The sequence below is a fragment of the Dolichospermum sp. UHCC 0260 genome, assembly GCF_009711985.1.
GTDB lineage: Bacteria > Cyanobacteriota > Cyanobacteriia > Cyanobacteriales > Nostocaceae > Dolichospermum > Dolichospermum lemmermannii.
Genome location: NZ_VIKZ01000030.1, coordinates 1 through 54,280, shown reverse-complemented (window position 1 = coordinate 54,280; position 54,280 = coordinate 1). Strand labels below are relative to the sequence as shown.

At 36.9% G+C, this 54,280-nt stretch carries 44 protein-coding genes and 2 pseudogenes; 13 read left to right on the top strand and 33 right to left on the bottom strand.

Annotated elements, in window-relative coordinates:
- Positions 1-26 precede the first annotated feature (26 nt).
- From FJR08_RS13315 to FJR08_RS13300, 4 genes are all read left to right on the top strand, one after another.
- A complete protein-coding gene (locus tag FJR08_RS13315; RefSeq protein WP_015079907.1) occupies positions 27-1,352 on the top strand; it encodes a TIGR03279 family radical SAM protein in 1,326 nt (441 codons plus the stop codon).
- 183 nt (positions 1,353-1,535) lie between these two features.
- Positions 1,536-2,762 carry an EAL domain-containing response regulator gene (locus tag FJR08_RS13310; RefSeq protein ID WP_168633485.1) on the top strand — a complete coding sequence of 409 codons (1,227 nt, stop codon included), beginning with the start codon at positions 1,536-1,538 and terminating at the stop codon, positions 2,760-2,762.
- 113 nt (positions 2,763-2,875) lie between these two features.
- Positions 2,876-4,069, top strand: a complete 1,194-nt coding sequence (locus FJR08_RS13305) for a cache domain-containing protein (RefSeq protein ID WP_168633484.1) — start codon at positions 2,876-2,878, stop codon at positions 4,067-4,069.
- A gap of 48 nt (positions 4,070-4,117) precedes the next feature.
- On the top strand, positions 4,118-5,905 hold the full coding sequence (locus FJR08_RS13300) for a diguanylate cyclase domain-containing protein (protein ID WP_168633483.1): 1,788 nt from the start codon (positions 4,118-4,120) through the stop codon (positions 5,903-5,905).
- Between the two features lie 25 nt (positions 5,906-5,930).
- Here the strand turns inward: FJR08_RS13300 and FJR08_RS13295 are convergent, their stop codons facing one another.
- The 9 genes from FJR08_RS13295 to dndC form a co-directional block, all read right to left on the bottom strand.
- Positions 5,931-6,689 (bottom strand): HEAT repeat domain-containing protein, encoded by a 759-nt coding sequence (locus tag FJR08_RS13295; RefSeq protein WP_168633482.1) that lies wholly within the window; start codon positions 6,687-6,689, stop codon positions 5,931-5,933.
- Between the two features lie 42 nt (positions 6,690-6,731).
- A complete protein-coding gene (locus tag FJR08_RS13290) occupies positions 6,732-7,256 on the bottom strand; it encodes an N-acetyltransferase (RefSeq protein ID WP_168633481.1) in 525 nt (174 codons plus the stop codon).
- 18 nt (positions 7,257-7,274) lie between these two features.
- On the bottom strand, positions 7,275-7,412 hold the full coding sequence (locus FJR08_RS13285; protein WP_168633480.1) for a hypothetical protein: 138 nt from the start codon (positions 7,410-7,412) through the stop codon (positions 7,275-7,277).
- 73 nt (positions 7,413-7,485) lie between these two features.
- A complete protein-coding gene (locus tag FJR08_RS13280) occupies positions 7,486-7,890 on the bottom strand; it encodes a hypothetical protein (RefSeq protein WP_015079901.1) in 405 nt (134 codons plus the stop codon).
- Positions 7,875-9,383: an AmpG family muropeptide MFS transporter gene (locus FJR08_RS13275; RefSeq protein WP_168633479.1), complete on the bottom strand. Its 1,509-nt coding sequence runs from the start codon at positions 9,381-9,383 to the stop codon at positions 7,875-7,877. The genes FJR08_RS13280 and FJR08_RS13275 overlap by 16 nt, the downstream gene beginning before the upstream one ends.
- Before the next feature lie 15 nt (positions 9,384-9,398).
- Positions 9,399-9,794 carry a DNA sulfur modification protein DndE gene (gene dndE, locus FJR08_RS13270; RefSeq protein ID WP_015079899.1) on the bottom strand — a complete coding sequence of 132 codons (396 nt, stop codon included), beginning with the start codon at positions 9,792-9,794 and terminating at the stop codon, positions 9,399-9,401.
- Between the two features lie 50 nt (positions 9,795-9,844).
- Positions 9,845-10,219 carry a four helix bundle protein gene (locus FJR08_RS13265; RefSeq protein ID WP_053540436.1) on the bottom strand — a complete coding sequence of 125 codons (375 nt, stop codon included), beginning with the start codon at positions 10,217-10,219 and terminating at the stop codon, positions 9,845-9,847.
- 95 nt (positions 10,220-10,314) lie between these two features.
- On the bottom strand, positions 10,315-12,303 hold the full coding sequence (gene dndD, locus FJR08_RS13260; RefSeq protein ID WP_168633487.1) for a DNA sulfur modification protein DndD: 1,989 nt from the start codon (positions 12,301-12,303) through the stop codon (positions 10,315-10,317).
- A gap of 210 nt (positions 12,304-12,513) precedes the next feature.
- A complete protein-coding gene (gene dndC / locus FJR08_RS13255; RefSeq protein ID WP_148760508.1) occupies positions 12,514-14,139 on the bottom strand; it encodes a DNA phosphorothioation system sulfurtransferase DndC in 1,626 nt (541 codons plus the stop codon).
- 180 nt (positions 14,140-14,319) lie between these two features.
- Between dndC and FJR08_RS13250 the strand changes: the two genes are divergently transcribed.
- Positions 14,320-15,918 (top strand): DGQHR domain-containing protein, encoded by a 1,599-nt coding sequence (locus FJR08_RS13250; RefSeq protein WP_168633478.1) that lies wholly within the window; start codon positions 14,320-14,322, stop codon positions 15,916-15,918.
- 10 nt (positions 15,919-15,928) lie between these two features.
- On the opposite strand, the gene FJR08_RS13245 is transcribed toward FJR08_RS13250, so the two are convergent.
- The 6 genes from FJR08_RS13245 to FJR08_RS13220 form a co-directional block, all read right to left on the bottom strand.
- Positions 15,929-16,867 carry an HNH endonuclease gene (locus FJR08_RS13245; protein ID WP_148760504.1) on the bottom strand — a complete coding sequence of 313 codons (939 nt, stop codon included), beginning with the start codon at positions 16,865-16,867 and terminating at the stop codon, positions 15,929-15,931.
- Between the two features lie 35 nt (positions 16,868-16,902).
- A complete protein-coding gene (locus tag FJR08_RS13240) occupies positions 16,903-17,376 on the bottom strand; it encodes a DNA phosphorothioation-associated protein 4 (protein WP_168633477.1) in 474 nt (157 codons plus the stop codon).
- 113 nt (positions 17,377-17,489) lie between these two features.
- The gene (locus FJR08_RS13235) at positions 17,490-18,050 is read right to left on the bottom strand and encodes a Uma2 family endonuclease (protein ID WP_168633476.1); all 561 of its coding nucleotides are present in this window, start codon (positions 18,048-18,050) and stop codon (positions 17,490-17,492) included.
- Positions 18,051-18,217: 167 nt separating this feature from the next.
- Positions 18,218-18,394 (bottom strand): hypothetical protein, encoded by a 177-nt coding sequence (locus tag FJR08_RS23000; protein ID WP_174763432.1) that lies wholly within the window; start codon positions 18,392-18,394, stop codon positions 18,218-18,220.
- An 86-nt stretch (positions 18,395-18,480) separates the two neighbouring features.
- The gene (locus tag FJR08_RS13225) at positions 18,481-20,550 is read right to left on the bottom strand and encodes an AAA family ATPase (protein ID WP_168633475.1); all 2,070 of its coding nucleotides are present in this window, start codon (positions 20,548-20,550) and stop codon (positions 18,481-18,483) included.
- A complete protein-coding gene (locus FJR08_RS13220) occupies positions 20,547-20,720 on the bottom strand; it encodes a hypothetical protein (protein WP_015079891.1) in 174 nt (57 codons plus the stop codon). Before FJR08_RS13220 ends, FJR08_RS13225 begins: the two co-directional genes overlap by 4 nt.
- Positions 20,721-21,026: 306 nt before the next feature.
- Between FJR08_RS13220 and FJR08_RS13215 the strand changes: the two genes are divergently transcribed.
- Positions 21,027-21,584 carry a Uma2 family endonuclease gene (locus tag FJR08_RS13215; RefSeq protein WP_168633474.1) on the top strand — a complete coding sequence of 186 codons (558 nt, stop codon included), beginning with the start codon at positions 21,027-21,029 and terminating at the stop codon, positions 21,582-21,584.
- A gap of 131 nt (positions 21,585-21,715) precedes the next feature.
- Here FJR08_RS13215 and FJR08_RS13210 read toward each other — a convergent pair whose 3' ends face one another.
- Positions 21,716-21,958, bottom strand: coding sequence for a hypothetical protein (locus FJR08_RS13210; protein ID WP_168633473.1), 243 nt, complete (start codon positions 21,956-21,958; stop codon positions 21,716-21,718).
- Between the two features lie 128 nt (positions 21,959-22,086).
- The gene (locus FJR08_RS13205; RefSeq protein WP_168633472.1) at positions 22,087-22,527 is read right to left on the bottom strand and encodes a hypothetical protein; all 441 of its coding nucleotides are present in this window, start codon (positions 22,525-22,527) and stop codon (positions 22,087-22,089) included.
- A 356-nt stretch (positions 22,528-22,883) separates the two neighbouring features.
- On the opposite strand from FJR08_RS13205, the gene uvrB reads away from it, so the two are divergent.
- Positions 22,884-24,881, top strand: a complete 1,998-nt coding sequence (gene uvrB / locus FJR08_RS13200; protein ID WP_168633486.1) for an excinuclease ABC subunit UvrB — start codon at positions 22,884-22,886, stop codon at positions 24,879-24,881.
- Here uvrB and FJR08_RS13195 read toward each other — a convergent pair.
- The 11 genes from FJR08_RS13195 to FJR08_RS13145 form a co-directional block, all read right to left on the bottom strand.
- Positions 24,878-25,225 (bottom strand): STAS-like domain-containing protein, encoded by a 348-nt coding sequence (locus FJR08_RS13195; protein WP_168633471.1) that lies wholly within the window; start codon positions 25,223-25,225, stop codon positions 24,878-24,880. The genes uvrB and FJR08_RS13195 overlap by 4 nt on opposite strands.
- Positions 25,226-25,237: 12 nt before the next feature.
- A complete protein-coding gene (locus FJR08_RS13190; RefSeq protein WP_168633470.1) occupies positions 25,238-27,304 on the bottom strand; it encodes a hypothetical protein in 2,067 nt (688 codons plus the stop codon).
- A 118-nt stretch (positions 27,305-27,422) separates the two neighbouring features.
- Positions 27,423-27,836 (bottom strand): alternative ribosome rescue aminoacyl-tRNA hydrolase ArfB, encoded by a 414-nt coding sequence (gene arfB, locus FJR08_RS13185; RefSeq protein WP_168633469.1) that lies wholly within the window; start codon positions 27,834-27,836, stop codon positions 27,423-27,425.
- Between the two features lie 306 nt (positions 27,837-28,142).
- Positions 28,143-28,400 carry a hypothetical protein gene (locus FJR08_RS13180; protein ID WP_015079887.1) on the bottom strand — a complete coding sequence of 86 codons (258 nt, stop codon included), beginning with the start codon at positions 28,398-28,400 and terminating at the stop codon, positions 28,143-28,145.
- Positions 28,401-28,474: 74 nt separating this feature from the next.
- Positions 28,475-28,744, bottom strand: coding sequence for a hypothetical protein (locus tag FJR08_RS13175; RefSeq protein ID WP_168633468.1), 270 nt, complete (start codon positions 28,742-28,744; stop codon positions 28,475-28,477).
- Between the two features lie 140 nt (positions 28,745-28,884).
- Positions 28,885-30,423: an HlyD family efflux transporter periplasmic adaptor subunit gene (locus tag FJR08_RS13170; protein ID WP_168633467.1), complete on the bottom strand. Its 1,539-nt coding sequence runs from the start codon at positions 30,421-30,423 to the stop codon at positions 28,885-28,887.
- A gap of 70 nt (positions 30,424-30,493) precedes the next feature.
- Complete coding sequence (locus tag FJR08_RS13165; protein ID WP_168633466.1) at positions 30,494-33,214, bottom strand: peptidase domain-containing ABC transporter; 2,721 nt, start codon at positions 33,212-33,214, stop codon at positions 30,494-30,496.
- A gap of 21 nt (positions 33,215-33,235) precedes the next feature.
- Positions 33,236-33,832 carry a helix-turn-helix domain-containing protein gene (locus FJR08_RS13160; RefSeq protein WP_148760480.1) on the bottom strand — a complete coding sequence of 199 codons (597 nt, stop codon included), beginning with the start codon at positions 33,830-33,832 and terminating at the stop codon, positions 33,236-33,238.
- Between the two features lie 1,414 nt (positions 33,833-35,246).
- On the bottom strand, positions 35,247-35,630 hold the full coding sequence (locus tag FJR08_RS13155; protein WP_015079882.1) for a HetP family heterocyst commitment protein: 384 nt from the start codon (positions 35,628-35,630) through the stop codon (positions 35,247-35,249).
- A 2,361-nt stretch (positions 35,631-37,991) separates the two neighbouring features.
- Entirely contained in the window at positions 37,992-40,379 is a 2,388-nt protein-coding gene (locus FJR08_RS13150; protein WP_168633465.1) for a GH116 family glycosyl hydrolase, read from the bottom strand.
- Positions 40,380-40,681: 302 nt separating this feature from the next.
- Positions 40,682-41,155 (bottom strand): DUF5320 domain-containing protein, encoded by a 474-nt coding sequence (locus FJR08_RS13145; RefSeq protein ID WP_158310519.1) that lies wholly within the window; start codon positions 41,153-41,155, stop codon positions 40,682-40,684.
- A gap of 470 nt (positions 41,156-41,625) precedes the next feature.
- Here FJR08_RS13145 and FJR08_RS13140 point away from each other — a divergent pair, with 470 nt between their 5' ends.
- Positions 41,626-42,987 (top strand): NAD(P)/FAD-dependent oxidoreductase, encoded by a 1,362-nt coding sequence (locus tag FJR08_RS13140; protein ID WP_168633464.1) that lies wholly within the window; start codon positions 41,626-41,628, stop codon positions 42,985-42,987.
- Positions 42,988-43,124: 137 nt separating this feature from the next.
- On the opposite strand, the gene FJR08_RS13135 is transcribed toward FJR08_RS13140, so the two are convergent.
- A complete protein-coding gene (locus FJR08_RS13135; RefSeq protein WP_254433040.1) occupies positions 43,125-43,481 on the bottom strand; it encodes a type II toxin-antitoxin system PemK/MazF family toxin in 357 nt (118 codons plus the stop codon).
- Positions 43,459-43,689 carry a hypothetical protein gene (locus FJR08_RS13130; protein ID WP_015079878.1) on the bottom strand — a complete coding sequence of 77 codons (231 nt, stop codon included), beginning with the start codon at positions 43,687-43,689 and terminating at the stop codon, positions 43,459-43,461. The genes FJR08_RS13135 and FJR08_RS13130 overlap by 23 nt, the downstream gene beginning before the upstream one ends.
- Positions 43,690-43,912: 223 nt before the next feature.
- Between FJR08_RS13130 and FJR08_RS13125 the strand changes: the two are divergent.
- A pseudogene (locus FJR08_RS13125) lies at positions 43,913-44,456 on the top strand (transposase).
- A 322-nt stretch (positions 44,457-44,778) separates the two neighbouring features.
- Positions 44,779-46,521 (top strand): reverse transcriptase domain-containing protein, encoded by a 1,743-nt coding sequence (locus FJR08_RS13120; protein ID WP_168633463.1) that lies wholly within the window; start codon positions 44,779-44,781, stop codon positions 46,519-46,521.
- A 4-nt stretch (positions 46,522-46,525) separates the two neighbouring features.
- Here the strand turns inward: FJR08_RS13120 and FJR08_RS13115 are convergent, their stop codons facing one another.
- Both FJR08_RS13115 and FJR08_RS13110 read right to left on the bottom strand, forming a co-directional pair.
- Complete coding sequence (locus tag FJR08_RS13115; RefSeq protein ID WP_168633462.1) at positions 46,526-46,903, bottom strand: type II toxin-antitoxin system RelE/ParE family toxin; 378 nt, start codon at positions 46,901-46,903, stop codon at positions 46,526-46,528.
- Entirely contained in the window at positions 46,893-47,144 is a 252-nt protein-coding gene (locus FJR08_RS13110) for a hypothetical protein (RefSeq protein WP_168633461.1), read from the bottom strand. The genes FJR08_RS13115 and FJR08_RS13110 overlap by 11 nt, the downstream gene beginning before the upstream one ends.
- 155 nt (positions 47,145-47,299) lie before the next feature.
- On the opposite strand from FJR08_RS13110, the gene ileS reads away from it, so the two are divergent.
- Both ileS and FJR08_RS24265 read left to right on the top strand, forming a co-directional pair.
- On the top strand, positions 47,300-50,218 hold the full coding sequence (gene ileS, locus FJR08_RS13105) for an isoleucine--tRNA ligase (RefSeq protein ID WP_168633460.1): 2,919 nt from the start codon (positions 47,300-47,302) through the stop codon (positions 50,216-50,218).
- A gap of 48 nt (positions 50,219-50,266) precedes the next feature.
- Positions 50,267-50,985 (top strand): annotated as a pseudogene (locus tag FJR08_RS24265) (Uma2 family endonuclease).
- Between the two features lie 158 nt (positions 50,986-51,143).
- Here FJR08_RS24265 and FJR08_RS13095 read toward each other — a convergent pair.
- Positions 51,144-51,392 carry a hypothetical protein gene (locus FJR08_RS13095; protein WP_015079873.1) on the bottom strand — a complete coding sequence of 83 codons (249 nt, stop codon included), beginning with the start codon at positions 51,390-51,392 and terminating at the stop codon, positions 51,144-51,146.
- 344 nt (positions 51,393-51,736) lie between these two features.
- Here FJR08_RS13095 and ppsA point away from each other — a divergent pair, with 344 nt between their 5' ends.
- The gene (gene ppsA / locus FJR08_RS13090; RefSeq protein ID WP_168633458.1) at positions 51,737-54,172 is read left to right on the top strand and encodes a phosphoenolpyruvate synthase; all 2,436 of its coding nucleotides are present in this window, start codon (positions 51,737-51,739) and stop codon (positions 54,170-54,172) included.
- Positions 54,173-54,280: the final 108 nt, after the last annotated feature.

Below are 54,280 nucleotides of genomic sequence, written 5' to 3'. Positions count from 1 at the left end.
AACAACCGACAACTGACAACTAACTCATGACTACCATTCAACCTGCTAAAATTACCAAGGTGCTTGCTGACTCAATTGCGGAGGAAATTGGCTTTACAGCCGGTGATGCGATTGTGGCCATTAATGGCACACAACCTCGTGATTTAATTGATTATCAATTTTTGTGCGCTGATGAAATTCTGGAACTAGAAGTTTTAGATGCGACAGGGAAAACCCATCATGTCGAAATTGAAAAAGATTATGATGATGATTTAGGACTGGAATTTTCAACAGCTTTATTTGATGGTTTAATTCAGTGTAATAACCGTTGTCCCTTTTGCTTTATTGATCAACAACCACCGGGAAAACGGACTAGTTTATATTTAAAAGATGATGATTACCGATTAAGCTTTTTATATGGTTCTTATCTAACTTTAACGAATTTAACCGCGAAAGAATGGCAAAGAATTGAACAAATGCGATTATCACCTCTGTATGTTTCCGTGCATTCTACAGAACCAGATATAAGAATTAGACTTTTAAAAAATAATCGGGGTGGAGAAATATTATCACAAATTCGCTGGTTTCAAGAACGAAGATTACAAATTCATGCTCAAGTTGTTGTCTGTCCAGGGATAAATGATGGTGAACATTTAGAAAAGACATTACAAGATCTAACATCTTTTCATCCTGGAGAATTACCAACAGTAGCATCAATAGCAGTTGTTCCCGTGGGTTTAACGCGATTTCGTCCCCAGGAAGATGAACTCATACCTGTAACTAAGGAAAAAGCACAAGAGGTAATTTCTCAAGTTAAATTACTCTCTCAGAAATTTCGCAAAAAATATAATTCTAGTGTAGTGTGGTTAGCTGATGAATGGTTTTTAATTGCCGGGGAAGAATTACCTAGCGAAGCTGAATATGAAGAGTATCCCCAAATTGATAATGGTGTGGGTTCAATTCGCTTATTTATTAAACAATTTACCCAAACTGCAACTGAGTTATTACCACCGAAAATTACCAACCAACGCAGATTGACTTGGGTTGTCGGTAATGCAGTGGAAATAGCATTTCAACCCCTGGTACAACAATTAAATACTGTAGAAGGGTTAGAAGTGAATATGCGGGCTTTATGTAGCGATTATTGGGGACAGAGTATCAGTGTTACTGGGTTATTAACGGGACATGATTTACTGTTAAATCTTCAAGGACAAGATTTAGGAGAGGGAATTTTATTACCTAGTGTCATGCTTAAACATGGGGAACTGGTATTTTTAGATGATATGACGGTTGCAGAAGTATCCCAACAATTAAATGTCAGTATTTTCCCTGTGGCAGGAGTTGAGGAATTAATCAATACTTGTCTTCAATAGGATTGATGATTTACCAAAGTCTTTCCTATTCGACAACCATACTCAACACGGCTTAATTATTTGATTTAAGCGGGTAGGGGTTTAGCAATGCTAAACCCCTACAAATCTAGGTTTTTCGTGATTTTACAAAAGTCCATGTCCCAACCGTTTTGAGTATAACAACTGACAACTGGCAACTGACTAATGAATAGAAAGACAAAAATTTTAGTTATTGAAGATGAAAAATCAGTGCGGGAACATCTATTAGATTTGCTAGAATCTGAGAATTTTGAAGTTGTTGCTGCTGCTAATGGGAGAATAGGCTTAAATATGGCTATGTCAGAATATCCAGATTTAATTCTCTGTGATATGATGATGCCAGAATTAGACGGTTATGGCGTATTAACAGCATTGCGGCAAGAGCCATCAATATCAACTATTCCTTTCATTTTTTTAACTGCTAACTCGGCTAAATCTGATTTCCGTCAAGGGATGAATATAGGAGCAGATGATTACCTGACTAAGCCATTTACCAGGGCTGAATTATTGAGTGCTATCCTAAATAAGTTGAAAAATTATGCAAATTTAAAGAAGAATTTATTGGCTAATATTAATAAATTAACACCAAGAATGCAGTTGGTTTTAAATAATTTAAAAATAGCAATAAGAGAGAAAAATTTTGCAGATTTTGAGCTTCATTATCAACCAATTACCGATATTAATACTGGCAAAATTACCGCCGCAGAAAGTCTATTACGTTGGACAAATACGGAACTAGGAAGAGTATCACCACAGGAATTTATTCCTTTAGCAGAGACCAATGGATTAATTATTGATATAGGTAAATGGGTGTTAAATAGAGTTTGTCAGCAAATGCAAACTTGGCAAGATATTGGCATTTATAACTTAACCATAGCGGTTAATCTTGCATCAATTGAATTTAATCAACCAGATTTAATTCCCCAAATTATCAATTTGATATCTAGCCATAATATTCAATCAAATTGTTTAGAGCTTGAACTAACAGAAAGAATGATTATGGAAGATGTGGATATGGCAAGAGTAGCTATGAATAAACTACGCTCTTTAGGGGTAAAGATTGCCCTGGATGATTTTGGTGTTAGTAATAATTCATTGCTTACTCTCAAGCAATTACCAATGGATACACTCAAAATTGATCGTGATTTTATCCAAAATATTAATGATGATTACCGCAAAGCAGCAATTACAAAAAACTTGATTCAACTAGGACATGATTTGCAGCTAAAAATTATTGCTGAAGGGGTAGAAACTGAAGCAGAACTAGCATTTTTACGAGAAAATAACTGTGATGCTATTCAAGGCTTTATCTGTAGTCCACCATTACCTGCATTAGAATTCCAGAAGCTCTTATTGACCAATAAATCTTTATTTATTTATCCTAATGGTTAGAATAGATTTAAGTAGGTTAGCATTGAAAATCGTCGTTATGGCACTAGGCAAGAGGCAAGAGGCAAGAGTGAAGAGGGTTTGGGCGGCTCGTTTCCCACTTACCGCGAGGTTTTATGAATTCTCCCTCTCTTAATTGGTTCGCTAAAATATTCATCAAAGTCCCGCTAAAAACCTTGTTGATAGTGCCGTTTGTTTTGCAAACCGTGGTAGTAGTAACACTGGTGGGTTATTTTTCCTATCGTAGTGGACAGGAGGCTGTGGAAAATCTAGCAGATCAATTAATTACCGAGATAGATAATCGCATTGAACAACATTTAGATAGTTATTTAGGCAAAGCCCAGGAAATCAACCGCACTAATGTAGATGCTTTCGAGTCAGGAGTCTTAGATTTAAATGATTTTAACGCCCTGGGAAAATATTTTTATCGTCAGGTGCGATCTTTCAATTTTGCCTATGTTAACTTTGGCACTAAAGAGGGAGGATTTATCGGTGCTGGTTATGGGCTGGGTAATAAATTCGACATTGGAGAAATTCCCATATCGGACCAAAGCAAAAGCCTCAGCTACTCAGTAGATAACCAAGGAAATCGCCTCAAGTTAGTAGCTACTCTCAAAAACCCGCAATATAATAATGCTGCCTGGTACTTAGATGCTGCCAAAGCTGGTAAACCGATTTGGAGTTCTATTTATACATGGGCAAATGTACCTGGTCGGATCTGCATTTCCGCCAGCACTCCTGTCTACGATCCACAAAAAAAGTTGCTAGGTGTACTTGGTATTGATCTCGAACTTTCGCAAATTAGTGAATTTCTGAAAAAACTGGATGATGGAAAACCAGGTCATATTTTTATTATCGAGCGATCAGGGTTGATTGTTGCTAGTTCCCAAGGTGAATCTTCTGCCCCTATTGTCAATGGCAAAGCGACAAGATTACAAGCCCTGCATAGCCGTGAACCTGTGATTCGTGACATAACTCAGGATTTAATCCAGCGGTTTGGCAATTTGCAAGCTATCTCCAAAACCCAACTTTTTCACCCGTCTTTGTCACAAAAACCCTTTGTGAGAGTGACACCATACCGCGACGATTACGGCTTAGATTGGCTCGTGGTGACGGTGATTCCGAAATCGGAATTTATGGCAGAAATTCATGCTAATGCCCACAGAACCCTGATTCTTTGTAGTTTATCACTGCTAATTGCTGTGGGAACGGGTAGTTTCACTGCAAACTGGATAGCTAAACCAATTTTACGCTTGAGTCGAGCTAGTCAAGCTATGTCCAAAGGAGTATGGCAAGAGTCTTTATCTTAAGATATAACAATTGCAGAACTCAAGGTTTTAGCAACATCCTTTAACCAGATGTCCACTCAAGTCAAAAAAGCTTTTCAGGAATCAGAAACTAAATTTTCGACCATTTTTCATACTACTCCTGACCCTGTTTGGATTGCCACCTTAGCAGAAGGAAAATTTTTGAATGTTAATGAAAGTTTTTGCCAATTTTGGGGAGATACACCAGAAAATATCCTTGGCAAAACCAGTGGGCAATTAGGATTGTGGAAGAATATAGAGAATTTACACCACTTCAAAGAGAGACTAATTAATGAAGGCAGTATCCTCAATTTTAAACTGGTAATTTGTACTCACTCCCAGCAAACTAAAACCGTTCTCATCTCAGCTAAGGTGCAATACTTGGGTGAACAGGATTGTCTGATTGGTGTCATCAGAGATGTTAGCGATCTCTACGATGAACTTCGTTTACGCAAAAAGACAGAAATCGCCTTGCACAAAAGTGAAGCTATGTTGTTAGAAGCCCAGCAGCTTGCTCACATTGGTAACTGGGACTATGATGTGATCACAGGTAAAATTACTTGGTCTACTCAGCTATTCCAGATTTTAGGACGTGACCAGACACTGGGTGAACCTACTTACGAAGAAATTCTCCGGCTTTACTATCCCCAAGATGCCGAACAGTTACACCAGGCAGTTGAGCGATCGCTCTCTACAGGAGAATCCTATCAATTGGAACTGAGGGTTGTCAAGGCAGATGGCTCTTTTCAGTATACAGAAGCTAGAGGCAAGGCCGAACTCAATGCCCAAGGACAAGTGATTCGGCTGTTTGGCACAACCCAAGACATGACTGAGCGCAGACAAGTAGAAGATCAATTGCGAGCGAGTCAGCATTTTATTGAAAAGATTACAGAACTAACGCCAAACCTACTGTATATTTACGACCATATCGAACAGCGTAATGTTTACATAAATCGTTCTGTTGCGGAAACATTGGGCTATTCTGCCACAGCGATTCAGTCCATGGGAGCTAACTTGTTTCCTATTATTTGTCATCCCGATGATCTATATCTGGTCTATCAGTCCATGCAACAGCTTCATAGTCTGCAAGATCGTGAGTTCGTGGAAATAGAGTATCGCGTTAAGAATGCTCAAGGGCAATGGTGTTGGCTTTATAGTCGAGATATGGTGTTTTCTAGAACTGCGGATGGTAGGCTAAAGCAAACTTTAGGAACGTCCCAAGATATCAGCAAACGCAAGGAAGTAGAATTAGCCTTGCGAGAAGCAGAATATAACCTCAGATTAGCAAATCAGGAACTGGAAAAACTAGTCAATATTGATGGGTTAACGCAAATTGCCAATCGTCGCTGTTTTGATCATCGTTTAGAGCAAGAATGGCAGCGACTATACCGAGAACAGGAATTTTTATCTTTATTGTTATTTGATGTTGATTATTTTAAACGCTATAACGATGCCTACGGTCATCTACTAGGGGATGAATGCTTGATCAAAATTGCTCAGTCTGTACAACAGGTTATATTCCGTCCGGCGGATTTATTGGCTCGCTATGGTGGGGAAGAATTTGTGGTTATTTTACCCAATACGGACATTGATGGGACGATGGTGATCGCTCAACGAATTCATACTGCAATTCAAGATTTAGCAATTCCTCATCAAGCCTCGAAAGTAAGTAATATAGTTACTATTAGTATCGGTATTAGCAGTTTGATACCTACTTCCGAATTATCACCATCAAACCTGATTGAACAAGCTGATCAAGCACTCTATCGAGCTAAACAACAGGGACGCAATCAGTCATTTTCTGACGGTCAGGGGAGAGAATTTAGAAGTTTTTTTTAATTTTTAATTGTTAATTTTTAATTGTCTAAAACCATCCTTCTTGTTCGAGGGTTTCGATTAATTGTAAACCGCGAGGATCTCCTACGCCTAGAAGTGAGGCTTTGGTATCTGCTCTCACTCCTAAGTCTTTATCTTCGGCAAAAGCTTGGATTAATGCGTCTATAGCTGTGGCATAGACGACGTTAGATGGTAGTTCTTTACAAAGCTGGCCAATTGTCCAAGCGGAGTTACTTCGCACAGCGGCGATGGGGTCTGTAACTAAGGCTTCAATTAGGGCAGGAATTGCGCCGACGATGGCTTCATAACCTACTTCTGTCATCTGTGCTAGGGCGCTGGCTGCCCAGAGACGGACGGCGGGAATATCGGTTCTCAGGGCATTAGTGAGGGGTGCTAAGGAACGGCGATCGCGGCAATTACCCAAAGCCCAAACTACACCTTTACGAACATAACCATTAAAATCGCGGTTAAGTTGCATAATCAACGGTTCTACGGCTTCCTTGGCGGGGTTGCGACCAATACCGTAAGCTGCACTGACTCGCACTAGGGGACAATTATCTGTTAAAAGATGGATGAGATAAGGTGTTGCCCGTTCATCTTGAATATCACAAAAAGCACGCGCTGCTAACATCCGTTGTTGAGGCTGGGGATTTTCTAAAAGTACCAGCATTAATTCGGGATCAGGTTTTTCCACTTCTGATTCATCAGCAAGTGGTTCTATTTTATCTAAGGGGCTTCCTAGCTCCACTTCGGTATCGAGTAGGCTGAGTTCGTATTCGTCGTACATAATTATTTCACTGTAACCCTATTCCCCGTTCCCTGTTCCCTGTTAAGAGTTCCCTAACTCAAGTGATTTTACCATCCAGAGGGATTGTTCTTGATAACCAAGTTGATGATAAAGATTTAATGCGGGTGTATTTGATTGAAATACTTGTAGTCCGATTTGGCGATCACCTTTTTGTGTAGCCCAATCTTCTATATAAGCCATCAATCCTTTACCAATGCCTCTGTGTCTATATTCTGGGATGACGTAGAGGAGAAAGATGTGCGGATGGCGATCGCCACTAACCTGATCTATCGCATTCCCCACCCATAAACAAGCTACGGGTGATTGGTAATTGGTAATTGGTAATTGGTGAAGAATTTCCTCCCCTACCTCCCCTACCTCCCCCACCTCTTCATAAACCCACCATACAGGGGTATCACGACAGAAGTATTGCTCAACTGTATGTGCCAAGTGGGAAAAATCTTGATCAGGGAATTGTTCTTGGTAACTCCTTTGCATAAACTTAACCAAGAGGGCTTTATCGAGAGTAGAACCTTGGCGAAAAGAATAGCCTGGAAGTAAATTCACAATAGACCTATTCCCCAATTACTTAATTATTATCCCAATGGGGGCAGGGGCTGCCATATCGGAGGGTAAAAAGATGCGGGCGCTGACTGCTACTAAGGCAAAGGTAAATATCAAGATTGCCAGCATTGGGGCGATGTATTGACGAAGAATAGCCATGTTGTTGATTGTAAATAAATAGCAGAAGTTATTGAATTGATTCTAGCAATTATTTGGGTTTAGCAAAGCATGGCTATGATTGCTGATCCTGGTCTAATTCATTTAAGACTTTTTCACAGTACCAATTTTCGGGCATTCCCGGAACGTTTTGTTTGGCTTGTTCAATTAGTCTTTCCGCTGCCGCTACGTCCCCAGATAATCTAGCGATGAGGCGATTTTTGAGGTAGTTGCCGGTCACTTCTTCATCTGGTTGGTTGGGGATGGTGGGACTGATGACTTGCAGCGGTTCACGGCGCAGTTGCCAAAATAATACGTAATAAAGTGTCCCAAAAATTAGAATCAAGCTAATAGTTCCCAAGAGTGTGAGGAAATTAAAAGCCAGATTCTGTAAAACTAATTGTGAGAGGACATAGCCCAGTAATAGACCTGTGACTATCAGAACGAATGTACCGACCAGAATAACTACTTGTGTTCCCATATATCTTCTTCTTCTAGTCCTGGTCTAGTTGCTGCCAATACTTTGGGATTCCAAGGGGCAACAATAGGTAATAGTAGCAAACCAGGTAGCGCCGCCACAAGAGAAAGTAAGAAAAATGTCGGCCAACCTGTGGCTTTTGCCCAACTTCCTGCGGGTGCGGAAAGTACGTCTCGACTAATGGCCATGAGGCTGGAGAATAACGCAAACTGGGTGGTTGTGAATCGGTGGTTACAGAGACGCATTAAAAAGGCGACTGTAGCGACTGTGACTAATCCAGCAGAGAAGTTTTCAATATTTACGGCTATGACTAACAGGGAATAATCTTTTTTATGAGCGATCGCTAGGGCATAATAACCTAAGTTACTCAATAATTGCAGCGCTCCAAATACCCACAAACTGCGATTTAAGTTAATTTTGGTCATGATCACACCCCCAGCTAATACGCCGACAGTGGTGGCAAGAAATCCCATCCCAGCTTGAATTGCGCCGATTTCGGTTTTGGTAAAGTCTATTTCTCTCAGAAATAAGTTGGCTGTGATGCCGACGAGGGAATCACCTAGTTTATAAAGTAATATAAAACCTAGTGTTAAACTCGCTTGTTTGATACCAAAGCGGTGAAAAAATTCTTTGAAAGGTAGGAAAATAGCTGTTTGTAAGTTTTCAGGTGGACTATCTTCGCTAACTTCATTTAGGAGGGAGTTTGGTAATAATACGGATGTCGTTATCCAAGCCACTAATAATCCTGCTAATAACCAATAAAATACAGGTTGGGGAATGAAGCCGACAAAAACGCCAGCTATTAACCCTGCTACTAGTAACGTGATCATGACTATAAAAATCACGTCTTGGCTAGAAATGGGGGCTAGTTGTGTTTTATCTTGTAGTTTGTGTTCTGCGGGCGACCACAAGGTGGTAAATATACTTCCCGTCATAATCACTGCCATGAGCAAATATACTACATTCCAAGGTAGATAATCTGCTAACACTAAGGCGAGGGAACTGGTAATAAATAGGGCGATCCGGTAGCCTAATACCCACACAGATGCCCCTGGTTGCGCCTCTAGGGGGTTTAAAATGTCTGTCCGGTAGGCATCACCAGCGATGTCCTGGGTGGCGCTGAGGAAGGTAATAATCAGGCAATTGATGGCGAGGATTTGTAATACTTGTTCGCTTTGGGCTGGTTGTTGAAGGGCAAGGGCAGCGATCGCTAATACTAACCCAATTTGGGTAATAATTAACCAACCTCTTCTCCCACCTAATAATGGTGGTGTAAATCTATCTAATAGCGGCGACCAGAGAAATTTTAAGGAATAAGGTAAACTTAATAAACCAAATAAGGTGATTTTGGCAATATCAACTTTGGCATCTTGCATCCATAGTTGTAGGGTTCTACTCGTGAGGAATAGTGGTAAACCTGATGCAAAACCTAGTAATAATAAAGCACCCATTTTCTGGCTTTGGAAGGCCTGTCGGAGTGCTTGAATTTCTTTCATACAATAAGTGCAAAATCAGGATTTTACTTTTTTTGTGGCCTGTTCAATTAGATCTTCAATTTTCTTAATATTCTGATCTCCGGCTAAGTAACCAATACCTCGATGTAAATGTAAGCGAAATTGCGTAATTAGGGTTTCTCTATCTGTATCTAATCCGTCGTTGTAGCAGCGTTGTTTGAGGGCTAAAAGTAAAATATCGGACATTTCTCCCCCAAAAACCCGCCATGTCATTTCGACGTTGCTATCTTGGGGGATAGGTACGGGGGAAGGTGCAGCGGTTTCTGCTAGGGAACGACAAAACGCCCACCGACATAATATGTTCCATTGTTCTATTTTGGTGCTGCGTTTGAGTTTGAGGAGTTGTTCTTTGGCTGTTTGGGAGAGTTTGATTCTTTCTATTGGTGATTCCATTTTGGTAATTGGTAATTGGTGATTGGTGATTGGTGATTGGTGAGGAAAACTTATTTGTTACTATTTCCAGTTCCCAATGAGTTTAAGTAAGCATTTAATTTGGGTGAAAGTTCCTCTATTAACGGTTTGAGAATATTTACTTGTTCAACTGTTAATAATTTACGAACATAAGCAAGTCGCATCCAATGAATTGTTTCATTTAGAGAACCTCTAGCAATTTTAATAAAGCGTTTATTGTCTTGAATATTGTAACGTCCTCTACCTTCTGCTATATTTGCTCCAATGCTATCTGCTGAACGAACAATCTGCTTACCAATAGTATCTTTAGCAAAATTATCCCATCCCATAACTACTTTCCAAATTTCATTTGCTAATTTTTCTGATAACTTATAAACTTGTAACTCTTCAAAATCCGGTCTTCCCATAAATTTTATTTCAACCAATCACCAAGCACCAAGCACCAATCACCAATCACCAATCACCAATTACCAATCACCAATCACCAATTACCAATCACCAATTACCAAAAATAACCGGCTTTGATTGTGGTTTCTCTTTTGTTGGAGTTATATTGGAGTAGGTATTCGCGGGCTATGGCTTCGGTTTCTTGGAGGTTTTGGTATTCTTTTTTGCCAATTTCGGTGTCGGTGGAAAGGAGGATTACTTGATGGCTGGCTGAGGGAAAGTATCTTTCTACTAGGTTGTTGCGGTGGGAGGAGTCTAGTCTTCCTAATGGGGTGTCTATGGCTATGGGTAAGCGTCTTCCTGATACTTTGGCTAATCCCCACAAAAATGCGATCGCTAATAGTTGTTTTTCACCGGCGGAAAGCCGATGTTTGGGGACTTGTTTTCCGTTTAAATCATATAATGATAAGCCGAAGGTTTTACTATCAATAGCTATGCGATGTACTAGGTCTGATTTATGTAATAAATATAGAAAACAGTTTTTGACTTCTTCTTCTAATTTATTCAATTTTCTCAAAGTCAATCTTTCTCGAAATACTTTTAATGTTTGTTGAACTTTTAATGCAGAATCAATAATATGTTCACTATTTTGATATTTGATATTTTGTACAGTATATTCATTTAGTTCTTGTCTCAATTTTTTGGTTTCTGTATCTAATTCTATCAGTTTTTGAGTCATTATGTCTGACTGAGATTTAATTTTATTAAATTCAGTTTGTGCTGCTTTTACTGCTTTTTGTAGTTTTGTATATTCTTCGGGTGCAGCCGCAGTTTGTACTTGTCTTTCTAAGGTGAGGATTTCTTCTTCATAATTAGTTAATTCATCTAATTGCTTTTGGGCGGTGTTTTGGGAAACCTGTAAACGATAAGTTATATTGTCAAGTAAACTTAAACTTTCTTCATCTCCATTTAACCAATTATTTTCTGTTGATAAGTTATTAGTATATAAGTTATTGATATCTTCAGCTAAAAAAGATTGAATATTAGTAAGTTTATTAGTTTCTAGATTTAATTGTTGTAGCCAATTCAATAATCTTTCATCTCTAGCAATTAAGACATCTTTCGCTAATTGAATTTGTTGAGTTTTCAGTTCTTTTTCTCCCTGTCTTTGCACTTGAGATAATAAAGGACTAATTAAGGCTAAAGGTAAAACATCAGCAGCTAGTTCACACAAAGATTCACGGACATTATTCGCAACTTTAATTTTCTCTTCCTTTTGTTGTTCCAACTGACTACGTTCAGCAGCAATTTTACCACCTTCATTCACAAATCTATCTAAAGCCTCTTCATGAACTTTTTCTAATTCTGTAACTTGAATATTTATATCTGCTAGTTTTATCTGATTGTTTTCATATTCTGCCTGTTTTTCCTGAAGTCGGGTTTCTATTTCTGCTAATTTTTCTAAATCTTTAGTATCTGCAAATTCCCGTTTTTTGCGATTTACTAATATCTCTAAATCAATTGCCAATTTATCAGCTAATTCTAAACCCAAAAGTCCGTTAATAGCATCTACAACTATGGGCGGGGGTATTTCCTGTTCTGCAAGTTCTTTAACTTGTTCACCGTCAAAGAGAAATAAATTAGAAATACCTAAAGGTAAAATATTTTCTATATATTCATCCCAAATATTTACTAATGAATCAATTGGCCATGTTTCATCATCTCCTAATATTCCTAATTGGTCTTTTCCGTCTTTAGGATTTTTTTCCCAAGTTCGGACAACGCGATATTTTATTGGTCTATCTTCTTCGATATGTTCAAAAACTAATTCAATTCTGGTTTTTTCTGTGGGGGTACTTTTACTATTTACACATTGGGTTAAAAAATCACTATAACTCAGATTTCCCCTGGTTGAACATTGGGCGCGTTGTCCATATAATGCGAGGCGAATGGCATCCATAAGGGTGGTTTTTCCGCCGCCATTCATTCCTCCTAAAAGGATAATTGGGCGGGCGTTATCTTCGTCAATTTCGGGGTTGAGGTTGATGATTTGTTTTCCAGCATAAGGACCGAAGTTTTGCAGGACTAATTCTAGGAAGATCATGGGTTTTTGGGTTGGGTATTCTAGTTTTTTTAAACGAACCACAGAGGCACAGAGGACACAGAGAAAGAGAGAAAGGAGATATTTATCTCGTTCCCTGTCTCTGACAGGGAATGTTGTCAAGAGGCTCTGCCTCGGTTATAATGAGTTGAGGTAGAACCTCAAGATTGGCATTCCCAGCCAGAGGCTAGGAACGAGGGTGGGGAGGATATTCTATTGGTCTGGGTTATCATCTGGGTTCTTTTGTGCATATTTGAAGTTAGCCCAAGTTTGTGGTTTACTCTCTTGTTTTTCGGCGGTATCTCCTAAACTTAATTGTTTGAATTTTTCCCGAATTGTGGCAACATCACCTTCTAATGCTGCTTGTCTTAAATCCCGTTTTAAATGGGCATTTGCGATCGCTTTTTCTGGTGAACGGGAACTTGTATCAAAGCATTTTTCTAGGCTTTCGTAGATACCCACACGGCGAGTTTTTTTCTTAAATTGTCTTTCTGTATCTAATAGTCTGGCCATTAATTCTAGGTGCATTCCGTCACCTTCACAAATTTCTTCTAATACTCCCCATTCATCGCTACCAAGTATGCTTTGATCTGCACCAGGACGAGGATCTTTAAATACTTCTCCTGTGACTTCTTCGTATATGCGGGGGACACTATCATCAAATTCGTGTTTTTCTTCTAACCATATTCGGCGAATTTCACTCAATTCTGCTTGAGAAATAAGGGTAATATCGCGCATATTTTCGGGCGCATTTTCACGCATTTCTTTTTGCGCTGTTAATAATTTTCTTAACCAATATTCTCGCCAATATTTTGTATATGGACCATGTATAGGTTCAATAGATGCTTCACCATTTACATTACGTTCAAATAATTGAACTTCTCCCCAGATACGACGGAAATCTCTTTTTTCGCGGTCACGGTCAACATCTAATTCAGCACGAAAATCAACTAATGGTTGTAACCATTCTTTTTCTTCATCATTTTGAATCATTGCTTGCATAGATTTATCACTGTTAACCAATGTGCAAACCCAGCAACCGAAGCGAGAACTTCCACAACTAGGAGTAGAAGTATCAACAACTAAAGGACATTCATTATCTGCTGTTGCACCTCTATACATAGTAAATAAATCTTTATTGCTATATCCCCAAGGGTTTGAAAACTGCATTAAATATAGCCAAACTTCATCAGTTCGCCAATCTTCAATAGGTGTGTAAAGTAGAGAATTTATCAAATTAGGATGAGGACAAAGACGCTCTCTGACCCGACCTGCTTCACGTTTCATCATTATCAAACCGCGAGTTATGCTTTCAGTTTTGCGAGTTCCTAAAATAACTATTGTTTCACCATTAGCTCTCACAACGTCACGAATAAAAAGATTAGAAGGCTCAATTTTTAGCCGTCCGGTACACCAGCGGAATTTATTGCGCGGTGCTGGGTAGCCTTTACCAATTAAACCTGCCCAATATGTTTGTTTAGTTTCTGGTTGCAGCAAATGAGGTTGTATTGGCATTTTTTGCTCTTCAGCCGCTACTTCCATTTGTTTTAATGAGCTTTTTACCCAAGCAGAAACATAGGGATTTTCTACACCTGTATCTGTCGTAATTACATGAATTGGTTTAGTTCTTTTTTCCGCTGGAAGTCCAGAAATTGCATTCCAAATAAGCTGTAAAGTAGCAGTGCTGTCTTTTCCACCTGAATAGCCTACTACCCAAGGTATCTCATCTAAACAATACAATTCTTGAATTTCTGTCGTCAAAGCTTGGATATACTCCACTAACTCTGGTACAGTACGATTCGGCTGATTTTTATTTTCTGGCTGTTGTGTTGTAGTCATTTTTCCCTACCTGTGGATACATGAACATAGAATCAATACTTCCCTTTGGGGGAATGGAATCATCTAGTATATAAATAAATCTAAGCTATGCGTGCAGCATATTTTTAAAAATCGCATCCCTAGTATCCATTTTTTCGGACAATAAAGCAAGATTTAGTCACTAAGTTTTCAAAAATTAACATGAATGATAATACAGATACACTAAATAATCAACTCGCTAACGAGTATTTAGAACGGGAAAATCAGGATAAACAGGTATTAGCTTTACTGCTAGACAGGTTTTTAGAGAAGAAAGACCAAATTCTTGTCCAAAAGACAGAAATGGGTGGTACTGAGGCTTATGTAGGTTCTGTGACATTGGAATGGTTCGCGGGACGGGTACATTTTGCGTCTGGTTTACCCCTGCTGCAAAAAAAGTACAACCCAGAGACAGAGAATATTGAAATTGATGCTGATAGTATTGATGACATTCAACAACGTCCTGTTGACTGGTCGCGTCAAGCACCGTTAGTACAGTATTTAGCTGCGCGAAAAAACCATAAATTTCCGGCTGTGCTGGTAGTAATTAATCAACCTTGGGTAGATAACCCCAAAGCAGCGGAGTGGGATAGTCAAGGACGGGCTAAAAAAGCTACTACTGATTTTATACCTTTAGATAAAGATAGTAAAGTCGGTTTACTGAATATTTCTGAAGAGAATGTGACAATTTATGCTTTAGATGGTCAACATAGATTAATGGGTGTACAGGGTTTAATGGAATTAATTAAATCTGGTAAACTCCAACGTTATAAAAAGGATAAAACTGCTGATGAAAGTTTTATTACTTTATCTGATTTGATTGAGAAATATCAAGTAGAACCTGCTTATTTACAAAGTTTATCTAAAGAAAAAATTGGCATTGAATTTATTTGTGCGGTGAATACCGGGGAAACTCATACAGAAGCAAAACGACGGGTAAGATCAATTTTCGTTCATGTAAATTTGATGGCTGCACCTTTAACTAAAGGTCAGTTAGCACAATTAAATGAAGATGATGGTTTTGCTATTGTAGCGCGAAAAATTGCCGTTACACATCCACTTTTAGAACAAAAACCTAATCGCAATCCCCGTGTTAATTGGAATAGTGCCACAGTAGCCGCTAATTCTACAGTTTTAACCACTCTGCAAGCCTTACAAGATATGTCTGAAAGATATTTGGGGCAAAAGTTCCCCCATTGGAAACCTTTGGAAAAAGGGTTAATTCCCATGCGTCCAGAAAATGAAGAAATTCAGGAAGGAATTGCCGATTTTAGACTACTTTTTGATCATTTAGCTAATCTTCCCAGTTATAAAATATTGGAACACGAAGATACAACTGTTTTGCGGCGCTTCCATTTTGAAAAAGACGGAGGTGAGGGAAATATGTTATTTCGTCCAGTTTCTCAAGTTGCTTTAGCGCAAGCTTTGGGAACTTTGGTGTTTAAAAAAGATTTTGCTTTGACGGATATTTTTAAGAAGTTGGAGAAATTTGACCGTCAAGGGGGTTTTAGTAGTATGGAATATCCTCACTCTTTATGGTATGGGGTTTTATATGACCCCAATAAAAAGCGGGTACAGGTAGTAGGAAAAGATTTAGCTGTGAAGTTATTCATTTATATGTTGGGAGGAATGACTGAAAAAATGGAAGTTACGGCTTTACGTAAAGCTTTAGCTAATGCTAGGACAATGGAAGAACAAACTATAGGTTTTGATGGAAAGTTGGTAAAACCGCAAGATGTAGGACTTCCGATTATTTTATAATAATAGCTAATTATGGCTGAAATATATGATGACGATGCCATTGTAAAGCTTCAATATCTGGAAAATATTTCTCTACTTTCGGTAATATGAGTATTTCCCCATGAAATTCCGTTATTGTTCTAGCATGGGGAGATACTTCTTCTAATTCTTTACTAACGATAATTTTGTATTTATCGTCAACAGCAAACCAACCTCTATCAAAAGCCCAATGATGATTTTTACAAAGTGCTATTCCGTTATGTATTCTACTGTCATAAAAAGCAGAAAATGGTTTTATATGTGCGCCGTCAACAATATTTTGATTACCAGTTTTAGTAACTTTTAAACCACAAAAAGCGCATTGACAATCATATACAGAAACAACCGCTTTTCTAAAAAAGGCATTTCTAATTAGTGTTTTTTTTAAACTCCATTTAGGGTTGTTAGGTAAATTTTCAATATCATCTAGTTTTTCTACTTCTGGATAATCTTGAAAAGTTTGATTAATTTGTAAAAATTCTTCAATTTCATCTTCATTATCCGAGAAAAAAGCGGATACAAGTGCATCAATTAATTCTTTTCGAGAAGATTCATCTTGTAAATAGTTAAATAATTCACTGTCTAAATATGCGTATTCAACAGCCTGTTTTAATTGGTTAGTTGTTTTTGGTTGTAAATTATTAAAACCTGCTTTTATTTGTACGTGCCAAAATCCCTCATTTTGAAGATGAAAAAATGGATAGTGTAAACCTCCTTTATAAGATTGTGAGCCAATAACATTCCAATATTTATTAAAAGCTTGAATTAATTCATCTGAGACAAAAATTTGATTATTGGTAATAACTCCTTTCATAATCAAATCAATTACGGTTAAAAGTAATATTGGTTTATATTGAGCATTACCACGTTTTCGGCTACTACTTACTTTTAACTTAGAAAACTTTTCACAATAAAAACGAAGACTATTCATATCTCACTACTTTATAAAAACGCGAACAAAATGGATTATTTTAAAAATCTAGTTAAATTAAATTCTCCTTCTATATTATTTTCTTGATAATCTATTGCTTTTCTTAAAATCAATAGAAATTGTATTTCATAATCAACAACTCCGCGCAATTCACTTTGTAATATTTCTAATCCCCCATTAGCATACTCTTCAAATACTTGAGTCCGTTTATCCTCATATACATCTTCTCTAGAAGCAAGTATTTGGATATCACTTGTCTCAACAATTCCTAATAATTTGATAATTTTGTCATAACCCAGTGAAGCAAAATTTTCTTGTGGAATTGGAGAAGGCTCTCTTTTTGTAGTATCTCCCAGAGGAACACTTTTTTTATACTTTACTCCTAATGCTGCCGCAAATATCATCACCTCCACATAAGTTTGGAAAAGTCCCGGTGTTTCCTTAGACGCTAGTAACGACTTCACCAACTCAGCCTTATCCTGAGCAATTTTGATTCTATTTGCAGCCATAATTATAAAATATACACCCTTAACATCATAAACCAAACCTAACCTACTGATACCACACTCTTGCCTTATTCTTTGCGCCTTTGCTCCTTAGCGTCTTTGCGCGAAACAAAAAATCAAAAAACATCCTCATAAACCAGAGAAAGAGGAAAAGTAAAATCAACACTAACTAAATGTACATCATCACCCTCAACAAAAGGATGTAACTCCCATAAACCCCTATCATTTAAGCGAAAACAATCCAAACCGATTTTATCAGCACTAATTAAAACATATTCTTGCAAAGATTCAATCCGTCTATACTGCTGAAACTTACCCCCCCTATCATAAGCTTCCGTACTCGGAGAAAGCACCTCAACAATTAAGCAAGGAAATTGAATAAACTTAATAGCTTGTTTATCCCGTTCATCACAACTTACCATGACATCAGGATAATGAAACGGACCATTTTCCGATATACCCACTTTAGCATCTGCCATAAAAGGACGACATTTACCCCCACGCAAATGATTTTTTAACCCAGAAGCCAAATTTAAAGCAATAGTAGTATGGGGAATAGTTCCCCCAGTCATAGCAAAAACTTCACCATTGATATATTCATATTTAATATCTTGCTGTTCCTCCCATTCCAAATACTCCAGAGGACTCATATAACTTTTCTCAAAATTAGCAATCATAACATTTACCTCCTAATTTTGCGTAAAACAAATTAACTAAAAATTTGCAACAACCAGCGATTAACCTCACCATCATCTTGAGTTAAACTACATTGAATAAGTAATTGGACAAAAATATTTACAGTCATTGCGAGCGAAGGGAAGCAATCACAACCCTTGCGATTGCTTCATTTCACTTCGTTCCCTTCGCAATGACATTGTGTAATTAATTCTGTCTCACTACTTAGCTTCACATTATTATTGTTTCCATGAATTGAACCAACTGGTGACATTTCTACCCTCATGTAATTTTGATAAAAATAAAATCTTCCTTGCTGATAATCAGGATATTCAACAACTTCCATAAACTCATCCCAACCAAACCTAAAGAACTAACTACCATAAACTTTCTTCCTCTGTGTTCTCTGTGTCTCTGTGGTTCGTTACTCTTCTACCGTTCAACCTCAACAATTTCCGTATATTCAAAACCATTCAAACTCTGTCGAACCAAAGCATATCTTTCTCTCCCCAACTCAATAAAATCCTGTTCACAATTAGGCTTAGAAGAATAATAAACCAAAACATATTCCTTCCCAACCTTATCAGCAATTTCCTCCTCAACCTCCACCCGCCACTGAGTCTTAGTCACCAACACAACCAACTGATTTGCTAACTTAGGAATAGTTCGCGCAATGTGACGACGAGAATTAACATCTAAACTCCCAAAAGGAGAATCCATAACAATCGGAAAAGTGCTACTTTCAGGAAGCATAATCATTTTTCGCTTCTCACTCCAGTCACGCACCTTATCAATAATACTAGCGATAAAAGATAAACTGAGAACTTGATTTTCCCCCGTCGAAGCTGCAACTGGTGCTTCAATTCCAGTCGTATTTTCCACCAAACTTAACTCATACTTTTCGCTAATCTTGGGGACATAAGGAGTAAAAGACATATCTGAGAAAATTTCCTGTACTCGCTGTTCCAATTGCAGACGAAATTGATTTTCTTGACGGTTTTTAACTTCTGATAACCGTTCAATAGCATCTTGAGTAGCATTAATCCGACGTTGTGCTAAAGATTGTTTTTCCTCATTTTGTTTCTGCTTAGATATTTGTTTTATCAAAGCATCAGTATCAGTTTTCAGGTGAGAAACTTCCTGTTGATTTGCACCCTGTTCTCGATTTAATTCATCAATTTTGGCTTCAATTTCATCAAGACGTTTTTGTAAACTGCTAATTTCCTCATTGGGATCTTTTCGCAGTTGTTCTTGAATAGTCGCTAATTCCAATTCAACTTGATTAAGATTTTCCCGTAACTGTTGAATTCTGGCTTGTTCCCTGTCCGCTTCTTCCCAAAAATCAACTGCTTGTTTATCAATTTCATCAACTTGTGCGCTCATTCTAATTGCGGTTTCTTCCACAGTTGAAGAACCAGATTTTCTCATTAAATTCTTCACATGAAAATGAGTATGAGTTCCTTCCCTTAAATCTGCACCACAAATACAACGTCCACTATTGAGTAAATCATTGACAAATTCCCGGGAAATTCCTGCTGTTAATTCACCCTTTTGTTTTAAATCTGTAAATATTTCCCGAAACTTAGCCGTAGTTTCCGATAACAGAACAGTATAACCCCGTGCGGAAATAGTCTTTTTTAAATTCTCCCGTGTTTTCTTCAACTCTTCTCGCAAACTATCTCTTTGCGATTCTAAACTTTGCTTTCTTTCCTGTAATTCCTTAACAGCACTCAAGTCTCGTAATTTATTACTAACCTCCTTTTTAAACGTCTGTTGATATTCCAATTCTTGCGTTATTTCTATTTGACGTTTATTGATAGTTGCAATTTCCAGTTCCAGCTTTTCTTGTTGAGTCAATAACTGTTTAGTTTCCGCGTCACCAATATGTTTTAACTCAGTTTCTAAACTCTTTTTAGCATCTTTCAAATGTTTAATCGAAAGTTCAATAACTTCCACACCCAAAAAAGTTCTAATTGCTTCGGAAATTTCCGCTTTATTATCAGAACGGACAATTTCTTCAATCCGTTCACCGTCAAAGAAAAAATATTGATGTAAACTTGCTGGTAAAATCTGAGTAATGATTTCCTCAGCTTGCTGAAGTGGGAAATACCATTTTCCGTCATCTCCAGCAACTTGAATTTTTAACTGAGTTTTCCCAGCTTCGATTACATCACTTTCATTTTTATAAACCCGACAACCACGAGTAGCGCGATAACGATTACCTTCATGTTCCCAACCAACTTCCACCCAACATTCCACAGGTTGACTAGGTTGAGATTCTGCGATCGCGCGTTTATTTACTAACTGTTCCGTTGACGCAAAAGCCGCACTAAACTTTTCATATAAAACCCAAGTAAACGCATTCAAAATACTAGTTTTACCTGCGCCATTACTACCATAAATCATAGTAGTATTGCGAACATCTCCACCAGCCAAAGTTATCTCTGGAGTTTTCCCATAAAAAGAACGAAAATTACATAATTTAATCGAAGTTAGCTTCATTGTACCGCTTCCTTCACAATAGTGAGAATATCATCATTAATATGACCCTTACTCTTTCTATCTAACCGACTTTTCTCCAACCTCCATACCTTCTCAATAATTTGCTTCACTTCCGGTGGTGCGCTGGTAATTGGTTCTTGAACATCTTCAATATTTGCTTCTGGTATCATTTCAAAACAGCAATAGATTTATTTTCTATTTTAACCAGTTCTGATACTATTTTTATATAATCGGGATGCACAACCAGCCTTTGGTTCATTACAAATTTTAACGCAGCCAGAAGCCAGAAGCCAGGGAATAAATTCCCTGTCTAATAGCTCAAGTCGGTTAAAACCGACTATTATGGCGGTATATACTTGGATGAGATAGACAATTGACCAGAAAATCTATAAACTAAAAGACTTTCAAGTCTGTTCCCTGCTATATCAAATTCAAGTTAAAATGAAAATTGTACCCTAGCTTTAGAAAAACTAACTATGACAGTTACTATTGCTAAATGGAGTTTAGACGACTATCATCGTATGATTGAAATTGGCCTTTTAGCTGGTCGTCAAGTTGAACTACTAAATGGAGAAATTATCAACATGGCACCGGAAGGACCAGAACACGCGCAAATTAATACTGATTCTGCTGAATATTTGCGGGAATTACTCGGTTCAAAAGCACTGGTAAGAGATGCAAAACCGATTACAATACCTAATAGCAATTCAGAACCAGCACCAGATTTAGCAATAGTTGAACCACTGCGGGCTATTTATCGCAGTCATCATCCTTATCCTGAAAATATATTTTGGTTAATCGAATATTCTAAAACTACTTTAAGTAAAGATTTAGAAATAAAACGCAAAACTTATGCTGCTGCATTAATTAATGAGTATTGGGTAGTAGACTTAAAAAATCAACAATTAACAGTCTTTAGAGAACCAATAAATGGTAATTATTCTAGAGAATTAGCCTTTACCTTCGGCGAAATATCTCCCTTAGCATTTCCAGAAATTAAAATTTCTATTCAACGGTTACTACAAGGATTTTAACAATAGATTCAGAAGGATTTTGTGTTGTTTCTGCGATTACCTGGATGATCAAGGCTAGGCTGTGGTCGGGTAGCAGGACTATATCGCTATAATCCCACCCCTACCGCTACTGGGAGTTTATGAGGAAAGTATCAGTAATTCTTCTTTGTTCTCACGAGGAATTTTTCTACTATTCTCTGCAAGACAAGCTGCGCCTTTCCTTTATTGTTTTCCAATGGTGTCCGAGAAGGTGATGGATATGAAGTATCGGTAGTCTCTACTCCATATTCAGACATTACAGTAAGCGACTGAAGTTTCATGTTAACGGTATATTGCCCGTTATAAACTGTTCCATCAATTTCAACGCTTACATCTGCTGCTAGTAGATCAGGCATTTAATAACCTCTTTTTTACTATTGAGCTACTAAAATCCAATATAATGTATAATGCGAGGTAAAGAAAAACGTTGTAACAAACGCAAAGATTCTGGTTTCATAAATACTCCTGATTTATTATACAGGATTTATTCATACTGCCCATCATCTACTAAAGTACCATAATAATCAGATATATCTCCGTGATCAGGTAGTTCTTCATCGGAATCACTATATTGATTTTCTTCTTGAATATCGTTTAATAAAATATAATTTTCATCATCTGGTAAATTACTCCATAACCCCATTTTGAAGTGGCTATCAACTAGAACCGAACGGGTTGGTATTTCTAAGTTAGAATACATAATAGATATTGATTTTAAAAGGTAAAAAACATCTTTAATCTGTTTTTCTAAAATCAATTTTTCTGCACGAGATATGATATATGATAGTGTAATCTCATTTGTTGAATGCTGATATTTCTTCCAATCATCAGTTTCTAAGTAATAACAATTATTCTCTTTACTCTCATAAAAAATAATTAATGCAAATAATTTGCCTAGTAACAAATGTAAAGATTGTAAGGTCATAATTAGACAATTTAGGCTTATTCCTATGAAAATCAACAGATTCGGCAGGGCATAAATTTTGACCCCCGACTAAATTAGTATCCTATTTACCGAGGGTTTTGTCAACCCATTCGAGGTATCAAGGTTTTCAGAATCATCAAATTTTGAATTTAAATGGTTTTGGGGGTTGACTCGCGCCGCTAGGCGTGATACTATGATAATGGGAATTTTTGCCTCTATAAAAATTTTATCACCACTCGATTATACTAATATAGCACATCGCCGGCGATGTTGCAAGCCAAACCCCGAAAAAAAATTCGCGCCCAACGTAAAACTGAGAAATTGTGTAGAATTGCTAGGTGTAACGTTGAAGCTAGATAATGGATTTTAATCTCCAAGCACCTTTTGTCCCCACCGGTGATCAACCACAAGCGATCGCACAACTTTCTGCTAGTATTCAAACAGGAAATCATTATCAAACATTACTGGGTGCGACAGGAACCGGTAAAACGTTTTCCATAGCCGCAGTCATTGAAAAAGTCGGTAGACCTACCCTAGTATTAGCCCATAATAAGACATTAGCCGCCCAGTTGTGTAACGAACTGCGGGAGTTTTTTCCTCATAATGCAGTTGAGTATTTTGTCAGTTATTACGATTACTATCAACCCGAAGCATATCTACCCGTTACTGATACTTATATAGAAAAAACATCAGCGATTAATGAAGAAATAGATATGTTACGACATTCCGCCACCCGTTCCTTATTTGAACGCAAGGATGTGATTGTCGTCGCCTCAATTAGTTGTATTTACGGTTTAGGAATGCCGGCGGAATACCTCAAAGCCGCAATTCGGTTACAATTGGGAATGGAAATTGATCCGCGTCAAGTTTTACGGGATTTAACAGCAGTTCAATATACTCGCAATGATATCGAAATGGGGAGAGGAAAATTTCGAGTTCGGGGTGATGTTTTAGAAATTTCTCCTGCTTACGAAGATAGAATTATTAGAGTGGAATTTTTTGGTGATGAAATTGATGCAATTAGATATGTAGATCCTGTGAGTGGGGAAATTCTCCACAGTTTAGAAGCAGTAAATATCTACCCTGCGCGTCACTTTGTTACTCCTAAAGAAAGAGTAGAAATAGCTTGTGAAGATATAGCCACCGAATTAAAACAGCAACAATTAACATTAGAATCAATGGGTAAATTAGTGGAAGCACAACGCATTGATCAACGCACCCGTTATGATTTGGAAATGTTACGAGAAGTGGGATATTGCAACGGCGTAGAAAATTATTCCCGTCATTTAGCAGGTAGACAAGCAGGAGAACCACCAGAATGTTTAATTGATTATTTTCCCAAAGATTGGTTATTAGTGATAGATGAATCTCATGTTACCGTTCCCCAAATTCGCGGAATGTATAATGGAGATCAAGCGAGAAAAAAAGTATTAATAGATCATGGTTTTCGGCTTCCCAGTGCTGCGGATAATCGTCCTTTGCAAGCCGAAGAATTTTGGCAAAAAGTCAATCAATGTATTTTCGTTTCTGCAACTCCAGGAAATTGGGAATTGGAAATTTCGGAAGAGAATATTATTGAACAAGTAATTAGACCGACGGGAGTAATTGACCCAGAAATATTTGTGCGTCCCACGGAAGGACAAATTGATGATTTATTAGGAGAAATAAAAGATCGAGTTGACCGTCAAGAAAGAACGTTAATTACTACATTAACTAAACGCATGGCGGAAGATTTGACTGAATATTTAGCAGAGAGGGGAATTAAAATCAGATATTTACATTCAGAAATCAATTCCATCCAACGGATTGAGATTTTACAGGATTTGCGAAATGGTGTTTTTGATGTGTTAGTCGGTGTAAATTTATTGCGGGAAGGTTTGGATTTACCTGAAGTTTCGTTAGTTGCAATTATGGACGCAGATAAGGAAGGATTTTTGCGGACTGAACGTTCTCTAATTCAAACTATCGGCCGCGCAGCCCGTCACATTAGAGGAAAGGCAATTTTATATGCTGATAAATTAACAGGTAGTATGATTAAAGCCATTGATGAAACTGATAGAAGAAGAGGAATTCAAACGGCTTATAATAAATTGCATGGAATTACACCGCAACCGATTATTAAAAAACAAACTAATTCAATTTTATCATTTTTAGATGCTTCCCGGCGGTTAAATGCAACTGATTTAAAAATGGTTGATGAACATTTAGATGAATTATCGGTGGAAGATATTCCAGAGTTAATTACAATTTTAGAAAAACAGATGAAGGAAGCAGCGAAGAAGATGGAATTTGAAGAAGCTGCAAAATTGCGCGATCGCATTAAGCATCTACGAGATAAAATGTTGGGACGTTAAAAAGTTATAGCCATATCTGTAATCACAGTATCTACCGCATTTCGATATTTTTCATCAGAGTAATATCGTTTAGCATTAGCCATTACATGATTTATAACATCCAGTCCATCAGCATTGAGAGAGATAAATTCAAGCAATTGACGTAACTTCTCTGCTGGGATATCTTTCAACAATTGACCAAATGCAAAATTTACAAATGGAGAACCAAAAACTTTTACCCCTGAAAAATCTAATTCCACAGTTTCACCACGTAATAAATATGGATGAATCTGATTATATAGCTTTTGTCCACCATCAACGGTGATGGCATACTCACCGACGATATCATAAACTTTGTATATCATTTCTCTATCTCCTTACCCTAGCAAATCTCTAGCAAATGAATATTCACGATAAAAATCCAGTGTACTTGCAGATAAGCTGCGCGTTTTCCATAATTCTGTTTTTAGCGAGTCATTAGAATTTACGTTATCGAGTAAAACTAATAACTGTGGAAGACTCAGAAACCAACTGTTGAAAAAAGGTGAAGAGTTGGAAGTAGTAGATTGTAAATTATTTAGTTCTTTTAATCGTTTTTGAATATTTTCTATAATCTGTTTGGTTTCGGTTTCCTTTTTCGTTGTTAATTTTAAGCTGTTAACACTGATTTCCTGTTCTAGTTTTCCTACTATTGATTCAAGTAAAAATACAACATTTCTATCATTAAGTCCACCAAAGTCTAATAGTGTAATAACAACTTTTGCTATATTCCTATCATTTAAATGAATTGTTGAACCAGTATCAAGTTCCAAACCTTCGGGTCGTGTTCTAATTAATAATTCTGCGTTTAAAAGCTGACTTTGTGCCTTTATAAGACTATCAGCCATATCAACAAAAATATCGAACTCATTACCACTTCTAGCTTCTCTTGTTAATGATTTCTTTTTGACTTCAATCAATATAATGGTATCACTAGTCTCTACAACAATATCGCAATCTCCTCCTGTGTTTTTCCCATTATCATAATAACCATGAGAATAAGATATATCCTTTTTACTGAACTCCTGTCTAATAAATTTCTCAAGCTTTTTTCCTAATGTACTATGGATGTTTTTATCATAATATTCTTTGAGATGAGAAACTATTGCTTCATAGAAAGCAGGTGAACACCATGATGGATTTAACATTACATATTCGTCGTTACTTGTTTTTAAAAGAGGCTTAAATTGAAAATTTACAGATAAAATATCATTGGGTAATTTAAAGTTTTGATTGGCAGATTTTTCATGTGATAGAATATCTAAGATTTTTCTCAGACTTTGGTGAGAAATATTAGGCATTCTTGATGACAGGGATTGAAAATCATAATAAGTTGGCTTTCTATCATAATTTGCTGATTGAATAATTGTCTCTATAACATCAAATATTTGCTCTAAATTTAACCCTGTTGTAGTTGTAAATAAATCTCTATCAATCCACGTCAACAAACCACGTAGAATTCTTAAAACATCAGATGGTCGCAATTGAGTTAGAGTAAATATACTATCATAAACTGTAATATCGTGTAAAAACTTAACTAAATTGTCTATTCTTTGGATAAATATTTCAATTTGGCTATAAGGTTGTACATCAAATATTGCTGTAAATGCAGTAGAAGTTTCAATTAATCTTTGCCAAGTTTCTGATGGAGAACCAGGAATGAATATAGATGATTTTAAAGAATTTTTTACAGCAAGATTCAGGAGATAAGCTATAGGTTCAATTGGCTCATGTGAAAAACTACGGACTAAATGATATCTTTCTTGCTCATGATCAAACAAATTTTCATTCTCTATCCAAGCAAATAACCGAGTAGTTATGTTTATCCCACCAAGAAATTTTATATCAGCTTCAAGTTGTTTTATTAAACTCTCTTGATCTGAAGAGTCCATTATTATTTTTCCATCTTCAGTAGTCAATTTGTAGCCTTTTTTCCTTAACTTTTTGGCTGCATAACCTACAGCAACTTGACGTTTATATATTCTTTCAAGGTGTTCCACGCTAGGGGTTGCACTCAGAGTTATAATATCCTTAACTGCTTGAATAGCTTTTCGCCATTGATTTTCGGTATCTAACGAATAAATACTACCATTTGTTATAAATTGAAGGATTTTCTCTAGAATATAAAAATAAGGCTGTAAAGATTGTTCATCTATTATATAATGTAGAATAAATTGATCTCTCAATTTTCGCAGATGTGATACATGAAAATTAGAGCCAGCGCAAAGAGATTCTTGCACTACTCTTTGAAGATGAAGCTCTACTATTTCAGATGTCAAAGCATAATCATAAGCTATTCCATAATGCTCATACTGCCTATATAAATCTAACTCTTTTATATCATATTCAGCTAATGTTGAGCTTGTAGTATCAACCAGATTTCTAAATTTAATTTCTAAAGACATATGTTATGCAGCTTTTTAAGTGAAGACGTTAAATTTTGTCGGTATTTAAGTATTATAATAGCATAAATTTAATATCCACAGCAGTACAATATTTCTCATCAAAGTAATAGCGTCGTGATTATTCTGTAATTTTTCCTCTAGTCAACTTAATTTGTCCCCGCTTGTTTTTACTATCAAGACGTTTTCTTTGAGAATTGCGACTTGGTTTAGTTCGTTTACGTTTTCGAGGTAAAACAGACACACTTTTAATCAGTTCCTGAAGTCGTCTTAAAGCTTCCTCCTTATTCTGTTCTTGACTGCGGTATTCCTGCGCTTTAATCACCACAACTCCCTCAATAGTAATGCGGTTATCCTTCAACTTTAAAAGCCGTTCCTTATGGATTTCCGGTAAGGAAGAAGCCCCAATATCAAAGCGCAAATGAATAGCAGTAGCCACCTTATTAACATTTTGACCACCTGCACCCTGAGAACGAATTGCACTAATTTCAATATCGCTATCAGGAATAATTACTGTCTGGGAAATTTCTATCATTGCTTATATGCAGTAATTTATATCTATAATACTATATCCTAACATACAGCAATTTTCATATAACTGTAAACAATTATCAGCTACCAGCAAGAACAACAAAAAAGAGGAAGTTTTTACTTCCTCCTAGTAGTCTGTCAATCCAAAAATGACGGGTAAAGGCAAGCAGGGGGAGAAGAGGGGCAGGGGGAGTAGGGGAGGGAAAAACAGAAGTTTTTTCCGATCATTACCTGTCAAAATAAATTTGACAGACCACTAGGTAAGCTTTAAAAAGGGTGTAAGGAAGAAAAAACAACCACTAAAAATTATTCACAATACTAAATAAACAGCACTTCTGGCAAGATCAAGAGTAAAGATCTTATTATCGTAGAAACTAAATGGACCACGATATGCTGTTTCCAGGGTATTTATACCATCATAAACAGTGGTTAAAGCAACATTAGAACCACGTCCACCCAAGAAAGGTAAAGGTAAAATACCAGTACCTAAAATTTGCTGTATTTGCTCTGAATTTAAGTCATCCAAAAATGTCTTTTCCTGTAAGTCAGAAATTATGATTGTAGCCATGATCTTATTTCCTCATCAAACAGTGAATAGTTCTGGTAAACGTGACAAAATTGCCCTTGAATCTGCTAAAATAATTACCGATTTACCCAAGCATTAACTGTCCGAGCGTAATCTATCGTATTAAATTTATTATCATGAAAACTACCGGCTCCTTCATAAGTTGTTGATATGCTGTTTAGTCCATCATAAACGGTGGTTATAAAAACATTAGGACTTAGCCCTAAATTGGGATACCCCCTCCAAAAATCTCCCCCTAATAAAATATCTAATTTTGATATTTTTAAATCATCAATAAAGGTTACTAAATGACTAGGATATAAGTCATTAATTACTATTTTCTCCATTATCGTATCCTCAAAATCCTTAATTCATTTAACTACTTAATTCTGACATTTTTCTTTTAGGAATAATCAAAAAGTTGCATATTAACGTCTATTAAAAAAGACATAATTTATTGAATTATGTCTTCAGGATAATACCTTATTTAAAGCTCTAAACCATTTTTCTGTAACTTCTTAAATGGATCTAAAATAAAGTCAATAACTCGACGTTGACGAATGATTACTTCGGCACTTGCTGTTTGTCCAGGGGTAAGAGGAATCTGTTTATTGCCAACTTGAATATAAGGATTTTCTAAAGCGATATCTAATTCATAAGTTTCTATTCGGTTAGAACTATTTTCTTGAATTTTAGAGTTAGGTGAAATCCAACTAATCCGTCCTGATACAATTCCATATTCTTGGAAAGGATAAGCATCAAATTTAATTTTTACTGGCATTCCTACCTTGACAAAACCACTATGTTGACTGGGCATACGGGCTTTCAAAATCAAAGCGGTATTTTCGGGAGCAATTTGAGCAATCATTTGTCCTAATTGTACCACAGAACCAGGTTTTTTAATAGGTAATTCAAAAATTATTCCATCAATAGGAGAGCGGACAATTCGCTGTTTTAGTTGTAAATTTAAAGATGCAAGCTGTCCTTTTGTTTGCATCATTTCTGATTGAAGAGAAATTATTTGATTTTGGATGTCTTTAAACTGTTCCTGACTTTTTAATAAAACTAATTCTCCTCCTTGCATAGAACTTTTATAACTATTTTCTTCTTCTTGTAAACGTAGTTTTGCCTGTTCAATATCTGAGCGAACTTGATTCATTAGTGATTGATAACGGCTGACTTCTTCTTTTAGTCGTAACTGTGCTGTTTGCAGATTAAATTTTGCTTCTTCTTGTGAACGTTGACTTTCTTCGGCAATTTTTTCCAATTCTACTACTTTAGTTTGAGAAATTATTCCTTGCTTTAACAATAGCCGATAACGTTCAACTTCAGCAACATCTCGACGTAACCGACTTGTAGCTAATCTATAGTTAGTTTGAGTAGATCGTATATTCTGTTTTACCTGATCAATTTGGGCTAATTTCTCCAAATTCTGGAAATTATAGGCACTTTTTTTAGTCTCAAATGTTTGTTGGGCTTGATTAAGTTGAGCAAGTTTTTCTAATGATTGAGATTGATTTTGCTGACGTTGAATATTAATTGCCATGAAGACTTGATTCTTCAGTATTTCCAGTTGAGATTGTCGATTTTTTAACCCATCTAATTTATCTTTTATTTGCTGTATTTCTGTTTGTAAAACATCAGATTGCATTTCTACTAATACCTGTCCAGCTTTAACGATTGCACCTTCTTTAACATTAACAGCAACTACACTACCAGTTACCGCACTATCTAATTTTTGTGTTGCCCCTTTGGGTTCTATTCTGCCACTAGCACTTCCTGTTTCATCAACTTTAGTTAACATTGCCCAAGGTAAAATAATTGCGGCAAAACTGACTAATAAATACAACATGGAACGAGTCCATACTTTTGGTAAAGCATCTAATAATTCTTCTGTACCATAAAACCAATCTTGGGCTTTATTTAATGTCTGAGTCTGAAGTTGATTTTGGATAAAAGCAGTAGATTCAGTTTGATTCTGCGGCTTTATGGTAGTTGTTGGTTGTGTGTAAACTGACTGTGGCATAAATAATTTTAGAATTCTGGTTATAGATCCCCAACTTCTTCAATAAGTCGGGGATCTGGTTATTAAACAATTAATTTGTTTGTGCTAATTGTTGTTGATTGAGATAGAAATAATGTCCTTTTTTGGTAATTAATTCTTCATGTGTACCGCTTTCTACTAAAACACCACGATCTAAAACTAAAATTAGATCAGCATGACGAACTGTAGAAAGACGGTGAGCAATAATTACACTTGTACGTCCTTGCAGAATTTTTTTGAGGTTGTTCTGAATAATCCGTTCAGATTCAGCATCAAGGTGACTTGTAGCTTCATCTAATATTAAAAGTCGCGGATTTCCCAGTAAAGCCCGGGCAATTGCTAACCGTTGACGTTGACCTCCAGATAACATTCCGCCTCCTTCACCAATTTGGGTTTCATAACCCATTGGCATCCTTTTGATAAACTCATCTGCACCTGCAAGTTGGGCAGCTTCCACAATCTCTTCTAAAGAGGCTTCTGGATGGGCAATTGTGATATTTTCCCGAATTGTTCCGCCAAATAAAAATGTATCTTGATCAACAACTCCTATTTGCGATCGCAAAGAATGTAAGGAAATACTAGTAACATCTTGATTGTCAATTAAAACTCTTCCATCTGTCGCTAGATATAAACCCAAAATTAACTTAGAAAGTGTTGTCTTTCCAGAACCACTGCGCCCAACAACTGCTACAGTTTGCTCAGGTAAAATTTCAAAACTGAGATTTTCTAAAATATTAATCTCACTTTCGGGATGATAGCGAAAGGTAACATTATGAAAACGGATTCTCCCGATTAATCTCGGTAAGAATTGTCGAGGGTTATGTTCTAAATCTTCCTCTAGTTGTGCTTCCAATACATCATTAATTCGTTCTGTAGCGACAATTACCTCTTGTAACTGATTCCACAAAATAATTAATCGTTGGAAAGGCTGAATAATATTACCCAGTAACATATTAAAAGCAACTAACTGACCAATAGTAAGTTGATTTTGAATGACTAACCAAGCGCCAAACCAGAGCAACCCTGTACTTGCTAAAGATTGAATAGTAGAGCTAATTAATTGCAGTTGATTACTAATTACTTGACCACTAAAGTTCTTTTTGATTAAATTGTTTAGCAACTCTTCCCAATGCCAACGAACTGTTTGTTCAATAGCCATTGAGCGAATCGAAGAAATTCCCGTCAAGCTTTGAATCAAATAACTATTTTCCAAAGTTCCTGCTGTGAATACCTCTCGACTAATCCGCCGCAAAAATGGTGTGGCAAAGAATGTTAATAACACAAAGGGTGGCACAATTGCCAATGTCATTAATGCCATTGGTGGACTGTACCAAAACATTAATCCCACATAAACAAAAACTGTTAATAAATCCAAGCCAATAGATAGAGCTTCACCCGTCAGAAACCGTTGAATTTTTTGATTTTCCTGAACACGAGAGACAATATCTCCCACATAACGAGACTCAAAAAATGACAGAGGTAAGCCAAATGTATGCTTAATAAATCCCACCATTAAAGCCACACTAATGCGATTAGCGGTGTGATCTAGTAAATATTGTCTTAACCCATTAATAGCAACCCGAAACAACCCAAAAACTAACAATCCAAACCCGACAGTATTTAAAGTTAAGATGCTACCTTGAACAATGACTCTATCTAATAAAAGTTGAGTAAATAAAGGTGTGATTAATCCAAATACCTGAATTAATACCGAAGCAATAAATACTTCTAAGAGAACCTGAAAATGCGGTTTAACTAAATCAAATAACTGCCAAAATGGCGTGTTAGCTTCTTGCGTTTTTTTGAGTGAAGTTGTAGGCTGTAATAGTAAAGCGTAACCAGTCCAACCTGCAAGAAATTCCTTAATAGTAAGCTGACGTTGGCCAATAGCGGGATCAGCAACAATTACCTGTTTTTTGGTAATTTCATAGACAACAATGTAATGTCTACCTTGCCAATGAGCGATCGCTGGTAAAGATTGTTGGGCAAATTTATCCAAACTGGCTTTCACCGGACGGGTAGCAAAACCAAGGCTTTCTGCTGCTGCACTCAAACTTCGCATGGATGCACCACTCCGGCTAACATTAGCCAGATCCCGCAGCCGATTGATACTCAGGTTTTTTCCCCAATAACGGCCAACCATAACTAAGCAAGCAGCACCACAATCAGCAGCACTTTGTTGTTCAAAAAATGGATAGCGTTTAGTAAATTTACGCCACCAATTACCAACAACTACCGTAGGAATAGGAAAGTATTGAGGGCGTTTTTTTACTTGTGTTGGTGGGGGAATTATTGGTTGAGGTAAATTGGCACTATTTACAGTTCTTGGGGCTTCAATCAGCGGAATTTCTGAAGAATTCGCAGTGTTAATTAGCTCTGCCTTATTCAGCAAAAGATGATAAACACTAGGAAACTCTCCCATTACCTTAGTTAATATTTCTTGGGGAAGATAGGCAACCTTTAAATTCATAGAAGCTCTAGCCACATAACTGCTAAAATCTTGTTCTGGAAATAAAGTTAACTCCCCAAATGATGACCCTGAAGTGAGAGTATTAATTAAATTGTTCGAGCTATCAAGTAATCTCACCTTACCAGTCAGCACAACATAAATTCCCGGCTTTGCTGTTGTCGCTTGCCAAAATTGCTTTGCTACTGGTGGTTCAATAATTTCTAAAGCCTTGGTACAATCTATAACTGCTTGATCTGATAAGCCATCACCCAAGACTTGCCTAATGTGTGTAACTAACTGTTCCTGAGAAAACGCTGATAGCATTTCCTAACCTCCAAAACACTATTATTTATTGGTCTGCATGAGATTCAATGACCAATGAAAACTAGGTTCAGGCGGAGAATGCAAATCACTAATTTTAATTGCTAAATCCTGATTTTCAGTAGTTATCAATGGGGAACTTTTATGTTTAGTAGAAAGTCCCATTTGTTTAAGGAGGCGATTAATGTGGCGATCGCTAATTTGAATTCCCAACTCTTTCGCTAAATGTTTACTCAACCATTGCGCCGTCCAATCACCAAAAGCATAGCCATATTCACGGGGACTAGAATTGACTAATTCCTTCAATCTTTCAATATATTGATGATTAACAATCTTTGGTCTACCCAATGGGCGCTGATTCCATTTGTGAGCCATCCCCGCCTCAGCAGTACCTATCCAATACCTAGCCATCTCCTGAGAACAACCAATCATGTCACAAATATGAGTTTGCGATTTGCCCATATCTGCTAACAACATAATCTCAATTCGTCGCCGATATTCTGGTTGTGAATTGCTTTGTAAATTTTTTAGCAATGTCTTTCGCTGAAAAGGCGTTAAAAACTTACTTTCATAACCATCGTAAATATCAATAACCCGATTTTGATGAGAATAAGATGACATAATTCTTACCAGTTGCCTTCTACTTTCAAATTTGGGCAAATTTATCTGTTACATCGATTGCTCAAAGACAGATGCCAGAAATTTCACAGATATTCAGTATTTAATTTGGAGGATGTTTCATGAGTATTTATGTGATTCTCAATATCTATGCAGCAGGCATAGCTGTTATGTCCCTCAATCAACAGCACTGTCTGGTAAAACACCCATAAATAAAGTCCAAAAAATTCGCTTTCTCATACCAAATTTATCTGCATTAGTTAATCATTCTCAAAATTTACCTAGCGCATGATACTATCTCTAATTTAGATTTCCAGATATTTGTAAACACTGGTATTGAAGTTAATCAATCCTCAAATATTTAAGTTCATGCAGTTCTAATTACCCAATAATTATGGAACAATTGTGCTAAAAATTGCAGCCTCAAAATAGATAAGCTCAGAAAGATGTAATCTATCTCTTACACTAGCCTAAAATGAGAAAACTCTCATCAGCAGACGTTCTTAAATATGAAATCGTCTACTCGATAGCTGAGACTGAGCCATTCAGTTTAGATAAAAAAGTGATGAAGCTTTGATTGTTATCTTTAAATTCTGCTATATCTTCTTCTAAAATTTATATAAAAAATAAAATCTTCATCTAAACTTCATCATCTCTTCATATAAAATTTATATCAACTTAAAGCTGATAAGTAGGTTGGCGTTGAAAATTGTCGTCATAGCACTAGGCAAGAGGCAAGAGGCAAGAGGCAAGAGGCAAGAGTAAAGAAGTTTTCAGCGATTTTACATTTCTTTACACAGTTTGGTTTTATTGTGTTCACCTACTTATAAATATGGTTAGTAATTTCTAGTAAATCCTATTGTAGAATTTTATATCCATGAAAAAGAAGCTGTAAAATTATTACAACTTCTAATTGCAGTTATATCAATTGCCAGTTGACATAACAGTAAAAATTTGCAAATAAGAGCATGATTTCACCATGACCTTCCGTTTCCTCATCTACCTTGATTACCAAAGTTAGCCAAACCTTAGTCACAGGAAATTTGCTAGAAAAAGTTATCTAGCCATCTCAATTTAATTAGGGCAACCCACCACCCTAATTGAAAACTGCTCAAACTTCTGAGGAAAAATAACCACCTTTAGTCATGGTTCATCAGTCTTGATGGAGAATTTAATTAATGAAAAACTGAATGCCAAAGCAATCAGCCTATATGTTTCATGTACAGACACAAACAGTTTTTTGGGAAAAATGCAATTTGTCTGCTATGAACCTTTATTTAGGTTGCTATTTCTAATTTATAAGATGTTACCAGTGTATATTTGCCATTGTGGCAGAACTTTACGAAGGATTCAGTAATTGCAGTTACTCACATTGAGCATCATACTGAGTAACAAGCAATTACGATATAATCAGCAACTATGCCGACTTTTTTCCCCGACCATTGGCGCGTGCTTCAGCATGATGCTTGCCGCCAACTTCCATATAAGCTAAATCCTTAATCTTGCTTAAACAGTTAGATGCCAGATTGCCTTCGGATCTTTTCTCTGTGGGTGGTTTAGCAATTTTGAGAGTTTCATGATTTTGTGTATTCAAGCGACTCATGCGAGCGTTTTCTTTCAATATGCGGTTATAAGTGCGATAAGGGATATAGTGCATGGGATTATAGCCCACGAATCGTAACATTAAAACACAAGCCCAAGAATACTTCCCTGCCAAAATCGCTTCGACGACTTGGTCTAACTGTTCAGGATGGATTTTTGCTTCTAAGTTGTTACCACTGCCAGCAATATCTTGATTCATAATCTTAGTTATCTTTGAATTGAGTAAATTAGTCCAGTTGGGAGCAAATGCGATGGTCTTCAGCCAAATTGCTGTTGGGGGAACAACCGGAACCTATAGGTAATCAATTGGTGGCAGATGTTGAGAAAAGTAACAACTTTCGATAAAAGTCCGGTACTTGCGAATATTGATACCTGACGGGAATGGGAATCAGAAAACTGGATCTCTACGATTACCCATTTAACTAAGCTAAAACGCGCATTTGACCTGATGATTTTTTCCATAACCTGACCTGTGATTGAAAACCTGACTATTTTTAATCAAGTCTGTGTACTGCTGTGCCTTGCCGTGTATACCCTGATTTTCTGGGCAGTCTTACAGTTTTCATTTAGTAATATCTATAGATCACAGAAATAATATGTATTAATTGTGTCTGGGCTGTAGATTTATACTTACCAATGAATCAAAGGTAAAAATTTACCTTTTCTGTGGTTTCTACCTGGAGGAATTGAGTTTGGCGTAGCTTTTCGTAGATGCAATTATGTCCTCTTGAAATTTCCAAGTGGAAATTTTCTGCTTCTCCCTAGTTACTGCTGTATAACTTCTTACCATTAATTGTGGTGCTTTTGCTGTAAAAGCTCACAATTACTGAATGGAATCAGGAAAACCATTGATTTCTCAATTTCAAAAGCCACATTTTTATTTATACTATTTTTTGTCGCTAATGTCATCTGCCAAGGTGGCAAGATTTAAGTTAAATTTACTGAACTTATCTAGATATTTACTTATGTCTTGTGCAAGTTTGATTTTTGTCCCCAGTTGGCAAAAAATGAGGGGTGTTACCCCCCACTTTAATCTCAAGGGCAGATGTTATCATCGTTATACAAAGCAAAAAAACTACGAATCACCTTTGTCTATGCTCCGTAGCATATAGATAGTCGTCGCAACTATAGCTCAAAAACAAATGAACTTTAATTACCACAAATTTAATTTTTATATAATAATTTCTTTAATGAGAATCCTTGCTTTGTAGGCACTCTAAAGCTTTAAGTCCTAAAATTTTGACGGCAATAAAATAAATATCAATTACAAAATAATTCCATAATTAACAGTATTGTTTATTGTTAATACTCTGGGTTTCGATATTAATCTAAATTACCAATATGTTTGTTTTTATATAAAAAAATACCTGTAGCTATATCTGGACAGCAAAAACTGGATCACCATGAACCTTTCACTATTATCTTATTTGTTTAGTAAAAGCTATTTGTTTATTAGGGAAAATTAGCATTTAATTAAATAACTAGGTTGGTAATTATATGTATGCAATTTATTAATATAAGTAAGATTACAGTAATATTCATTAAACTGATTCGGTAAGAAGAACCATCATTATTTATGGTCAATTGCCGCAGATTATTCTTGTCAAAGCCGATACTTAGGTAGAAAATAAAGATCAAGTCCGTATGGCTAAGTAATTCTTAACAAATCAAATTTGCTCAAATTTCCGGGTCTCAAACGCTACTATTCAGCTTTGAGAGCGAATTATTAACTTACCTTTGGGGGTTAAAGTCCCCTGCTTCTACAAGCAGCGGGTTTTGCGTCGGGGTAAAATCCCCGTTGCAAAACGTAATTCTAAATTCTAAATTCTAAATTCTGCATTCTTTTAACTGAGATTTTCTCAATAACTTGCCCAGAAATTTATCCGGTAGTTGCTTGACAGATCAGAATGAGGAGGTTATAGTGTAACTCCCAAGCTGTTTAAGTTTTTAAACAAGTTGGGCAATTTTCACAAGCAGTTCGCTAGATCGAAATTTTGACTCTATTACAACTAGCTGGGAACTTATCAGCTAAATTAGGAGTCGTAAACACTAAGTGCATTTGAACCTGACTAACCTGACATCATAGATTGATAAAGCTCCTGCTGTCCTTGCTTTATTCAACTAGCCTGCATCTACTCATATTACTAAATTTAAGGTCTACTGAAAAACTCTCATCTTTTCCCAACTAGATTCGAGGATTTTTTGGGTGATTAATCGCAATCTTTTTATGTCCCATAACCCTAAATGAAGTGGGGGAATTGGTAGTTATTTTGTTGTAACTTAGCTAAAAAAGTTACTTTTGCCGATCACCGTTTAAAAGTGTTGTTGTATAACGAGCCTCTGCAAAATCTAATTACTGATGATTGATAGAGGTATCTTTGAAAGCATTGGTTTTCAGATTTAAATTCCTCAACTCTTAAACATTACTGATTTTTTGGCTAAATTCCGGAAACAACAGGAAAATAAAATTTCCCGAATTAATTGTTAAATATTTATTTATAATCCCAACAAAAAGATCCCTGAATTCTCGAAGAAGTCAGGGATTTAAAGAATGGTAAATTTAACGAACTAGCAAATAGATTCCCCAAATAGCCATAGCGCGGAGATAGGTACTAGCGCGGAAAGTGCCATTAGCGGTGATTGCTTCCGGGGTGCGAAATTGCAAACCATTGTCGTAAATTTGCCTCACCACAGCCTCAGTTAACCGCATTGCCTCATTTTTCATGTTCATTTGCACCAGGAAAGCTGCTAGACCAAAATTGATTCCCGTCCAAACTTCCAAAGGGTGTGTAGAATTAGGATTTTCTGGTAAACCATTGGGAAGAACACCGTTAGCAGCACCAAATTTACCATTTTGGAACTTGAGAAAACAGGAATCATATACTTTTGTTAAGGCAGACAAAGCGCGATCGCTGGGGACAATATCTGGTAAACTCAATAGACGAGCGTAAAATTGCCCACACAATTGGTCAGCCATAACTACATCAGAACCACTGTCACTATCCAAACGGTAATACTCACCATTCCAAAGCTTCTCCTGATAAATTGGCTTCGATTGACTTAACCAACCTTGATAAATAGACCCTTGCACCTCCACCTCTGCGTCCTCTGCGCCTCTGCGGTTCGTTAAAATCTTAGAAATAGCAATAGCAGACTCCAAAGCAGCTAACCACAAACCACCGCAATAGGCGCTGACACCTTGTAAACGCCAATCATCGAAAGTTTGGTCAGGAGCGCCAGAATTTTCTGGTATACTGTCACCATCGAGATCAAAAGTTTTCACATAATCGAGAGTTTGGACAATAGCATCCCAACAATCTGCTAAAAATTGAAGATCATTTGCACCGGTAAACAGAAAATCTCGATATACCTGCAAGACAAAATCACAACCTAAATCTTTCCACAGGTTGCAATCTTGATAACTAGTATAATTGGTTTTTTCCCAAACGTGTTCATTGGGTGCGCCTAAATCGTGGGGTGTCGCACCGGCAATTTTCCGAATTGCGTTGGGACTTTCCGATTTGATAGTCAGATAATAACCGATTATTCTAGTTCTATCATCACTTTGGGGAATTGCTCTAGCAAAAGCGCGAATTACGGATTTTTCCAATTCAGGAAATAACATCAATAACCCAAAAGAACCGTATAACCGCACATCTAGACTTTCATACCAACGGTAATCTAAACATTCTAACACGGCAAATTGACCAACGGGATCAATTTCTGAGGCCGCACTCCAGAGAGTTCCTCCACTGGTTAAATCGTAGAGTTCGTTAAATAAAGCCATTTTGAACCAGTCAGGTAAATCTGATTTTGCCAAAATGGGATTTTGCCAATCTTGAATGAGCGATCGCCAATTCTGATATTCTTTAAGAGCAGTAGTGGCAATCTGCCAAGCATTCTCACCATTACAACCAAAAAAGTCTGTATATCTGCGGTAATAGTTCACTCCCGCTGCAAATTCTGTAACGGGAAAATCCCAACTTAACACAAAAGGAACTTCTAAATTTTCCCCAGGTTGCAAAGTGAAACGCACCGCAATTGCTGCACCTAATCTGGTATTTTCATCTGCGGGAGTTTCATCTATATAATTAGGTAAAGAACCATTTGTAGAAAAACTTTGCCAAACATCTTCACCATTACCCACAGGATTAAATCGGGAATGATAGAATATTTCCACTTGAGGATTCTTTGCAGTTGCAATACACCAAGTTCCGTCTCCTTCTTGAACAGTTTGACTATTAGAAACTTGACCTAAAACACAACCAAAATATTGATCATCTTCTGCTAAACAATTATAATTTCTTTGACTTTCTCCCCAACGTGGTAGATATTCATAAACTGGACTTCCATCATCTCTAACTCTAACTTCAGGAGATTTTAAAGTATTAGTAAACCAACCCACCATATTTTCCCAAGTTAGCATAATGCTAATGGTAATTGGTGCATTTGTGGGGTTGTGTGCTTTCCACAAGAAAACCGCAACCGGATAACTTGATTCTTGATAATTATCTGCCCAAATTGGCGAAAATTGCTCACAGGTTAATTGAGTTTTTAAGACATTTTCATAAACAAACCAACTGCGGGGATAAAGTGCGTGATATGTACCTGAATTCTGTTCCTGAGACTGTGGATACCATTGCCAAGATTGTAGTGTATGATCTTCTGGAGGTTGGGTAGATAATGCGTAAGCTTGTCCAGATTCAAAAATACTAAATTGACAAGCGGGAACAGTTTTAAAAGTATGTTCTCCCCCGTCAATGTGCCACAGGTTAAAGTCTCCCCGTGAAGAACGTCCTATACACCCTGCACCAAAGCCACCAAGGGGCATTCCGTGCCAGGGACCATCATCAATATTACTGGGATAACGGACGGTGTAGGGGTTCTCCCAGCCTAAGCCAATGGGACGTTTCCAGGTGCAGGGGGGAATTTGTGGGTGGTTTGTCATAGTTTGAGTTTCAAGGTTGACGCTAAGGAAGACTAGCGAAAGATAACAGAAAATCAGGAAATAATGCAATAATTCATTACAAGCTTGATCAACTTACTAACCATTTAAAATCAGACGATAGCTAGGTTCGTAAGTCGTGTAGAAAATCATTTAATGATTCATTTAATGATTTATTAAATGATTTTTTGCAAGACACTAAAAACCATAGTTGTCAGCAAAGGATATTAGGTAAAATAAATAGTCAATAAAAAACCAGCTAGGAACTAACTTAGCTGGTTATTTTTGTGTGTAAAATACCTTACTTACATTTTATCACTAAGTAATTTATTAATCATCTCCTGTTGCTGCTTTAACTGTTCTTTAAGCATTTCTAATTCTGTTTTCTGATCATCTGCTTGTGATTGATTAGCGGGTAATTCTGGATTAATTTGGTTAGCTCTATCAGAGATATCTTGGTAATGCTTCTCTGATACTTTTTCGTTATGTCCACACCACGCTGATACTATTTTTTCATCACGCCCTAAATCAAAAACTTGATGAGTGATGAATGTATGACGGGTATTATAACAAGGCAGGTATTTTCTTAATTTACCCTGCTCTATAAGAGTAGGAATTATGCCTATAATCTTAGAAGTAGAAGTGCCAGTAGTGCCTCTCCAGTTAGCTCTAAGTGTACCATCTTTGACTATTTTCCCGTCAACCTTGAATACTATATCATTATCTTTTCCTTGTGGTATTGACTTTAACAATTCCCATAACTCACCATTCTTAGGCATAGGGAACATTCTAATTAATGAACCATTTTTATGATTCTTTAATGGGTAAAATGACTTGGTAAGATTATTGTAAGTCCTCCTAATCAAAATTCTTTCTCTGTCAAATGAAACATCACACCACATCATCCCAATAGCCTCACCCGTCCTGCATCCTGTAAGAAACTTAAAAGCTAAAATGTCATACCATTTAGCTTTAGTTTTGTGATTACCAGATATTGAGTATTATAGCACCATTGACACCTAGCGCGATGTGTAATTTTTCTCAAGTCATGGGTGAGAACTATATTTTCATTGCTGGAATTTTAGATAATTTTAATTAATAGATATTTTCCCGATTCCTTTTTAATAGTAACTTTGACTACGTTTAGTATTTTTTCAAGCGTTCCAAATAGACGGCAAAATACATTATAATTTTGTTACATATTTGTTAAGAAAGGTTACACGACTCTTAACAAAAGGAAATATGGTTTATGGTTGTTCCCCGTGAGAAGAATGCACCACATGAAGTTGTTATCGTTGGTGGTGGCTTTGGTGGATTGTATGCAGCAAAGGCTCTTGCTAAGGCAAAAGTAAATGTTACTCTCATTGATAAACGGAATTTTCATTTATTTCAGCCGCTTTTATATCAAGTTGCCACAGGTACACTATCACCTTCTGATATTTCCGCACCATTGCGATCTGTATTCAGCAAAAGCAAAAATACAAAAGTGTTGTTGGGAGAAGTAAGTGATATTAATCCCAAAGCGCAACAAGTTATTTTGGGTGATGAAATAGTCCCTTATGATACATTAATTCTGGCCACCGGTGCAAACCATTCCTATTTTGGTAAGGATAATTGGAAAGAATTTGCTCCTGGTTTGAAAACTGTGGAAGATGCCATAGAAATGCGTCGGCGGATATTTTCAGCCTTTGAAGCCGCAGAAAAAGAAAGTGATCCGGTAAAACGTCGGGCTTTGTTAACTTTTGTGATTGTGGGCGGTGGTCCAACTGGTGTAGAATTGTCCGGTGCGATCGCTGAATTAGCATACCAAACCCTCAAAGAAGATTTCCGCAACATTGACACTTCAGAAACGAAAATTTTACTATTGCAAGGGGGCGATCGCATTCTCCCACACATTGCCCCAGAATTATCAAAAGTAGCAATAGAATCTTTACAAAAGTTGGGTGTGGTTATTCACACTCAAACCAGAGTCACAAATATTGAAAATGACATTGTTACTTTCAAGCAAAACGGTGAATTGACAGAAATTCCCTCAAGAACTATCTTGTGGGCAGCCGGTGTGCAAGGTTCAGCTTTGGGGACAATCCTCGCTGAACGCACAGATGTAGAGTGCGATTTCTCTGCCAGAGTAATTGTCGAACCTGACTTGACTATCAAGGATTATAAAAACATTTTCGTAATTGGAGACTTAGCTAATTTCTCCCATCAAAATGGTAAACCCTTACCTGGTGTTGCCCCCGTAGCCAAGCAAGAAGGAGAGTATGTAGGTAAACTCATTAAACGCCGGCTTCAAGGTCGGACTTTGCCAGAATTCAAATACAATGATGTGGGTAGTTTGGCAATGATTGGGCAAAATTTAGCCGTTGTAGATTTAGGTTTCATTAAACTCACAGGTTTCATTGCTTGGATATTTTGGCTAGTAATTCACATCTACTTCTTAATTGAGTTTGACACTAAATTAGTGATAGTAATTCAATGGGCTTGGAATTATATTACTCGCAATCGTCGCTCTCGATTAATTACAGGTAAAGAGGCTTTTTTGGCAACAGAAACTGTTAATAATAGCAGTCATTCCCAGACTACAGAAAAGAAGCAACCAGCCAAACTCTAGAATTTGTGGTTTGTAGTACCACGGCATTAAAATTTATGGGAAAATCCGCCATTCTTTCAACACTGAATTCAATTAGTGTGAGGTGGCGGGTTTAATTGTGAGTGCTACTACGTCTAGTAAATTGGGTGTATTTTTAGTCATTTAATATTCAAAACAATAGCTAAAGCATTACTAATTTCCTGCATAATTTCTTCCGCAACTATTCCCACTTTTTTAATTAGTCGTTGTTGAGAAACTGAACGAATTTGAAAAGTATCTGCTGTGGATAATTTGCTTAAATTATTCTCTGCTGTTGTTTCAATACGTATCATCCAAGGTACTTGTGCAAAAACTTCGTTCCATCCGGTAATAGGTACAATAACCTTTAAGCGTAAAGTACCTATATCATCATTATTAACAATGATACAAGGTCGGGTTTTGCTAATTTCATCCCCTACTGTGGGATCAGCATTATACAGCCAGATTTCACCTCTACGCATAATCTTGGTACTCATAAAAATCTTCATTACAAGTATCAACAAATTCTGTTAAACTGCTTTCTGTTTCATAATAAGAACGCATCATTTCCGCAGCAGCAGTTAAGCTCAGTTTTTGAGGATTTTGCATTTCTTCACGCATGAGTTTTAAGGCAAATTCTATTATCTCTAGTCTTTCGACATTAGGCATTTGTTTAATAGCTTCTAAAATTTGGGGGTTGATCATAATTTGTGGCAATTGTAAGTAATTTCTATTTTAAAGTAAGATATACTGACTCTGCAACCTTCGTAGGTTGGGTTGTTCGCGTCAGCGTTGCGGAGCAATGGAACGAAACCCAACACCATCCACCAGAATATTATAATTAATGTTGGGTTTCCTTGCGTCAACCCAACCTACAGGGTAAAATCAAGATTATAAAACACAACTTCAATCACAGGATATTTATAGTATGGAATATCGCCGCGCCAATGTGGCAGGAGGAACATACTTTTTTACAGTGGTGACCCAGAAAAGACAAAAAATATTATGTTTACCAAAAAATGTTTCTTTATTAAGAGATGCTTTTGGTTATGTAATACAGAAACATCCATTTATTATAGATGCTGTTGTTATTTTACCTGATCATCTCCACTGTATTTGGACATTACCAGAAAATGATCATGATTTTTCTACCCGTTGGCGGTTAATTAAAAGTTATTTTAGTCGTAAATGTGAAACTATTTCACCAGAAAATATATCTTTATCTAGAAAAAACAAAAAACAACGGGCTATATGGCAATATCGTTTTTGGGAACATTTAATTAGAGATGAAATTGATTTTCTTTCATCACGTTGAATATATTCATTATAATCCCGTGAAACATGGTTTGGTAACAGCACCAAAAGATTGGGAATATTCCAGTTTTCATCGGGCTGTGCGTCAAGGTATTTATGACATAATGTGGGGTGCGGGTGAGGAAATTATTTTTGATGATGATATTGGCAACGAGTAGAGAACACGAAAGATAATCTATTATAATAGATTACGACAAGAATATAATAAAAAATTAACTATTGCGATATTCGGAATAATATGTTAACTTGAATCCCAGTAGATTTGGTAGGTCTGAATATAACATCCAGTGATAGATGTAGAATTCAGTAGTGACTGGTAAAAATTGGACTACTATCTCAACCACATAGAGATAGAGACTACAGTCAGACAAGGTAAGTGGTAAACTTAGTAAGATGTGTGGTAATAATGAGTGTAAATACTCTACCCTGCCTAATCTACTACTTATTTATTACAAAAAAATACATTAGTGTGGTTACTCAATGTCACTTTCAAACTATTTTACCGACAGCTACATTATTAAATTACTCTGTCAGTATCGCGCGGAAATAGCCAAGAAGCGACATGATCAACAATTCTTACATAACATATCAACCTCTGCACCAAAGCCAGGAGATAAAGAGAAAGATGAAGAGGCTTTGATATGCAGATTGATGCCTCCTCGTAAACAATGGATACGTCCAAACTATGATAAAAGAAAAAAACATCAAAACATTCTTCAGGGTAATGTTTGGGCAATAGAGAAAACTATAATTCAAAAGCGAAAACATATTAAGTTTGAACAAGAACCTTGGTTAATCCAACTAAACCAATTTATTGAAGATATACGCTATTCTGCATTACAAGATAAAAATTTTAAAATTGAAAGTCCTCGCATATCTTTGGTTAAGAAAGAACCCAAAAGTAATAATCACGAATATAGACCAATTGCGAGCTATAAGTTAAAACATAGAATTATTATTGGACAATGTGCTAAATATTTAATTGATATTTTCGATAAATATTTTTTAGACTATTCTTATGCTTTTCGTAAGAATAAGCTTAACCACCACCAAGCTATCAAAGATTTAATTGAGTACAAAGCAAGTTATGATGATCAATCTCTTTGGGTTGCTGAATGTGATATTAAAGGTTTTTTTGATTGTGTTCATCATGATCAAGCACGTCTAGCTTTTAATAAAGCTCAAGAACGTTTAGAAATTCATGGTCAAGTAGTTGATAATAGGGCAATTGAGATTTTTGAATTGTATTTGCAATCTTATTCTTTTACGAAGGTAGCTATTCCTGATGCTGTTGAATGGTTTCAAAAAAATGATGAACAAGGACATTTAAAGAAAATTGACAAAGATTTAAAGCAGTTTTGGGATAATCCTCTTAATGAATTTATTGGCATTCCACAAGGTGGGGCTATTTCATGTATTATTGCAAATTTAATGTTAGATAATGCAGATCGGCAAATTCTCAATCATGAAATAGAGAAAAAACATTTATTTTATGCTCGTTATTGTGATGATATGATAGTTGTTCATCCTGATAAAGAAAGTTGTGAAAATTCTTTCAACAGATATCAGGAAGCTTTGAAGTTATTAAAACTGCCAATTCATGAACCACAGGAAGTAATTCAGTATGATAGAGAATATTGGAGAGGAAAGTCTAAATCTAAACTTCCTTATTATTGGGCAAATAAACAAGAAAATGGAGCAGTACCTTGGATTGCTTTTGTAGGTTATCAAGTACGTTATGATGGTTTAATTAGGATTCGTCCATCTTCTATTGAAAAAGAACTGAAAAAACAAGTTGAAGAAGCTAATCAAGTCTTGAAGATTGTTAATTCTAAGAATAATAGTTCGTCTGTTGAGGGACAAAATACTAATTCAAATACGTCTAATAATACTCCTGTCAGAAAATCTAAACATCAAATACGCTACAGACTGCACAAAAGATTAATTTCTATGTCTGTAGGGCGTGTAAGTATTAATTCTTTAAATACAAAAAAATCTGGATTTTGTTGGAGTAATGGCTTTCAAGTTCTTAAAGGTTATCCTTGTATTGTTAAGTCTCAACTTAGACAGTTAGATAGAGGGAGAGAGAAGCAACTGCGTCGTGTTACTAAACATATTGAAAATTTAGATACTCTGTCTGATTCTAAGCAAAGTAAGAAAGACACAAATTACTATGGTAAACCCTTCAGTTATGATGGTCAGTTTAAATCTACTATTGAATAATTTTTTATTTATCTAAAATTGTATTTTCTTCTTCATATTGAACTATTGCTTGTTCAATTATTTCATTACTCACATCTGTCAGATCAGATTTGGAATAAATTGTAGTGAGTATAATTCCTTGAGCATTTTTTAGATAATAAATCACTCTATATCCTCCACTTTTTCCTTTTTGAATGTTACTATTTTTAATACGAACTTTGAAAACTTGATATTTAATTCCTGCAATTCTATCTCCAGGAATTTCACCTGCTTGTAGTTGATCAATTAAAGGTTGAATATCAGTGCGAATGGAACGATAGCGTTTAGCTAGTTCTCGCAAATCTCTTTGAAAACGAGGAGTAAGAGCAATTTCAATTAGTAGTGGTTCATTATTATTCTGCATCTATTCCTTCCCACATTTGTGAAAGAGGTATAGTTTGTCCACTTAATGCTTCTTTTATTCCCTGATGAATACCTTCAATGACAATTTCTGTGGGTGTTTCTTCAAATGAATTTTTCTCCAATTGGAAAATATATTCTTGAATAAGTTGCAGTGCATAAGTTTCCACAGAAAGTCCTTGTTGTTGTGCTTCCTGTATTAAATACTGTTCTAATTCTGGTGGTAAGCTGAGGGTTAGTGTCATAAGTCTATTGTGGGTGACTTTATATATTGTAAACCTGCAAAAACAAAAAATTAACTCCAAAATACCAATAAGCGTTGTTGGGTTTCGTTCTTCAACCCAACCTACGATTTATAATTGATCGGATAACCTGCACACCTACATTTAGGCATGAAACTGTGACCGAAACTGGAAAATACAAAGATACCGTCAACTTACCCAAGACTAACTTCGATATGCGGGCAAACGCAATCAAGCGCGAACCCGAAATCCAAAAATTCTGGGAAGAAAACAACATTTATTCTCAACTGGCAGAAAACAACCCTGGCGAATTATTTATACTGCACGATGGTCCTCCCTATGCTAACGGCCAGTTGCATATTGGTCATGCTTTAAATAAGATTCTCAAAGATATTATTAACCGCTACCATTTGCTCCAAGGTCGTAAAATTCGCTACGTTCCAGGCTGGGATTGTCACGGATTGCCCATTGAGTTGAAAGTTCTGCAAAATATGAAACAGGCAGAACGGCAAAATCTCACTCCTTTGCAATTGCGTCAAAAAGCGAAAGAGTTCGCACTGAAGACGGTTGATGAACAACGAGAAAGCTTTAAACGCTATGGGATTTGGGGTGATTGGGAAAATCCTTATTTAACCTTAAAACCAGAATACGAAGCCGCGCAAATTGGCGTATTTGGGGAAATGTTCCTCAAAGGTTATATTTATCGCGGTCTAAAGCCTGTACATTGGAGTCCTAGTTCTAAAACCGCCTTAGCGGAAGCTGAGTTAGAATATCCTGAAGGTCACGTTTCTCGCAGTATTTACGCCGCTTTTCCGGTGGTGAAGGTTGCTGAAGGGTTAAAAGCCAGTTTGGATGGTTTCCTGCCTGATTTGGGCGTGGCTGTGTGGACTACTACTCCCTGGACTATTCCCGGTAATTTGGCTGTGGCTGTAAATGGTGCGTTGGAGTATGGGGTTGTGGAGGTTTCGCGCAAAGACGCACAAGGAGCAAAGGCGCAAAGGGAATGCAGATATCTAATTGTTGCGGCTGAGTTGGTGGAACGCTTGGGAGAGGTTTTGGATTGTGAGTTAACGGTAAAAGCCAAGTTCGCAGGGAAGGATTTGGAAGGTACTATTTACCGTCATCCTCTTTTTGACCGTGAAAGTCCGGTGGTGGTTGGTGGTGATTATATCACTACTGAGTCGGGAACTGGGTTGGTCCATACTGCTCCTGGTCATGGTCAAGAAGATTACATCGTTGGTCAGCGTTACGGTTTGCCGATTCTTGCCCCTGTTGATGATAGTGGGAATTTTACGGATGAGGCTGGTAAGTTTTCTGGCTTGAATGTTTTGGGTGAAGGTAATCAAGCGATTATTGACGCTTTGAATGAGGCAGGTTCTCTGTTGAAGGAGGAAGCTTATCCTCACAAGTATCCTTATGATTGGAGAACGAAGAAGCCGACGATTTTCCGCGCTACTGAACAATGGTTTGCTTCTGTGGCTGGTTTTCGGGAGGAGGCTTTAAAGGCTATTTCATCTGTGCGTTGGATTCCCGCACAAGGTGAGAATAGAATTACACCGATGATAGCAGAAAGATCCGATTGGTGTATTTCTCGTCAGCGTTCTTGGGGTGTGCCGATTCCTGTGTTTTATGATGAAGCAACTGGGGAAGTTTTGCTGAATGCGGACACGATTAACCATGTTCAAGCTATCATTGCTGAAAAGGGTTCTGATGCTTGGTGGGAGTTGTCGGTAGAGGAGTTGTTACCGGAAACATATCGCCATAATGGCAAGACTTACCGCCGGGGTACAGATACAATGGATGTCTGGTTTGATTCTGGTTCTTCTTGGGCGGCTGTGGCGAAGCAAAGACCGGAGTTATGCTATCCTGCTGATATGTATTTGGAAGGTTCTGACCAACATCGGGGTTGGTTTCAATCTTCTTTGTTAACCAGTGTCGCGGTTAATGGCATTGCACCTTATAAAACTGTGTTAACTCATGGTTTCGTCTTGGATGAAAATGGCCGGAAAATGAGCAAATCTGTGGGGAATGTGGTAGACCCTCAATTGATGATTCAAGGTGGGACTAATCAAAAACAACAACCTGCTTATGGTGCGGATGTTTTGCGGTTGTGGGTTTCTTCGGTTGATTATTCTGGTGATGTGCGGTTGGGTGGTAACATCATCAAGCAGTTAGCCGATGTTAGGAATAAGATTCGCAACACGGCGCGGTTTTTATTGGGTAGTTTGCATGATTTTGATCCTCTAAAGGATGCTGTAGCTTTTGATGATTTACCAGATTTGGATAAATATATGCTGCACCGCATTCGTGAGGTGTTTAATGAGGTGACGGAAGCTTTTGATAGTTTCCAGTTTTTCCGCTTTTTCCAAACTGTGCAGAATTTCTGCGTTGTGGATTTGTCGAACTTTTATTTAGATGTTGCGAAAGATAGATTATATATCAGTTCGGCTGATGCTTTCCGTCGTCGGAGTTGTCAAACGGTTTTGCAAATTGCTTTGGAGAATTTAGCGATCGCCATTGCTCCCGTTTTATGTCATACTGCGGAAGATATCTGGCAATTTATCCCCTACGAAACCCAATATAAATCAGTGTTTCAAGCTGGTTGGGTGCAGGTTGATGATAAATGGGAAAATACAGAACTAGCAGAATTTTGGAAAACACTGCGACGGATTCGTGGTGATGTTAATAAGGTTTTAGAACAAGCACGGACAGAAAAGTTAATTGGTTCTTCTTTAGAAGCTATTGCATTGATTTATCTTAGTGATGAAAAATTACGCACTGCTATCGAACCTTTGAATGTTAGCGGGAATGGAATTGATGAATTAAGATATTTGTTCCTCACTTCTGAAGTGCAATTATTAGATACTCCTGAGACATTAAAAGGATTGAAAACCCTGCGAGTTCAAGGTGAAGATAATTGGGATATTGGCGTAGTTAATGCCGCAGACTATGAACATGAAGGGAAATCTTATCACAAATGCGATCGCTGTTGGAACTATTCTCCCCATGTGGGTGAATCAGCAGAACATCCTTTACTGTGTGAACGTTGTATTCCCGCATTAGCTGGAGAATTTTAAAATCATGTAGGGGTTTAGCATTGCTAAACCCTTATACGATACGCAACAATGTTTTTCTTACCAATGGTTTTAAAAATGCAACCCAATATCATCATGAATGATGATCAATTTTTTAATTTCTGTCAGTTAAACCGTGATTTGAGAATTGAACGTAACCATCTTGGAGATTTATTAATTAGGGACTTCCAGGAAATAAATTATCCCAATAAATAAATGAACAAACGAACCACAGAGGCACAGAGAACACAGAGAGAGAAGAAATAGAGAGGGTTTTTGCGTTAGTTTTGGGACATTTTTTTATTTGGAAGTCTCTTATGTCTCCTACAGATTCAGAAACAGGTGGACGTAATTTTAATTTAATCGGTGAATTAGGTGTTTGGACAAAGCAAAATGGTACAGGAGTAGGATTTGGTTCTAGTGGTGGTTTTACCTTACCTAATGGTGCAGTGCGTTCTCCTGACGCAGCTTGGATAAACCGCGCAAAATGGGAAGCAATACCAGCAGAACAAAGGAAAAAATTTGCTCCTATTTGTCCTGAGTTTATTATTGAATTGCGTTCAGAAACTGATAATTTAAAGATTCTGCAAGAAAAGATGCAAGAATATATAGATAATGGTACACAATTAGCTTGGTTAATTGATAGAAAACAACGGAAAGTATTTATTTATCGTCCTAGTCAAGCTGTAGAAGAATTAGACAATCCCCAAACATTAACTGGTGAGAATTTATTACCCGGATTTGTTTTAGATTTAAGTCAGATTTGGTAATAAATAACAGTAGAACCTAGATATTGTAAAAACTAATAAATCTATTAATTTATCCGTCTTTATCTGCGTTCATCTGCGTTCATCTGCGTACCCTTCGGGAAGCAAGCTACAATCATTCTTGAAATCTTATTTGGTAATAAATAAATTATATTCCAGCTTTAGCGAGAGAATTTTTCCTCTAATCTTGCTTGGAAAGAATTTGGCTGAATTAAGCAGTAAGAACCAAGACGATGTTCTTGTGGGGCGATTTTTTTAGTTAACTTTGCTAAAATGGGTTTTGGGACTTCAGCGGTATGACGTTGGGTTAATACTGGCATTTCTTGCCAACAACTCCGGCAAAACCAGTAATTTTCAGCACCACGGATATGGTGTAAAAGAAAGTCGGAACAGCAAGGGCATTGGGGCATAATAGTTTCAAGTCCTTTGTTAAAAGTGTTCGGCTAAATCCAGTCATGTAATAAATTGAGATAAATTAAAACTTGTTATGTATATTCCTTAATTTTAACTCTCAAGCAGGGGGGAATTATGAGAATACTTACAAGAACAATATATTACGTAATATTTCGCTATATTAGCTATACATTTATTTATACTCTAAACTAGAGTAATCTTAAATGGAGGATGCCATTTAGACATCTGGTAGTCAATCCCGTTCCCTGCTATATATCCTCGCAACATCCTCAAACTCTCCGTGCATAAACAGAATGGGTTCTGAATTAAATAACAGTAGCTATTTAAGGAATCTCAGAATATGTTGGAAATTAAACGCAATCAAGAAAATAGCCAAATTCATCAAGAAGCTTTAGTATTACCCTTTAATGCTGTGGGAATTGCAGATATTCCCCTAGTAGGTGGTAAAAACGCTTCCTTAGGGGAAATGATTCAACAACTAAGTTCCCAAGGTGTGAAAGTTCCCACGGGATTTGCGACTACGGCTTATGCTTATAGATACTTTATTACTGGGGCTGGTTTAGAAGTAAAACTGAGAAAGATTTTTGCCGATTTAGATGTGGAGGATATGGCTAATTTGCAAGAATGTGGCAAACAAGCCAGATCATTAATGTTAGAAACCCCATTTCCGCTAGAATTGCAAGAAGCGATCGCTAGATCCTATCAAAGTTTATGTCAAGAATATAGTATAGATACAGATGTGGCTGTTCGTTCTAGTGCCACAGCCGAAGACTTACCAGACGCTAGTTTTGCGGGACAACAGGAAACTTACCTGAATGTTCATGGCATTAAAAGCGTATTAGAATCTTGCCATAAATGCTTTGCTTCTATCTTCACAGACAGGGCTATTTCCTACCGACAAATGAGAGGTTTTGATCATTTTGAAGTAGCCTTATCAGTCGGTATCCAAAAAATGGTACGTTCAGATTTAGCATCTTCTGGGGTGATGTTTTCCATAGACACCGAAACAGGCTTTCAAAATGCCGCTTTAATTACTGCTGCTTATGGTTTGGGTGAAAACATCGTTCAAGGTGCAGTTAATCCCGATGAATATTTGGTATTTAAACCAACTTTAAAACAAGGATATAAACCCATTCTCCAAAAACGGTTGGGAACAAAAGAAATTAAAATGGTTTATGATCTAGGTGGGTCAAAATTAACTAAAAATATTTCTGTCCCTCAACTTGAACGTCATCAATTTGCCCTCAATGATCAAGAAATCCTCCAACTAGCAAAATGGACTTGTATCATTGAAGATCATTATTCCCAAGTTCGGGGAATGGCCACACCAATGGATATTGAATGGGCAAAAGATGGGATAACAGGAGAATTATTTATTGTCCAAGCTAGACCAGAAACCGTTCAATCTCAAAAATCAAAAACCGTCCTCAGAACTTATCAACTCCAGGAAAAAAGTCAAGTTTTATTAACTGGTCGTAGCGTAGGCGAAATGATAGGTCAAGGTAAAGCTAGAGTTATTCTAGATGTGCCAGATATTAACCTATTTCAAGCCGGAGAGGTGTTAGTTACTAACCGCACAGACCCAGACTGGGAACCGATTATGAAAAAAGCCAGCGCTATTGTCACTAACTCTGGGGGGAGAACCTGTCATGCATCAATTATTGCCAGAGAAATGGGTATTCCTGCTATAGTTGGTTGTGGAAATGCGACTACAGTTTTAGAAACTGGACAAGAGATTACTGTGAGTTGTGCGGAAGGGGAAACAGGTCAAGTTTATGCAGGTTTATTAAACTTTGAAATTCAAGAATTACCATTAGATAATTTACCTCGAACCCGCACTAAAATTATGATGAATGTGGGTAATCCAGAAGAAGCTTTAGGTTTAACGGCAATTCCTAATGATGGTGTTGGTTTAGCGAGAATGGAATTTATCATTGCTAATCATATTAAAGCCCATCCTTTAGCATTATTACATTTTGACGAATTAGAAGACGAACTTGCCAAATATAAAATTAGCGAATTAACGGCACAATATGAAGATAAAGCCGAATTCTTTATTGCCAAATTAGCGCAAGGTATCGGCACAATTGCCGCAGCATTTTATCCCAAACCTGTAATTGTCCGTTTATCTGACTTCAAAAGTAATGAATATGCCAACCTTTTAGGAGGTAGACAATTTGAACCCAAAGAAGAAAATCCGATGATTGGTTGGCGTGGTGCTTCTCGTTATTATGATCCTCGTTATCGTGAAGGTTTTGCATTAGAATGTCAAGCTATGAAACGGGTAAGAGAAGAAATGGGTTTAACCAATATGATTCTCATGGTTCCTTTCTGTCGCACTCCCCAAGAAGGAAAACGGGTATTAGCAGAAATGGCAAAAAATGGCTTAGTTAAAGGCGAAAATGGCTTAGAAGTTTACGTTATGTGCGAGTTACCAAGTAACGTTTTATTAGCTGATGAATTTAGTCAGGTTTTTGATGGTTTCTCCATTGGTTCTAATGATTTAACCCAATTAACATTAGGATTAGATCGAGATTCTGAATTAGTGGCACATTTATTTGATGAACGCAATGAAGCTGTTAAAAGAATAATAGCAAAAGCCATAACTACTGTTAAACAAAATAATCGCAAAATTGGTATTTGTGGACAAGCACCCAGTGATTATCCAGAATTTGCTCGTTTTTTAGTTGAACAAGGTATAGATTCTATTAGTCTCAACCCTGATTCTGTGATTAAGACAATGTTAGAAATTGCGAAAGCAGAAACAGGGGAATAGGGGAATAGGTAATTGGTAATTGGTGATTGGTAATAGGTAATTGGTAACAGTTTTACAACTAACAACTGACAACTGTACGGGCGAAGCATTTGGGGAACTATTTTTGGC

Coding starts and splice junctions, on each gene's coding strand:
- FJR08_RS13315 (WP_015079907.1), top strand. CDS start 27: ATGACTACCATTCAACCTGCTAAAATTACCAAGGTGCTTGCTGACTCA.
- FJR08_RS13310 (WP_168633485.1), top strand. CDS start 1,536: ATGAATAGAAAGACAAAAATTTTAGTTATTGAAGATGAAAAATCAGTG.
- FJR08_RS13305 (WP_168633484.1), top strand. CDS start 2,876: ATGAATTCTCCCTCTCTTAATTGGTTCGCTAAAATATTCATCAAAGTC.
- FJR08_RS13300 (WP_168633483.1), top strand. CDS start 4,118: ATGTCCACTCAAGTCAAAAAAGCTTTTCAGGAATCAGAAACTAAATTT.
- FJR08_RS13295 (WP_168633482.1), bottom strand. CDS start 6,689: ATGTACGACGAATACGAACTCAGCCTACTCGATACCGAAGTGGAGCTA.
- FJR08_RS13285 (WP_168633480.1), bottom strand. CDS start 7,412: ATGGCTATTCTTCGTCAATACATCGCCCCAATGCTGGCAATCTTGATA.
- FJR08_RS13280 (WP_015079901.1), bottom strand. CDS start 7,890: ATGGGAACACAAGTAGTTATTCTGGTCGGTACATTCGTTCTGATAGTC.
- FJR08_RS13275 (WP_168633479.1), bottom strand. CDS start 9,383: ATGAAAGAAATTCAAGCACTCCGACAGGCCTTCCAAAGCCAGAAAATG.
- dndE (WP_015079899.1), bottom strand. CDS start 9,794: ATGGAATCACCAATAGAAAGAATCAAACTCTCCCAAACAGCCAAAGAA.
- FJR08_RS13265 (WP_053540436.1), bottom strand. CDS start 10,219: ATGGGAAGACCGGATTTTGAAGAGTTACAAGTTTATAAGTTATCAGAA.
- dndD (WP_168633487.1), bottom strand. CDS start 12,303: ATGATCTTCCTAGAATTAGTCCTGCAAAACTTCGGTCCTTATGCTGGA.
- dndC (WP_148760508.1), bottom strand. CDS start 14,139: ATGACTACAACACAACAGCCAGAAAATAAAAATCAGCCGAATCGTACT.
- FJR08_RS13250 (WP_168633478.1), top strand. CDS start 14,320: ATGAATGATAATACAGATACACTAAATAATCAACTCGCTAACGAGTAT.
- FJR08_RS13245 (WP_148760504.1), bottom strand. CDS start 16,867: ATGAATAGTCTTCGTTTTTATTGTGAAAAGTTTTCTAAGTTAAAAGTA.
- FJR08_RS13240 (WP_168633477.1), bottom strand. CDS start 17,376: ATGGCTGCAAATAGAATCAAAATTGCTCAGGATAAGGCTGAGTTGGTG.
- FJR08_RS13235 (WP_168633476.1), bottom strand. CDS start 18,050: ATGATTGCTAATTTTGAGAAAAGTTATATGAGTCCTCTGGAGTATTTG.
- FJR08_RS23000 (WP_174763432.1), bottom strand. CDS start 18,394: ATGGAAGTTGTTGAATATCCTGATTATCAGCAAGGAAGATTTTATTTT.
- FJR08_RS13225 (WP_168633475.1), bottom strand. CDS start 20,550: ATGAAGCTAACTTCGATTAAATTATGTAATTTTCGTTCTTTTTATGGG.
- FJR08_RS13220 (WP_015079891.1), bottom strand. CDS start 20,720: ATGATACCAGAAGCAAATATTGAAGATGTTCAAGAACCAATTACCAGC.
- FJR08_RS13215 (WP_168633474.1), top strand. CDS start 21,027: ATGACAGTTACTATTGCTAAATGGAGTTTAGACGACTATCATCGTATG.
- FJR08_RS13210 (WP_168633473.1), bottom strand. CDS start 21,958: ATGCCTGATCTACTAGCAGCAGATGTAAGCGTTGAAATTGATGGAACA.
- FJR08_RS13205 (WP_168633472.1), bottom strand. CDS start 22,527: ATGACCTTACAATCTTTACATTTGTTACTAGGCAAATTATTTGCATTA.
- FJR08_RS13195 (WP_168633471.1), bottom strand. CDS start 25,225: ATGATATACAAAGTTTATGATATCGTCGGTGAGTATGCCATCACCGTT.
- FJR08_RS13190 (WP_168633470.1), bottom strand. CDS start 27,304: ATGTCTTTAGAAATTAAATTTAGAAATCTGGTTGATACTACAAGCTCA.
- arfB (WP_168633469.1), bottom strand. CDS start 27,836: ATGATAGAAATTTCCCAGACAGTAATTATTCCTGATAGCGATATTGAA.
- FJR08_RS13180 (WP_015079887.1), bottom strand. CDS start 28,400: ATGGCTACAATCATAATTTCTGACTTACAGGAAAAGACATTTTTGGAT.
- FJR08_RS13175 (WP_168633468.1), bottom strand. CDS start 28,744: ATGGAGAAAATAGTAATTAATGACTTATATCCTAGTCATTTAGTAACC.
- FJR08_RS13170 (WP_168633467.1), bottom strand. CDS start 30,423: ATGCCACAGTCAGTTTACACACAACCAACAACTACCATAAAGCCGCAG.
- FJR08_RS13165 (WP_168633466.1), bottom strand. CDS start 33,214: ATGCTATCAGCGTTTTCTCAGGAACAGTTAGTTACACACATTAGGCAA.
- FJR08_RS13160 (WP_148760480.1), bottom strand. CDS start 33,832: ATGTCATCTTATTCTCATCAAAATCGGGTTATTGATATTTACGATGGT.
- FJR08_RS13155 (WP_015079882.1), bottom strand. CDS start 35,630: ATGAATCAAGATATTGCTGGCAGTGGTAACAACTTAGAAGCAAAAATC.
- FJR08_RS13150 (WP_168633465.1), bottom strand. CDS start 40,379: ATGACAAACCACCCACAAATTCCCCCCTGCACCTGGAAACGTCCCATT.
- FJR08_RS13145 (WP_158310519.1), bottom strand. CDS start 41,155: ATGCCTAAGAATGGTGAGTTATGGGAATTGTTAAAGTCAATACCACAA.
- FJR08_RS13140 (WP_168633464.1), top strand. CDS start 41,626: ATGGTTGTTCCCCGTGAGAAGAATGCACCACATGAAGTTGTTATCGTT.
- FJR08_RS13135 (WP_254433040.1), bottom strand. CDS start 43,481: ATGAGTACCAAGATTATGCGTAGAGGTGAAATCTGGCTGTATAATGCT.
- FJR08_RS13130 (WP_015079878.1), bottom strand. CDS start 43,689: ATGATCAACCCCCAAATTTTAGAAGCTATTAAACAAATGCCTAATGTC.
- FJR08_RS13120 (WP_168633463.1), top strand. CDS start 44,779: ATGTCACTTTCAAACTATTTTACCGACAGCTACATTATTAAATTACTC.
- FJR08_RS13115 (WP_168633462.1), bottom strand. CDS start 46,903: ATGCAGAATAATAATGAACCACTACTAATTGAAATTGCTCTTACTCCT.
- FJR08_RS13110 (WP_168633461.1), bottom strand. CDS start 47,144: ATGACACTAACCCTCAGCTTACCACCAGAATTAGAACAGTATTTAATA.
- FJR08_RS13095 (WP_015079873.1), bottom strand. CDS start 51,392: ATGCCCCAATGCCCTTGCTGTTCCGACTTTCTTTTACACCATATCCGT.
- ppsA (WP_168633458.1), top strand. CDS start 51,737: ATGTTGGAAATTAAACGCAATCAAGAAAATAGCCAAATTCATCAAGAA.